The 57,671-nt window shown below is 55.3% G+C and carries 52 protein-coding genes (1 of these 52 running past the window's edge); 45 read left to right on the forward strand and 7 right to left on the reverse strand.

The genetic code is table 11. From position 1 onward, the window contains the following. The first annotated feature begins 125 nt into the window (after positions 1 to 125). From PKO02S_RS14120 to PKO02S_RS14250, 28 genes are all read left to right on the forward strand, one after another. Complete coding sequence (locus tag PKO02S_RS14120) at positions 126 to 2,711, forward strand: FtsK/SpoIIIE family DNA translocase (RefSeq protein WP_127583836.1); 2,586 nt, start codon at positions 126 to 128, stop codon at positions 2,709 to 2,711. A gap of 324 nt (positions 2,712 to 3,035) precedes the next feature. Next, the gene (gene sleB / locus PKO02S_RS14125) at positions 3,036 to 3,824 is read left to right on the forward strand and encodes a spore cortex-lytic enzyme (RefSeq protein WP_127583838.1); all 789 of its coding nucleotides are present in this window, start codon (positions 3,036 to 3,038) and stop codon (positions 3,822 to 3,824) included. A gap of 128 nt (positions 3,825 to 3,952) precedes the next feature. Further along, positions 3,953 to 5,239: an EF-P 5-aminopentanol modification-associated protein YfmF gene (yfmF, locus tag PKO02S_RS14130; protein ID WP_246067015.1), complete on the forward strand. Its 1,287-nt coding sequence runs from the start codon at positions 3,953 to 3,955 to the stop codon at positions 5,237 to 5,239. A 1-nt stretch (position 5,240) separates the two neighbouring features. Then, the gene (yfmH, locus tag PKO02S_RS14135) at positions 5,241 to 6,542 is read left to right on the forward strand and encodes an EF-P 5-aminopentanol modification-associated protein YfmH (RefSeq protein WP_127583842.1); all 1,302 of its coding nucleotides are present in this window, start codon (positions 5,241 to 5,243) and stop codon (positions 6,540 to 6,542) included. Then, positions 6,539 to 7,288 (forward strand): elongation factor P 5-aminopentanone reductase, encoded by a 750-nt coding sequence (gene ymfI / locus PKO02S_RS14140; RefSeq protein WP_127583844.1) that lies wholly within the window; start codon positions 6,539 to 6,541, stop codon positions 7,286 to 7,288. Before yfmH ends, ymfI begins: the two co-directional genes overlap by 4 nt. 106 nt (positions 7,289 to 7,394) lie before the next feature. Further along, positions 7,395 to 7,640: a DUF3243 domain-containing protein gene (locus PKO02S_RS14145; RefSeq protein WP_127583846.1), complete on the forward strand. Its 246-nt coding sequence runs from the start codon at positions 7,395 to 7,397 to the stop codon at positions 7,638 to 7,640. Between the two features lie 143 nt (positions 7,641 to 7,783). After that, the gene (locus PKO02S_RS14150; protein WP_127583848.1) at positions 7,784 to 8,554 is read left to right on the forward strand and encodes a DUF3388 domain-containing protein; all 771 of its coding nucleotides are present in this window, start codon (positions 7,784 to 7,786) and stop codon (positions 8,552 to 8,554) included. A gap of 66 nt (positions 8,555 to 8,620) precedes the next feature. After that, entirely contained in the window at positions 8,621 to 9,511 is an 891-nt protein-coding gene (locus PKO02S_RS14155) for a helix-turn-helix domain-containing protein (RefSeq protein WP_127583850.1), read from the forward strand. A 75-nt stretch (positions 9,512 to 9,586) separates the two neighbouring features. Continuing rightward, on the forward strand, positions 9,587 to 9,748 hold the full coding sequence (locus PKO02S_RS32390) for a hypothetical protein (protein WP_164821457.1): 162 nt from the start codon (positions 9,587 to 9,589) through the stop codon (positions 9,746 to 9,748). Positions 9,749 to 9,920: 172 nt separating this feature from the next. Continuing rightward, the gene (gene rimO, locus PKO02S_RS14160; RefSeq protein ID WP_127583852.1) at positions 9,921 to 11,249 is read left to right on the forward strand and encodes a 30S ribosomal protein S12 methylthiotransferase RimO; all 1,329 of its coding nucleotides are present in this window, start codon (positions 9,921 to 9,923) and stop codon (positions 11,247 to 11,249) included. Then, positions 11,246 to 11,824 carry a CDP-diacylglycerol--glycerol-3-phosphate 3-phosphatidyltransferase gene (gene pgsA / locus PKO02S_RS14165; RefSeq protein WP_127583854.1) on the forward strand — a complete coding sequence of 193 codons (579 nt, stop codon included), beginning with the start codon at positions 11,246 to 11,248 and terminating at the stop codon, positions 11,822 to 11,824. Before rimO ends, pgsA begins: the two co-directional genes overlap by 4 nt. Before the next feature lie 90 nt (positions 11,825 to 11,914). Further along, positions 11,915 to 13,162 (forward strand): competence/damage-inducible protein A, encoded by a 1,248-nt coding sequence (locus PKO02S_RS14170; RefSeq protein WP_127583856.1) that lies wholly within the window; start codon positions 11,915 to 11,917, stop codon positions 13,160 to 13,162. Between the two features lie 218 nt (positions 13,163 to 13,380). Beyond that, complete coding sequence (recA, locus tag PKO02S_RS14175; RefSeq protein ID WP_127583858.1) at positions 13,381 to 14,430, forward strand: recombinase RecA; 1,050 nt, start codon at positions 13,381 to 13,383, stop codon at positions 14,428 to 14,430. 150 nt (positions 14,431 to 14,580) lie between these two features. Then, on the forward strand, positions 14,581 to 15,423 hold the full coding sequence (locus PKO02S_RS14180; protein ID WP_127583860.1) for a regulatory protein RecX: 843 nt from the start codon (positions 14,581 to 14,583) through the stop codon (positions 15,421 to 15,423). 328 nt (positions 15,424 to 15,751) lie between these two features. Then, on the forward strand, positions 15,752 to 16,384 hold the full coding sequence (locus tag PKO02S_RS14185; protein ID WP_164821458.1) for a chromate transporter: 633 nt from the start codon (positions 15,752 to 15,754) through the stop codon (positions 16,382 to 16,384). Continuing rightward, entirely contained in the window at positions 16,381 to 16,932 is a 552-nt protein-coding gene (locus PKO02S_RS14190; RefSeq protein WP_246067020.1) for a chromate transporter, read from the forward strand. The genes PKO02S_RS14185 and PKO02S_RS14190 overlap by 4 nt, the downstream gene beginning before the upstream one ends. A 22-nt stretch (positions 16,933 to 16,954) precedes the next feature. Continuing rightward, the gene (locus tag PKO02S_RS14195) at positions 16,955 to 18,160 is read left to right on the forward strand and encodes an ROK family protein (protein ID WP_127583864.1); all 1,206 of its coding nucleotides are present in this window, start codon (positions 16,955 to 16,957) and stop codon (positions 18,158 to 18,160) included. A 216-nt stretch (positions 18,161 to 18,376) separates the two neighbouring features. Further along, positions 18,377 to 19,918, forward strand: a complete 1,542-nt coding sequence (gene rny / locus PKO02S_RS14200) for a ribonuclease Y (protein WP_127583866.1) — start codon at positions 18,377 to 18,379, stop codon at positions 19,916 to 19,918. A gap of 80 nt (positions 19,919 to 19,998) precedes the next feature. Continuing rightward, the gene (locus tag PKO02S_RS14205; RefSeq protein ID WP_281280430.1) at positions 19,999 to 20,805 is read left to right on the forward strand and encodes a TIGR00282 family metallophosphoesterase; all 807 of its coding nucleotides are present in this window, start codon (positions 19,999 to 20,001) and stop codon (positions 20,803 to 20,805) included. 159 nt (positions 20,806 to 20,964) lie between these two features. Then, the gene (locus PKO02S_RS14210) at positions 20,965 to 21,225 is read left to right on the forward strand and encodes a stage V sporulation protein S (RefSeq protein WP_006036664.1); all 261 of its coding nucleotides are present in this window, start codon (positions 20,965 to 20,967) and stop codon (positions 21,223 to 21,225) included. Between the two features lie 164 nt (positions 21,226 to 21,389). Further along, positions 21,390 to 22,340, forward strand: a complete 951-nt coding sequence (locus PKO02S_RS14215; protein WP_127583868.1) for a dipeptidase — start codon at positions 21,390 to 21,392, stop codon at positions 22,338 to 22,340. Between the two features lie 205 nt (positions 22,341 to 22,545). Next, positions 22,546 to 24,285: a 2-oxoacid:acceptor oxidoreductase subunit alpha gene (locus tag PKO02S_RS14220; protein WP_127583870.1), complete on the forward strand. Its 1,740-nt coding sequence runs from the start codon at positions 22,546 to 22,548 to the stop codon at positions 24,283 to 24,285. Between the two features lie 2 nt (positions 24,286 to 24,287). Continuing rightward, positions 24,288 to 25,157, forward strand: a complete 870-nt coding sequence (locus PKO02S_RS14225) for a 2-oxoacid:ferredoxin oxidoreductase subunit beta (RefSeq protein WP_127583872.1) — start codon at positions 24,288 to 24,290, stop codon at positions 25,155 to 25,157. Between the two features lie 127 nt (positions 25,158 to 25,284). After that, the gene (gene pduL, locus PKO02S_RS14230) at positions 25,285 to 25,878 is read left to right on the forward strand and encodes a phosphate propanoyltransferase (protein ID WP_127583874.1); all 594 of its coding nucleotides are present in this window, start codon (positions 25,285 to 25,287) and stop codon (positions 25,876 to 25,878) included. 121 nt (positions 25,879 to 25,999) lie between these two features. Further along, complete coding sequence (gene miaB / locus PKO02S_RS14235; RefSeq protein ID WP_127583876.1) at positions 26,000 to 27,568, forward strand: tRNA (N6-isopentenyl adenosine(37)-C2)-methylthiotransferase MiaB; 1,569 nt, start codon at positions 26,000 to 26,002, stop codon at positions 27,566 to 27,568. Positions 27,569 to 27,598: 30 nt separating this feature from the next. Further along, positions 27,599 to 28,105, forward strand: a complete 507-nt coding sequence (locus PKO02S_RS14240; protein WP_127583878.1) for a YlbF/YmcA family competence regulator — start codon at positions 27,599 to 27,601, stop codon at positions 28,103 to 28,105. A gap of 93 nt (positions 28,106 to 28,198) precedes the next feature. After that, a complete protein-coding gene (locus PKO02S_RS14245) occupies positions 28,199 to 29,086 on the forward strand; it encodes a diacylglycerol/lipid kinase family protein (RefSeq protein ID WP_164821459.1) in 888 nt (295 codons plus the stop codon). Between the two features lie 20 nt (positions 29,087 to 29,106). Continuing rightward, a complete protein-coding gene (locus tag PKO02S_RS14250; protein ID WP_127583882.1) occupies positions 29,107 to 29,586 on the forward strand; it encodes a low molecular weight protein-tyrosine-phosphatase in 480 nt (159 codons plus the stop codon). Between the two features lie 59 nt (positions 29,587 to 29,645). On the opposite strand, the gene PKO02S_RS14255 is transcribed toward PKO02S_RS14250, so the two are convergent. Beyond that, positions 29,646 to 31,058 carry a hypothetical protein gene (locus PKO02S_RS14255; RefSeq protein WP_127583884.1) on the reverse strand — a complete coding sequence of 471 codons (1,413 nt, stop codon included), beginning with the start codon at positions 31,056 to 31,058 and terminating at the stop codon, positions 29,646 to 29,648. Between the two features lie 119 nt (positions 31,059 to 31,177). Here PKO02S_RS14255 and PKO02S_RS14260 point away from each other — a divergent pair, with 119 nt between their 5' ends. After that, positions 31,178 to 31,684: a mismatch-specific DNA-glycosylase gene (locus tag PKO02S_RS14260; protein ID WP_127583886.1), complete on the forward strand. Its 507-nt coding sequence runs from the start codon at positions 31,178 to 31,180 to the stop codon at positions 31,682 to 31,684. Here PKO02S_RS14260 and PKO02S_RS14265 read toward each other — a convergent pair. Together PKO02S_RS14265 and PKO02S_RS14270 are read right to left on the reverse strand one after the other, a co-directional pair. Then, the gene (locus tag PKO02S_RS14265; RefSeq protein WP_164821460.1) at positions 31,669 to 32,400 is read right to left on the reverse strand and encodes a sulfite exporter TauE/SafE family protein; all 732 of its coding nucleotides are present in this window, start codon (positions 32,398 to 32,400) and stop codon (positions 31,669 to 31,671) included. The two genes, PKO02S_RS14260 and PKO02S_RS14265, sit on opposite strands and share 16 nt — an antisense overlap. Positions 32,401 to 32,538: 138 nt before the next feature. Next, complete coding sequence (locus PKO02S_RS14270) at positions 32,539 to 34,584, reverse strand: hypothetical protein (protein ID WP_127583890.1); 2,046 nt, start codon at positions 34,582 to 34,584, stop codon at positions 32,539 to 32,541. Positions 34,585 to 34,771: 187 nt separating this feature from the next. On the opposite strand from PKO02S_RS14270, the gene PKO02S_RS14275 reads away from it, so the two are divergent. The 13 genes from PKO02S_RS14275 (at position 34,772) to PKO02S_RS14335 (ending at position 49,109) form a co-directional block, all read left to right on the forward strand. Further along, on the forward strand, positions 34,772 to 35,581 hold the full coding sequence (locus PKO02S_RS14275) for a helix-turn-helix domain-containing protein (RefSeq protein WP_164821461.1): 810 nt from the start codon (positions 34,772 to 34,774) through the stop codon (positions 35,579 to 35,581). Positions 35,582 to 35,730: 149 nt separating this feature from the next. After that, entirely contained in the window at positions 35,731 to 36,615 is an 885-nt protein-coding gene (locus PKO02S_RS14280; protein WP_127583894.1) for a phytanoyl-CoA dioxygenase family protein, read from the forward strand. 18 nt (positions 36,616 to 36,633) lie between these two features. Beyond that, positions 36,634 to 37,482, forward strand: a complete 849-nt coding sequence (locus PKO02S_RS14285; protein ID WP_127583896.1) for a sugar phosphate isomerase/epimerase family protein — start codon at positions 36,634 to 36,636, stop codon at positions 37,480 to 37,482. Positions 37,483 to 37,497: 15 nt separating this feature from the next. After that, positions 37,498 to 39,681, forward strand: a complete 2,184-nt coding sequence (locus PKO02S_RS14290; RefSeq protein ID WP_127583898.1) for an alpha-galactosidase — start codon at positions 37,498 to 37,500, stop codon at positions 39,679 to 39,681. Between the two features lie 8 nt (positions 39,682 to 39,689). Further along, on the forward strand, positions 39,690 to 41,420 hold the full coding sequence (locus tag PKO02S_RS14295) for a polysaccharide deacetylase family protein (protein ID WP_127583900.1): 1,731 nt from the start codon (positions 39,690 to 39,692) through the stop codon (positions 41,418 to 41,420). A gap of 97 nt (positions 41,421 to 41,517) precedes the next feature. After that, on the forward strand, positions 41,518 to 41,997 hold the full coding sequence (locus tag PKO02S_RS14300) for a GNAT family N-acetyltransferase (RefSeq protein ID WP_127583901.1): 480 nt from the start codon (positions 41,518 to 41,520) through the stop codon (positions 41,995 to 41,997). A 65-nt stretch (positions 41,998 to 42,062) separates the two neighbouring features. Further along, positions 42,063 to 42,818, forward strand: coding sequence for a phosphoribosylformimino-5-aminoimidazole carboxamide ribotide isomerase (gene hisA / locus PKO02S_RS14305; protein WP_127583903.1), 756 nt, complete (start codon positions 42,063 to 42,065; stop codon positions 42,816 to 42,818). A gap of 36 nt (positions 42,819 to 42,854) precedes the next feature. After that, the gene (locus PKO02S_RS14310; protein ID WP_127583905.1) at positions 42,855 to 43,670 is read left to right on the forward strand and encodes a protein phosphatase 2C domain-containing protein; all 816 of its coding nucleotides are present in this window, start codon (positions 42,855 to 42,857) and stop codon (positions 43,668 to 43,670) included. 9 nt (positions 43,671 to 43,679) lie between these two features. Further along, positions 43,680 to 44,099, forward strand: coding sequence for a hypothetical protein (locus tag PKO02S_RS14315; protein ID WP_127583907.1), 420 nt, complete (start codon positions 43,680 to 43,682; stop codon positions 44,097 to 44,099). A 95-nt stretch (positions 44,100 to 44,194) separates the two neighbouring features. Beyond that, the gene (locus PKO02S_RS14320) at positions 44,195 to 45,505 is read left to right on the forward strand and encodes an MFS transporter (protein WP_127583909.1); all 1,311 of its coding nucleotides are present in this window, start codon (positions 44,195 to 44,197) and stop codon (positions 45,503 to 45,505) included. Positions 45,506 to 45,568: 63 nt separating this feature from the next. Further along, the gene (locus tag PKO02S_RS14325) at positions 45,569 to 45,754 is read left to right on the forward strand and encodes a hypothetical protein (RefSeq protein ID WP_127583911.1); all 186 of its coding nucleotides are present in this window, start codon (positions 45,569 to 45,571) and stop codon (positions 45,752 to 45,754) included. A gap of 91 nt (positions 45,755 to 45,845) precedes the next feature. Beyond that, the gene (locus PKO02S_RS14330; RefSeq protein WP_127583913.1) at positions 45,846 to 48,017 is read left to right on the forward strand and encodes a DNA topoisomerase III; all 2,172 of its coding nucleotides are present in this window, start codon (positions 45,846 to 45,848) and stop codon (positions 48,015 to 48,017) included. 24 nt (positions 48,018 to 48,041) lie between these two features. Further along, on the forward strand, positions 48,042 to 49,109 hold the full coding sequence (locus PKO02S_RS14335; RefSeq protein WP_127583915.1) for a metallophosphoesterase family protein: 1,068 nt from the start codon (positions 48,042 to 48,044) through the stop codon (positions 49,107 to 49,109). 369 nt (positions 49,110 to 49,478) lie between these two features. On the opposite strand, the gene PKO02S_RS14340 is transcribed toward PKO02S_RS14335, so the two are convergent. The 4 genes from PKO02S_RS14340 to PKO02S_RS14355 all read right to left on the reverse strand — a co-directional run bounded on the left by PKO02S_RS14340 (position 49,479) and on the right by PKO02S_RS14355 (position 52,991). After that, a complete protein-coding gene (locus tag PKO02S_RS14340; protein WP_127583917.1) occupies positions 49,479 to 50,456 on the reverse strand; it encodes an Rpn family recombination-promoting nuclease/putative transposase in 978 nt (325 codons plus the stop codon). Between the two features lie 100 nt (positions 50,457 to 50,556). Then, complete coding sequence (locus PKO02S_RS14345; RefSeq protein WP_127583919.1) at positions 50,557 to 51,573, reverse strand: YeiH family protein; 1,017 nt, start codon at positions 51,571 to 51,573, stop codon at positions 50,557 to 50,559. 172 nt (positions 51,574 to 51,745) lie between these two features. After that, positions 51,746 to 52,015: a hypothetical protein gene (locus tag PKO02S_RS14350; RefSeq protein WP_127583921.1), complete on the reverse strand. Its 270-nt coding sequence runs from the start codon at positions 52,013 to 52,015 to the stop codon at positions 51,746 to 51,748. 220 nt (positions 52,016 to 52,235) lie between these two features. Further along, entirely contained in the window at positions 52,236 to 52,991 is a 756-nt protein-coding gene (locus PKO02S_RS14355) for a GntR family transcriptional regulator (protein ID WP_127583923.1), read from the reverse strand. A 170-nt stretch (positions 52,992 to 53,161) separates the two neighbouring features. On the opposite strand from PKO02S_RS14355, the gene PKO02S_RS14360 reads away from it, so the two are divergent. The 3 genes from PKO02S_RS14360 to PKO02S_RS14370 form a co-directional block, all read left to right on the forward strand. Beyond that, positions 53,162 to 54,238, forward strand: a complete 1,077-nt coding sequence (locus PKO02S_RS14360; protein WP_127583925.1) for an LLM class flavin-dependent oxidoreductase — start codon at positions 53,162 to 53,164, stop codon at positions 54,236 to 54,238. 19 nt (positions 54,239 to 54,257) lie between these two features. Further along, complete coding sequence (locus PKO02S_RS14365) at positions 54,258 to 55,718, forward strand: CoA-acylating methylmalonate-semialdehyde dehydrogenase (RefSeq protein ID WP_246067022.1); 1,461 nt, start codon at positions 54,258 to 54,260, stop codon at positions 55,716 to 55,718. A 227-nt stretch (positions 55,719 to 55,945) separates the two neighbouring features. Beyond that, a protein-coding gene (locus PKO02S_RS14370) for a stalk domain-containing protein (RefSeq protein WP_127583927.1) crosses the window boundary here: on the forward strand, positions 55,946 to 57,671 show its 5' portion. The gene runs 209 nt beyond the window's last position; the window shows 1,726 of its 1,935 coding nt (coding positions 1-1,726); its start codon is at positions 55,946 to 55,948; its stop codon lies off the right edge, out of view.

The raw sequence follows: 57,671 nt of genomic DNA on the forward strand, positions 1-57,671 counted from the left end.
GATCTTCCCTGATGGTTTTTCTTAAGACTGAGAATGATGCGTTTCGTGTCGGTTAATAGGGGAATTTCGTTGCAGGAAAAGGGCGCAGAGGTATGGTATAATATAGCACTGGAGGTGAAAAAGACTTGGCAAAGCGCAGAAAGAAAAACGGTTCCTTGTCCGTTCAATTGAAATATGAGCTGTACGGCATTCTGATTCTCATTTTTTCCATCATCGCCCTCTCCAAGCAAGGATCGGTGGCCAGGTCGCTTACATATTTGTTCCGATTTTTCATCGGGGTGTTCGATTGGGTGATCCCGGTTATATTCATTTATATCGGCTTGTACGCCATGATCCGCAGAGGCTGGCCGCAGCGCTGGTCGGCGCGGAAAACCGGAATTGTCCTGGTGTTGTGCGGTTTTCTGATCATGAACCACATTACGATGTTCCAGCAGCTAGACCCCTATGAACAATTTCTCTCTACAAAATGGATCTTGAGTCAAACCTGGACAAGCCTGATTGACGGATTAAACCCGACAGCGCAAGGGGCGGAAATATTGTCCACCCAAGTAGGCGGAGGCATGATTGGAGCCATTCTGTACGCAATTCTATATATGCTCTTCGATAATACAGGTGCCAAGCTGATCGAGTACACCATGTTCGCTATCGGCTTCGTACTGATCACCGGCTTCTCCTATGTCGATATGGGCGGCAAGCTGAGCACGCTGTTCCGGGGGACAGGCCTCCATGTTCGCGAGCAGCTTAAGGACCTGGTTCTTCTCTTGCGAGGCAGACCTAAGCCGAAGATAAAAGTGAAACAGACTAAAGCAGTACCGATATACGTGCCGCTTCATGACGACGACCTGGACGATGAGGAGGAGCTGCCGGTCATTACGCGGGAGAAGAAGAAACCGATCTTTTTCCAAATGTTTGGCGGTAAACGGGCCGGCTCCGGTACGGCGGCAACCGCCAACCGTCCCTCGACCGTTCCGGGTGATGGGGAAGACGAGGATGATTTTGGCGGCGAAGTGGTGGTAGGGCTCGGCACTGTCGTAAGGCCCGTAGTGCAGGAGCATGAGCCCGATCAGCCAGAAATGCCGGTCATCCGGAACTTCCAAGAGCAGGTGGAGCCGGCGGCGGACGGACCGATCCACGCCTCCTGGGTGACGCCGCCCAAAAAGCAGGAGCCCGCTGCTGCAGCGGCTAAGAGCCGTGCAAAGACGAAGGAGGAGCCGCCGGACGAGTCCGAGATGGCGTTCCAGGGGGAAGGCGATGAGGGCGGGGGAACGGCCTCGGCTCCGGCAACGCCTTACGAGCTGCCTTCGCTACATTTGTTATCCCGGCCGGCTGGCGCTGGTAAAGGCAGTGAACAAACCGACTACATGGTGGTCGCGAAAAAGCTGGAGTCGACCTTGGAAAGCTTCGGCGTACGTACGAAAGTGCTTGAGGTCGTTCGCGGGCCTGCCGTTACTCGATATGAAATTCAGCCGGATGTCGGAGTGAAGGTCAGCCGGATCGTCAGCTTGACCGATGATATCGCACTGGCACTCGCGGCGAAGGACATTCGGATGGAAGCGCCAATCCCGGGCAAATCGGCCATCGGCATCGAGGTGCCGAATACGGAAGTGTCGGTCGTGACGATGAGGGAAGTAATGGAGAGCTTGGTGTTCCGGGATTCCAGCTCCAAGCTCAGCATCGCGTTTGGCCGCGATATCGCCGGGCAGGCCATCGTAGGCAACTTGGCCCGCATGCCGCACTTGCTCGTTGCCGGCGCTACCGGCTCCGGTAAATCGGTCTGTATTAACGGGATCATCACCAGCATTCTGTACAAAGCGAAGCCGGATGAAGTCAAGTTCCTGATGATCGACCCGAAAATGGTCGAGCTGAACGTCTACAACGGCATCCCGCATTTGCTCGCACCGGTCGTGACCGATCCGCGTCGGGCATCGCTCGCACTGAAGAAAGTCGTCGTCGAGATGGAGAAACGGTATGAGCTGTTCTCCAAGAGCGGCACCCGGAACATCGAAGGCTACAATGCGATGTTGATCGAGAAGAAGGAAGGCGCTCCGCTTCCCTATATCGTCGTCATCGTCGATGAGCTCGCCGACTTGATGATGGTCGCGGCCGGCGACGTAGAAGATGCGATTTGCCGCCTGGCCCAGATGGCGCGTGCCGCCGGCATCCACTTGATCATCGCGACGCAGCGCCCTTCGGTCGACGTTATCACCGGCGTGATCAAGGCGAATATCCCTTCGCGGATCGCGTTCGGCGTCTCGTCCCAGGTGGATTCGCGGACGATTCTGGATATGGTCGGCGCGGAGAAGCTGCTTGGCCGAGGCGATATGCTTTTCTTACCGATGGGCGCTTCCAAGCCGATCCGGGTGCAAGGCGCCTTCCTCTCCGATGCCGAGGTGGAGTCGGTCGTCTCGTACGTCAGCCACCAGGAGCAAGCTCGTTACCAGGAAGAGCTCGTGCCGGAAATCGATGATTCCGCCGACGCGGCGGATGAGTACGAGGACGAGCTGTTCGACCAAGCGGTGCAAATCGTGCTTGAGGCGAAACAAGCGTCCGTCTCTTTGCTGCAGCGCCGCATGCGCATCGGCTACACCCGAGCCGCCCGCCTCATCGACGCGATGGAGGCCAAGGGCGTCGTCGGTCCCTACGAGGGCAGCAAACCACGAGAAGTGCTTGTGTCCATGGAGCAGTACTTCCACAACCGCGTACCTTCGTAAGTAACTGAGTATTATGGTTTTTGCTTTGCACTTTGCTTTTCCTATCCACCCCCACTGCGCATGCAGAGGGGGTTTCGTTTTGTCCGGCCCTTCGCGGAGAATGTGGCTAGGAGTGGAGAAACGAAGTGTCCGCCTTTGAAATCATATCGCAACCCAAACTATATCCATTCTAATCAAGCGATATGATTTCAACAGCGGTCGTAGCCCTAGCCATATTCGTAGCTGTTTTTGTATCGGACTTAGAAACACCTGCTGCATAATCGCATCACCCCCTCCTAATACTATCCTTAAAGACATCCAGATAAGGAAGGTTGAGCGAGACGAATGAACAAGCGCATACTGATCATCACATTGAGCATCTTGCTGGTGCTGTTCATCTCCATGGAGGTCAAGTCGGCGCTGCGAACCGAGCAGACGTTCAGCAACGCCATCTTGAAATACGGCGCCAAGGGAGAAGACATTTTCGAATTGCAGGGCCGGTTGAAATACTTAGGGTTCTACTTCGGCAAAATCGACGGGCAATTCGGATCCAAAACTCAGCAATCGGTGAAAAACTTCCAATACAAGTTCGGCATGAAAGTCGACGGGGTCGCCGGCTCCAAGACGAAGCTGAAGCTCTGGGAAGCGACGAAAGCATGGACACCGGACAAGACGCCTCGCGAAGGAGCCCAAGCAGGGACAGGCGGCGCCGGAGGGGGAGCGGCCCCAGCGCCGGCGACCGGCGGCTCCAGTATGCCGGCCTCGAACCATCTCGGCTTGTCCGAGCAAGACTTGAACCTGATGGCGAATGCCGTGTACGGGGAATCCCGAGGCGAGCCTTACATCGGGCAAGTGGCGGTAGCGGGCGTTATCTTGAATCGGCTCAAATCGGCCAGCTTCCCGAATACGATATCCGGCGTTATTTTCCAACCGGGAGCGTTCACGGCGGTGGCGGACGGCCAAATCTGGCTGACGCCGAACGAAACGGCGAAGAAAGCGGTCCAGGACGCGATCAACGGAGTCGACCCGTCCGGGGGATGTCTGTACTATTTCAACCCGGAAACGGCGACCTCGAAATGGATCTGGACACGCGTGCAAGTGAAGAAGATCGGCAAACACATTTTCTGCAACTAAGCGAGATCGGTGAAGTAACCTCCCCAGGTTGCTTCTTCTGTTTCTGGAAGAATATAATGGTACTAAGTCCGATACATTGGTAGAAGATGCCAACCAAATCGGCTTTGTGGCGAAGGGAGAGCAACCTTTTGACAAACGCAAGCTTATTCGAACGTGACGAAGTGAACCGGATCCGGCTCCATGTGAAGCCGACCAAGCAGTTCAAGACGTTTGCCATCTCGGTCTATATCGGACAACCGCTGTCGGAACAGACGGTAACCTCTACCGCGCTCATACCGTTCGTCATGCGCAGAGGAACGTCCGCCTTGCCCGAGACGAAGCAGTTCCGCGAGAAGCTCGACGACTTATACGGAGCCGGCTTCGGCTTTGACGTGTACAAGCGAGGCGATTATCAGATCGTACAGTTCCGTATGGACGTCATCCACGACCAGTTCGTGGCCGGTGCGGAAGGGTTGCTCCGACAGGGCTTCGAGTTCGTAGGCTCTACGATTGCGGACCCGCTGGTGGAGAACGGCGCTTTCCGTGAGAAATACGTAACTTCGGAGAAAGACACGCTCAAGAAAAAGCTCGAATCGATCATTAACGATAAAATTCGGTATGCCGCCGAACGCTGTACGGAGGAAATGTGCAGCGGGGAGCCGTACCGGTTGTATCCGCTGGGCCGATTGGAAGATTTGCCGAGCATCGATCCGGCTTCCCTATACAGCTCCTACAATAATTGGCTGGCCGAAGCGCCGATCGATATTTATGTAGTAGGCGATACGACAATGGATGAAGTGAAAAGGCTGGTAACCGCCGCTTTCAAAATCGACCGCCAAGGCGCTGCCCGCTACGACAAGAAAGTGGTGCATCCTCAGGCAAGAGCAACCAAAGAAATTGTAGAACGGCTGGACGTAAGCCAAGGAAAGCTGAATATGGGGCTGCGCCTCCCAATTACATACGTGGATGAGCAATACCCGGCAGCACTTGTGTACAACGGAATTTTGGGCGGTTACCCGCATTCCAAGCTGTTTATCAACGTGCGTGAAAAAGCTAGCCTGGCCTATTACGCTTCCTCGCGCCTCGACGGACATAAAGGCATATTGACGCTGCAGTCGGGGATCGAGATCGCCAATTTCGAGAAAGCGAAGGACATCATGCAGCAGCAGCTGGAGGCGATGGTCCAGGGCGACATCAGCGATCTCGAGCTTTCCCAGACGAAGGCGATGATCGCGAATCAGCTGAGGGAGAGCAAAGATTCCGCTTTTGAGACGATCGGGCTCGATTTCAACGCGCAGCTATCCGGCAGAGATCGCTCCGTAGAGCAGCTGATTGCGGCTACGGAAGCAGTGGATGTAGCAGCGATCAAGCAAGTAGCGGAGCAGGTTCGACTGGATACGATTTATTTCTTGCGCGACCGGAAGGGAGGACAATAAGATGAAGGCCATCTCATTCGATCAGTTGCAGGAGACGGTTTACCACGAAAAGCTGCCGAACGGCTTGAACGTATATTTGCTGCCGAAGCCGGGCTTTCAGAAGACGTACGCCACCTTCTCCACGCATTATGGATCGATCGACAATCATTTCCAAGTGGAAGGGCAGAATGCGGCGCAAGTACCGGACGGCATCGCCCATTTTCTGGAGCACAAAATGTTCGAGGAGCCGGAAGGCGACATTTTCGCCAAATTCGCCTCTCTCGGCGCATCCGCCAATGCGTTCACGAGCTTCGACCGTACCGTTTATTTGTTCTCCGCCACCAATCAAATCGAGCAAAGCTTGACGACCTTGATCGACTTCGTGCAAAATCCTTATTTCACCGATCAAAACGTGGAAAAGGAAAAAGGGATCATCGGCCAGGAAATCAACATGTACGGCGACAATCCCGACTGGCGTGTCTATTTCGGCCTGATTGAAGCGCTCTATGCCAAACACCCGGTTCGAATCGATATCGCCGGAACGGTCGCCTCGATTTCAGAGATTACAAAGGAAACGCTCTATTTGTGCTATCACGCATTTTACCATCCGACGAACATGAGCTTGTTTATTGTCGGCGGTTTCGAGCCGGAGCTGATTATGGAGCTCGTTCGCGCGAACCAAGCGGCCAAGACGTTCCCGCCTCAAGGGGAGATCCAGCGGTTCTTCGAGGAGGAGCCTCAGCCGGTCAAACAAAAGGAAAAACGAATCGAGCTGCCGGTTTCTTTGCCTAAGTGTTTGTTCGGGTTTAAGGACCTTGTCGGACAGGAGAGCGGCGAGCAACTGCTGCGCAAGGAGCTGACGACCAAGCTCGCGCTGGATGCGCTGTTAAGCGGAAGCTCAAATCTGTATCAGTCGATGTACGACGATGGGATTATTTCGGATTCGTTCGGCCATGAGTTCAACTGTGGAGTGAACTATTCGTTCTCGATCATCGGCGGCGACACGAAGGACCCGGAAGCGCTCATGGCGAGGGTGTCGGAGGAGCTGAAGCGGGCGACCGAGCACGGCATCGACGCTGCGGCGTTTGAACGCAGCAAGCGCAAGAAGATCGGCGCCTTTCTGCGCATGATGAATTCACCGGAATCACTGGCTCATGAATTCACGAAATATGAGTTTAAGGGAACGCATCTATTCGATGTTCTCCAAGTATACGAGTCGATCACCCACGAAGAAGCCAATCGGCGGATCGCGGAGCATGTCGATTTCGACCGGATGGCGGTCTGCATCGTACATAGCCCGGAGGGAGAGCCGGCCGCACTATGAACAAACCGCTTTCCGAGACGACCGTCCTGATCACGGGAGCGAGCCGGGGCATCGGCGCGGCGGTGGCGGAGCGTTTCGCCTCCGTCGGGATGCGGGTCGTCATCCATTACTTGAATGCGCATGAGGCGGCGAACGAGGTAGCACGAGCTTGTATGGCGCACGGGGGCCAAGTGCTGACTGTCACAGCCGACTTGAGGTCCAGGGAACAGCTGCAACGCATGCACGAGAAGATGCAGCAGCATGGCATGATGCCGGATATTCTCGTGAACAATGCCGGCGTGTCCCATTTCGGCTTGCTGTCGGACATCACCGAAGAAGATTGGGATCGTGTGATGGACATCAACCTGAAGGGAATGTTCCTCTGCACCCAGCTATTCATGCCCCATATGATCCGTCAGAAATACGGCCGCATCATCAACGTTTCGTCCGTATGGGGCATCTCCGGCGCTTCCTGCGAGGTGGTGTATTCGACCGCCAAGGGAGGGGTGAACGCCTTCACGAAGTCGCTCGCCAAGGAGCTGGCTCCTTCCGGCGTGACGGTCAATGCGGTCGCACCCGGCGTCGTGGAGACGACGATGAACGATCGGCTGGACGCGGACGAGCAGCAGGCGCTGAAGAGCGAGATTCCGCTCGGGCGGTTCGCGCAGCCGGATGAGATCGCCTCGCTCGTTTACTTTATCGCGTTGCCCGAGTCCGGATACATCACCGGCCAGATCATCAGCCCGAACGGCGGCTGGCTTACTTAACCTTCTTCCTGTTATTGGCGGTGCGTCGGAGCATAAGGGACGGTCATTTTGCCCATGCTACAATTGCAACGGCTGCATCACAACTATCCCGAAGGAGTGTGTCATCATGTCGACGGTACTGAAAAGCTTTGAACGGTGGAAATCGTTCCTGGGCGAGCGGATGGATCAAGCTCAACATGCCGGAATGAGCGATGAAACGATTGCGAAGCTCGCCGTGCAGATCGGGGAATTTCTCTCCGACAAGATTGATCCGGAGAATCACGAAGAGCGCGTGCTCAAGGATCTCTGGGACGTCGCGGATCATGAGGAGAAGATTACGCTCGCCAAGCTGATGATGAAGCTGGTAAAATAGGGAGCCCTCTGCAAAGCCTCCTCAAGCAGGGGGCTTTGCCCTTTCGCGTCGAAAAACTTATGCAGGTTAGAAGGAAAGCCGCGAAAATTGTAGAATACTATGTAGAATGGACTTCATTTCGTTTTCGCTTGAGAGGGGTACGCATGGAAATCAAACAATGGTACATGGAATATAAAATTCATAAGAACCGTCCGGGTTTGCTGGGCGATATCGCTTCTTTGATGGGGATGCTGGAAATCAACATTTTGACGATCAACGGGGTGGAAGACAAAACCCGGGGTATGCTCCTGCAGACAAATGACGACGAAAAAATCGAGCTTATGGGTAAGATGTTAAAAAAAGTGGATAATATAACCGTAACGGCATTACGCGCCCCGAAACTTGTCGATATATTGGCGGTACGCCACGGCCGCTATATCGAGAGAGACTCGGACGACCGCAAGACATTTCGTTTTACACGGGATGAGCTCGGTCTGCTGGTTGATTTTCTTGGCGAGATTTGCAAGCGGGAAGGCAATCAAGTGATCGGCTTGCGCGGAATGCCGCGGGTAGGCAAGACGGAGTCGATCATCGCGGGCAGCGTATGCGCCAAGAAGCGGTGGACATTCGTTTCTTCAACTTTGCTGCGTCAGACCGTGAGAAGCCAGTTGTCGGAGGATGAGATGAGCCCGAGCAACGTCTTCATTATCGACGGCATTGTATCCACTATGCGATCTAATGAAAAGCACCACACTCTTTTGCGCGAAATTATGAAAATGTCTTCCACCAAAGTCATCGAACACCCGGACATCTTTATCCGCGAATCGGAGTATACATACGATAACTTTAATTACATCATCGAGCTGCGGAACAATCCGGAGGAAGAAATTTCATACGAAAGCTTCATTAATATCGACCAAGATACGGGCTTTTGACGTTTTTGACACGTTTGCAGGCATCCCAATGATTGGACAGCCTTACTATCAGGAGGTGAACACCCCGTGTCGGAATTGGGCCAGCTGCTGAAGAAAGCAAGACTGGAGAACGGACTTTCCCTGGATCAATTGGAAGAGATGACGAAGATCCGGAAACGGTATCTGGAAGCCATTGAGACAGGCGAATACAAAATATTGCCGGGAAGCTTCTATGTGCGCGCCTTCATCAAGAGCTATGCCGAATCCGTCGGTCTCGATCCAACCGAGGTGCTCGCCTTGTACCGGAACGTCATTCCGACCCCGACTCCGGAGACAATAGTCGAACCGATTCGGAGGAAGAAGACGCATACCCGCAATACGGACAAAATAAGCAAATGGGCTTCGACCATCCTTATGATCGCATTTGTCATGCTGATCCTAGGGGTCATTTATTATTTTATCGATCAAAGCTATGACGGCTCTCGGCAGCAAGTAGACGAGAACGAGAAGATTACGGACAAGAGCTCGCCTGAATCGAAGTCGCAATCCGGTGACGGCGGTTCGCTGGCGTCCGGCAACGGCTCGGTCATCAAAACATCCACGGCTACTCCGACGCCCACCCCTACACCAACACCTGCGGCTGTTTTGACCAAGCTGCGAAGTGAAGGCAGTACGGATTATTATTCGCTCGAAATTGCGGACAAGATGAACGTAAAATTGAACGTGATCGGCGAAGAATGCTGGTTGCGTATCGACAAAATGGTGTTGAACGGCGAAGGCCGCACGGAACGGCAAGTGCTGGAGCAGAAGCTGTACAAAAAAGGCGATTTGCGCGAGTGGATTTCCGACGTAAATGTATATATGACGGTTGGGTTGCCGGCTGCCGCGGAAATTACGGTGAACGGTACCCCGCTATTATTCGGCGATTTGAAAAATGCGCGCAACGTGCAGATCGAGCTGAAAAAGCCTGCCCACTAGCGCATATGGCGGCGTCCAGTTGGTTACCTTACTAGCAAGAGGTTCATTTTGCGGTACAAAGCGAGGTAATTCGACATGGCAACTAGCTGGGTAGTCGTCATCCTGGGCATCATCGTCAGCCTGCTGGGCTGGTATTTGACGCCGAACGCCTGGGGCTACGGAATATTGGGCTTCGGTCTGGCCCACATCGTTCTTGGGATTCTGAATATGTTCCGAGCGCCGCTCCGCAGTCGATAACGGCTGAGGTCGAGGGCAGCTTGCAGGGAGAAGAGAGCATCCTAGCGACAGGGTGCTTTTTTTGTGCGTCTGATATGTGATTTTGACACCCTATGGACGTTATATTATACTTGATAGGATAGAAATCGTTCAGGAACCGTTCAGGAACAGGCAAAACGTTGGGGGATTTGAAATGTCGGAAAAAATTAAAGTGGTTACGCTTGGTTGCGAGAAAAACCTGGTGGACTCGGAAATCATGTCGGGGCTTGTGCATCAGCGCGGGTACACGCTTGTAGAGGATCAAGAGGAAGCGACCGTAATTATCGTCAATACATGCGGTTTTATCGATGCGGCGAAGGAAGAGTCCGTCAACACGATTCTTGACATGGCGGAGCTGAAGCAGACGGCGAATTTGAAAGCGCTAATCGTATCCGGCTGCTTGACGCAGCGATACAAGGAACAGCTGATGGATGAGATGCCGGAGATCGACGGAATCGTAGGCACCGGTGATTTTCATAAAATCAACGAGATTATCGACGAGGCGCTTGAAGGCGCCAAGCCGATTCGGGTCGGTAACCCGGTCTTCAACTATGAAGCCGCGCTGCCTCGCAAAGTGACCACACCGCGCTACACCGCGTATGTCAAAATTGCCGAAGGCTGCGACAACGCTTGCACATTCTGCAGCATTCCGATCATGCGCGGGAAATTCCGCAGCCGGAGCATGGAATCGATCCTGGCGGAGGTAGAGCAGCTCGCCTCTCAAGGCGTCCGCGAGATCAGCTTGATTGCGCAGGATTCTACCAACTATGGGACCGATCTCTATGAAGGGTTCATGTTGCCTACCCTGCTGAACAAAGTCAGCGATGTGCCTGGCATTCTCTGGGTGCGTCTCCATTACGCGTATCCGGGCTTCTTCAGCGATGAGCTGATCGCTGTGATGGCGGCGAATCCGAAGATTTGCAAATATATCGATATGCCGCTTCAACACAGCGAGGATCGGATCCTGAAGCGGATGCGTCGTCCAGGCCGGCAGCGCGATACGAGGGAGCTCGTAGCGAAAATTCGCGATCAAATTCCCGGCGTAGCGCTTCGCACCTCTTTGATTGTCGGATTCCCCGGCGAGACGGAGGAAGACTTCGAGAATTTGTGCGAGTTCGTCCGCGACATGAAGTTCGACCGGTTGGGCGTCTTCTCCTATTCGCAGGAAGAGGACACGCCGGCTTCCCGTCTGCCGGATCAAGTGCCGGACGAGGTGAAGGAATGGCGCGCGAATACGCTGATGGAGATTCAGCGTCAAATCGCGAGCGAGCAGAACGGCAAGCGGATCGGCGAAGAGCTCGACGTGTTGATCGAGCGTTATGACGGACGCAACGATGTGTTCATCGGTCGCACGCAATACGACGCTCCCGATGTGGACGGCGAAGTGTTCGTGACCAAATGTTTGAGCAGTATCGGCGAGCTGCAGCGGGTGCGAATCACTCACTCTTTTGAGTACGATTTGTCCGGGGAGGGAATTGCATGAATTTAGCGAACCGTATTACGGTAGCTAGAATTTTCCTCGTGCCGGTCATTTTGTTTTTTTTGCTCGTGAACTTGAACTTGCCTCCGATTCGGATCGAATCGTTCAGCATTACCTATAACCAGATCATCGCCGTGCTTATTTTTATTGTAGCGGCCAGCACCGACAGCCTGGATGGCTATATCGCACGCAAGCGCAAGATGGTGACAAGCCTCGGCATGCTGCTTGATCCGCTAGCCGACAAGCTGCTCATCTCCGCCGTGCTGATCTCGCTCGTGGAGATGCAGAAGCTGGACGCCTGGATCGCCATCGTCATTATTAGCCGCGAGTTTGCCGTGACCGGCCTGCGGATGGTAGGGCTGCAACAGAACTATCCGATCATTTCGGCAAGCGCGTGGGGCAAATGGAAGACAGGCGTACAGATCACGGCAATTATCGCCCTGTTGATCAACAACTTCCCGTTTACATTCGTACATGTTCCGTTCGACCTGATTGCGAGCTGGGTGGCTGCGATTATCACCGTGTACTCGGGAATTGATTATTTCTTGAAAAACAAGACGTTGCTGGAACTGAAGTGACGGCGCGATAGAGACGGAACGCCGGTGGCGTTCCGTTTTGCCGTTAGGCTGCAGTGCCTTTGTTCGAGATTGGAGAAGGAGTGAGGAAGGTTGAAAGCGGAAATTATTGCGGTTGGGACGGAATTGCTGCTCGGCCAGATCGTGAACACGAACGCGCAATACATAGCGCAAGGTTGCGCCGACATGGGGATCAACGTGTTTTTTCAGACGGTTGTAGGCGACAATGCGCAGCGGATCAAAGATTCGTTCGATATCGCCCGGCAGCGGGCTGATTTGATTATTTGTACGGGAGGACTCGGACCGACGCAGGACGACTTGACCAAAGATGCGCTGGCCGATTATCTCGGGCGCTCTCTGTACCTGCACGAGCCTTCGATGGAGAAGATCGTGAAGATGTTCGAGTCGCGCGGCATCGAGATGGTGAAGAGCAACGAGCGGCAGGCGCTGCTCTTGGACGGCAGCGAGCCGCTCACGAACGATGCCGGGCTCGCCGTCGGCGCCGCCATTACCCAGGACGGCACGCATTATGTGCTGCTGCCCGGGCCGCCGAAGGAAATGAAGCCGATGTTCGACAACTACGTCAAAGCATGGCTGCGCACAATGATGGGCGATGTGCTGCCGCTGTTCTCGAAGACGTTGAAGTTCGCCGGCATCGGGGAGTCCACCTTGGAGCATCGATTGATTGATTTGATCGACGCGCAGCAGGACCCTTCCATCGCCCCTTACGCCAAGGAAGGCGAGGTCAGCATCCGGCTTACGACACGCGCCGCTTCGGCGGAGGAGGGAATGGCCAAAATCGCTGGCGTGGAGCAGCAGATCCGCAGCCGCGTCGGCGAGTACATCTTTGCCGCCGAGGACATCGGGCTTGAGGTCGCCCTTATTCGGCTGCTCAGCGAACGGGGGTTGACGCTCAGTGCGGCGGAGAGCTGCACAGGCGGTTTGCTGAGCGAGATGCTGACGGCCGTCCCCGGCAGCTCGAAGGCGTTTCATGGCGGCGTTGTGTGCTACAGCAACGCGCTCAAGCACGGGCTCCTCGGCATCCCGATGGAGCTGCTGGAAGGCGCCGGCGCGCCGGGCGCGATCAGCGCCGAGACGGCCGAGCGGCTTGCCGAAGGCGCCCGCGAGCGGGCCGACGCCGACTTCGCGCTCGCGATCACCGGCGTCGCCGGGCCGGATCCGAGCGAGGGCAAGCCGGTCGGGCTCGTCTTCGTCGGCGTCGCGGAGCGCGGCAAGGCGCCGGAGGTGCATCGGCTGCAGCTGTCCGGCAGCCGCGAGATGATCCGGCTGCGAGCGGCCAAGGCCGCTCTGCACCGGCTTTGGTTACGTCTAGGGCGATGAAACTATTGCCAAACCGGGCTAGATATGGATATAATAGAGGCAGTTGACGGAAGAACCGCGACGAAGTACTTGTTACTTTGTTGCGGTTCTTCGCGTTCGTCGACGCCCGAATTGATGCTGTTCGAAAAAATACGAATGTATGTTCGAAAAAACACTTGGCAACGGTTCGGAAAACAGGTATCATAGGCATATAGAAACTTTAGAAGGAAGTGAGTCGGTTGTCAGATCGTCGTGCCGCATTAGAAAACGCTCTTCGCCAAATTGAGAAACAATTCGGCAAAGGCTCCATCATGAAATTGGGAGAATCCACTCATATGCAAGTCGAGACGATCCCGAGCGGATCGATCGCTCTCGACATCGCCCTCGGAATCGGCGGATTCCCGCGTGGCAGAATTATCGAAGTATACGGTCCGGAATCGTCCGGTAAGACGACGGTCGCCCTCCATGCGATCGCCGAGGTACAGCGTGTCGGCGGACAAGCCGCCTTCATCGATGCCGAGCATGCGCTCGATCCGCTCTATGCGAGCAAGCTCGGCATCAACATCGACGAGCTACTGCTGTCCCAGCCTGACACAGGCGAGCAGGCGCTCGAGATTGCGGAAGCGCTCGTGCGCAGCGGGGCTGTCGACATTGTCGTCATCGACTCCGTCGCCGCTCTCGTACCGAAGGCCGAGATCGAAGGGGACATGGGCGACTCCCATGTAGGCTTGCAGGCTCGCTTGATGTCGCAGGCGCTGCGCAAGCTCTCCGGCGCGATCAACAAGTCGAAGGTTATCGCCATCTTCATCAACCAGCTTCGCGAGAAAGTCGGCGTTATGTTCGGCAACCCCGAGACGACGCCAGGCGGCCGCGCACTGAAGTTCTACTCCTCCGTACGTCTGGACGTACGTCGTGTGGAGTCGATCAAACAAGGCAACGATATCGTAGGCAACCGGACGCGGATCAAGGTCGTGAAGAACAAGGTGGCCCCTCCGTTCAAACAAGCCGACGTCGATATCATGTACGGCGAAGGCATTTCCAGGGAAGGCAGTCTCGTCGATATCGGCACCGAGATGGACATCGTCCAGAAGAGCGGTGCGTGGTACTCTCTCGATGGCGAGCGTCTTGGTCAAGGCCGGGAGAATGCGAAGCAGTTCCTGAAGGAGAATTCCCAAATCGCCGACCAGATCGAGAAGAAGATCCGTTCGATGAGCAATTTGACCGCTATGATCTCGACATCCGACACGGATGAAGAAGAGGACGAGGGAGATTTGGCTGCATTCGAATAAGATGCAACATCAACCGAGCGCACCTGCTGCTGACCCTCAGCGCGGGTGCGTTGTTGTTTTAGCTATTCTGGAAGCGGCAGGCTGCGGGTAGCGGGGCGAAAGCTGCACGGGGCTGGATGCGGCTGTAGCTGCTGGGAGGAGGAGACGGGAATGAGATCGAAGTCGGGCGGAGGCGGAGGCTACGGGAAAACGAGGAAACGCCGGACGAACGCGGGGATTGAGCAGGAACTGGTGCTGGAATTGGAACTGGAATTGGAGCAGGGGGACGAGGTTGCGGCAGAGAGGGAGCCGACGCCGGAAGAACGATTGACGGGCACGGTTACATCGGTGGAGCGCCATCCGCGCAGGGCCGGGCGATACAAGCTGCATGTGAACGATAAATGGGCGATCGACGTGCAGGAGGATGTTCTACTCAAGCACGGGCTGTGGAAAGGGCTCGAGATCGATGCGACAACGGCGGCCGTTGTTGTCGAGGATGTGGGGCGGCATGCCGCTTGGTCGGATGCAGTTATTTATATTGGCCGCAAGCCCTGTGCGATTCGCGAGGTGAAGCTTTATTTGAAGCGGAAGGGCTACGAACAGCCGCTTATCCAGTATGCCGTCGATCGGCTGATTGAGAGCGGCTACGCGGATGATGCAGCGTTCGCTTCCCAGTTCGCCGAGCACCGCATCCGTTCGGATCGCAAGGGACGACGTTGGGTGCAGCAGGAGCTGCAGCAGAAAGGTGTGAAGCGAGAGACGGTGCAGGAGGCGCTGGCCGGCATTGACCCGGAGGAGGAGCTGAACGCCGCACGGGAACTGGCGGCGAAGCGCTGGGTATTGATGAAGGGGGCAACATTGGACAAACGGCGCAAGCTGATGGCGTTCCTACTCCGGCGCGGCTATCCGGGTGGAATGGTGAACGGTATCGTGCGCGAGCTCGCGGCAAGCGATCAGCAGCCGGACGATTTTGATGAGGAGGTCTGGGTGGAGGAAGGGGATCTGGATCATTGATTTCGAGACAGCATACAAGGTGTTGGTTGTATAGTCAGTAAGCGGGCCCAACCCCTATTTCCATTCCATCAAGGACCCATGATTGCAACAGCGGCTGGAACCCCTCTGCCTGCCCTCCCGCGCGCTGAAAACTATTCGCCAGAGGACCATCAGGTGATCATTCCTGCTTCTTTTTGTTATTTCGGCAGTATCATCATCGGAATGATGGTTAATAATTAATTCAATTACACGAAATTTCATTTATGAGCCTCGAATCCGCTAATCTTTATACCGAAATGAATTAAAGTGAGGTATAATGGAGTTGGAAGTGGAGAGAGGGTGGAGTGAAATGTACGGCCTACGGTTGCAATGGCGCGAGTTGGTTAGCTTGTTCTGGGCGTTTCTTCGCATCGGGCCGCTTTCGTTCGGCGGCGGATTTGCGATGCTGCCGGTCATGGAGCGGGAGATCGTCCAGAAGCGGAGCTGGATCAGCCAAGAGGAGCTGGGAGACATCATGGCGGCATCGCAAACGATTCCAGGGGCGATAGCTGTCAACGCATCGGCGATGATCGGCTACAGGCGGCAAGGCACGGCAGGTGCGATCGCAGCGGCAGCGGGGATGATGCTGCCGCCGTTCCTGCTGGTGCTCGGCATTGGCGTCGGCTTCGCGGCGATTCGCTCGGATGCGAAGATCCAGGCCGCCTTGGAAGGCATACGGCCTGCTGTAGTCGCGTTGATCGCCTACGCAGGGTATCGTATGAGAAAAGCGGCGCGACTCGATTGGGCCTCGTTTTTCCTGATGCTAGCCACGGGAGTCGTGCTGCTCATGCAGTGGCTCTCGCCTGCATTAGTCATTTTGCTGGGAGCGGCAGTCGGAACGGGTGTCGTAGCCGTACGGATGAAGCTAGGGTACACGACGATGCCGCTCCCTTCGACAGGAAGGAATGGACAAGACGATACCTTCTTCGGTGACGGTATATGATGGACTTCGGCTTGCTGCTGCAATTATTTTTCCTCTTTATTAAAATAGGATTCCTTTCGTTCGGCGGCGGCTATTCCATGATGCCGGTTATCGAGCACGAGGTGCTCGCCAGAAACTGGATGAACCCGCAATCGTTTTCTGATATGATTGCCCTATCGGGCATGTCGCCCGGACCGATCGCAGCCAATACGGCGGTAATGGTCGGATATCAAGTTGCAGGCCTCCCAGGCGCTATCATATCAGTGTTGGGCATCGTGCTGCCATCGCTGCTGCTCGTTGTGCTCGTGGGCATGCTGCTGACGAAATACCGGCATCACCCTTGGCTGGAAGCGGCGTTTACGGGATTGCGTCCGGTTGTGATCGCCTTCGTCTTTTATGCCGCGTATCGGTTTGCACAATCGAGCCATGTGTTTCAGGCGGCTCCGTTTCATCTTGTCAGTTTTATCGCGATCTTCTTAGGCGCCTTCATCGCGCTTCGCAAATTCAAGACACATCCTTTACTGATCATCATTTTCTCGGGACTGGTCGGGGTGGCGCTTTACACGTAACGTTCGGGAAAGGGGCGCAGCCGTGCGCAAAATCGGAGAACGGATCACGAACAAAAAAGCGAAAGAGCTGTTTGCCGCCATACGCAAAAAGGGGATCGTCTCCAAGATCGATCTGTTGGAGCAGAGCGACTTGACCTCCAGCACGCTGACGCGGATGCTCGACGATCTGTGCGCAAACGGCTGGATTGAGGAGTGCGGACACGGCGAATCGTCCGGGGGCAGGCGACCGGTGCTCTACCGTGTTCGGCGGAATGCCGCGTATGCGTTCGGCTTGGATATTTCCCGCGCGTCCAGCCGTCTGATTGTTTGCGACATGCAGCTGGACAAGCTCGACTCCATCTACTGGGATATGACCGCTTCGATGACGCCGACGGCCTTCGTCGGCCAAGTCGTCCAGGCGGTGGAAAGCTTATGCAGGAAACACGGCATCGCCAAATCGGATGTGCTCGGATTAGGCATCGGCGCCGTCGGACCGCTGGACCGGAACCGGGGGCTGATCCTGAATCCGCTGCATTTCCCGGCGCCGGGCTGGAACCAGGTGCCGATTGTAGCGATGCTGGAGCAAGCGCTCTCCGTCCAGGTGACGCTCGACAACGGCGCGAATACGGCGCTTTTGGCCGAGTACTGGGCCGGCGCCCCCAACGAATACCGCCATCTACTATATGTCCGCGCAGGGGTCGGCCTTCGGTCGGCGATGATTTCCGACGGCAATCTTGTCTACGGAGCGGTGGACATGGAAGGTTCGATCGGGCATATGATCATCCAGACCGACGGCCGCCCGCATCCGGAGCGCTCTCACGTGTATGGATGCCTGGAGTCGTATGTGTCGATCCCGGTGCTTGAGGAGGAAGCTCGCGCCAAGCTGAAGCAAGGCCGTCGGAGCCTTCTGGCGGACCTCGCAGACGAACCGGATCAAGTGGATTTCAACACGATGCTGCAGGCGCTGCGGAAGGATGACCCGATGGTCACCGAGCTGTTCTTGCAGGCGGCGACATACTTTGGAATCGGGTTATCCAATTTGCTGAATACGCTTCATCCGGAGCGGGTCATTCTCGGAGGACCGCTTATTACGAGCACCGAGCTGTTTTACCAAACCTGCACGCAGGTGGCCTTGAAGAATACGCTGTACTATCCGGCTTATCCCGTCTCGTTCAGCCGCGGCCGTCTGTCCGATGAAGCGCTTGCACTTGGAGCCGCGGCCATGATCGTTAGCCTAATGTCGGAATAGCGCGCCTTGCGCGGCTCCGCTGTCGACAGCCAATTGTATGAACTTGACAATGTTCTTTAGCAGAAGCTAAAATAGGCATGAGCATCATCTAGCTATCCCTGCTTTTTTTAAATGATTCACAAATGTTTCACAAAACGATTGCCACGTAATAACAACGGATTAAAAACCGAATATCCCAAGCTAACCCTTGGAGGACCAACGAGGGAGGTGAATGAGTTGGATGCAATCTACTGGATCATCATCGTTCTCGTTGTTGGTGTACTAGGCTACTTCATTGGGTATTTTATCCGTAAATCCTTTGCTGAGGCGAAAATTTCCAGTGCGGAGCAGGCTGCCCTGCAAATTGTCGAGGCGGCCAAGAAAGACGCAGACGCACTGAAGAAAGAATCGGTGCTCGAAGCAAAAGACGAAATCCACAAGCTTCGCGCCGAAGCTGAAAAAGACATTCGTGAGCGTCGGAATGAAACCCAACGTCAAGAAAGACGACTGTTGCAAAAAGAGGAAACACTGGATAAAAAGTTAGAGCAACTGGAGCGCAAAGAAGATCAAGTAGCCAACAAAGAGAAACGAATCGAAGAGACGCAAGCTCAGATTGACCAGCTGTACCGCAGCCAGGTAACCGAGCTGGAGCGCATATCCGGACTTACGATGGATGAAGCGAAAAACATCATTCTGTCCAACGTGGAGCAGGAAGTGCGTCATGAAACGGCCCAGCTGATCAAGGAAATCGAGACGCAGGCGAAGGAAGAAGCGGACAAGCGTGCTCGCGAAGTGATTACGCTTGCGATACAGCGTTGTGCGGCCGACCATGTCGCCGAGACGACGGTTTCTGTAGTAACCCTTCCGAACGAAGAGATGAAGGGCCGCATCATCGGCCGCGAAGGACGGAATATTCGCGCGCTCGAGACGCTGACCGGCATCGATCTCATCATCGACGATACGCCGGAAGCGGTCATTCTGTCGGGCTTCGACCCGATCCGCAGAGAGATCGCCCGCACCTCGCTCGAGAAGCTCGTCGCGGACGGCCGGATTCACCCGGCTCGCATCGAGGAGATGGTAGAGAAGTCGCGCAAGGAAGTGGACGAGCGTATCCGCGAATACGGCGAGCAGGCGACGTTCGAGACGGGAGTGCACGGGTTGCACCCGGACTTGATCAAGATTCTCGGCCGACTCAAATTCCGGACAAGCTATGGTCAGAACGTGCTCAAGCACTCCATGGAAGTCGCATACCTCACCGGCTTGATGGCCGGCGAGCTCGGAGAAGACGTCACGCTGGCGAAGCGGGCCGGCTTGCTTCACGACATCGGGAAGGCGCTTGATCATGAGGTCGAAGGCTCACATGTCGAGATCGGCGTCGAGATCGGCCGCAAATACAAGGAGCATCCGGTGGTCATCAACAGCATTGCTTCCCACCACGGCGATACTGAAGCGACTTCGGTCATCGCGATGCTGGTCGGCGCGGCGGACGCTTTGTCTGCAGCCAGACCGGGCGCCCGACGGGAGACGCTCGAGACGTACATCAAGCGCCTCGAGAAGCTGGAAGAGATTACCGAATCGTTCGACGGCGTCGAGAAGTCGTATGCGATCCAGGCTGGGCGCGAAGTTCGCGTCATGGTGCAGCCGGAGAAGATCGACGATACCGAGGCGTTCCGACTCGCCCGCGACATTACGAAGAAGATCGAGAGCGAGTTGGATTATCCGGGACACATCAAGGTTACCGTCATCCGGGAAACCCGCGCGGTGGAATACGCGAAATAATCGATCGACCGATAGTCAAATGCAGGAGAGAAGTGGCGCACAGCCACTTCTCGTTTTGCTTTTGGACCACATTGAAGGAGATGGACAAGATTCGAGTTTTATTCGTAGGAGACATCGTCGGAGCGGCGGGACGCAAGGCGTTGAAAGAAATGCTGCCGATCCTGAAACGCACCAAAAATCCGGAACTGATCATCGTGAACGGGGAGAACGCCGCCGGTGGGCGAGGCATTACAGCCGCAATAGCCAAAGAATTTTACGATCAAGGCGTCCACGGCATCACGTTGGGCAATCATACATGGGACAACAAGGATATCTTCGACTTTATCGATAAGGAAGACCGCCTCATCCGGCCGGCAAATTATCCTCCGGGTACACCGGGACGCGGCTTCACGACGGTGAAGGGGGCAAACGGCAAGGAACTGACGATCGTCAACATCCAGGGCCGCACCTACTTGCCGCCGCTCGACTGCCCGTTTCAAACGATTGACGCCATTCTAGAGAAGCAGAAGAAGAAGTCCAAATGCATCCTCGTGGATTTCCACGCCGAAGTGACCTCGGAGAAAATCGCCATGGGCTGGCACTTGGACGGGAAAGTATCGGCCGTGCTCGGGACGCACACGCATGTGCAGACGCGTGATGAGCGCATTCTCCCTCAAGGGACGGCGTATGTCACCGATGTCGGCATGGTTGGCGCAAGGGACGGCGTGCTCGGGATGGAGCGCCAGGCGGTGCTGCAGAAGTTCAAGACCGGACTCCCGGTTCGCTTCACAGCCGACGAAGGCAAGTGGCAATTCCATGCCGCCTACATGGAGCTGGACGAAAATACGGGTCTGGCGACAAAGGTAGAGCTGATCCGCCAGTTCGAGACCGAGATGGTTTGGGCATAGCGAAAACGTAGTTAGTAGCTCGGGTCAACGTGATCGGAGTTCCAAGCCGTCTTCATCGCTTGCCTGACCGCTCCTTGGGACAAAAGGAATGAATTCCACCTGATGCGAATACAGTTAGTAGTGGAATCAATCCGACAATCCCGAGGAGGTACTTTATTCATGGATGTATTAAAAGTTTCAGCAAAGTCGAATCCCAACTCCGTCGCCGGGGCGCTAGCGGGCGTGCTTCGCGAGCGTGGCGGGGCCGAGCTGCAGGCGATCGGTGCCGGAGCCCTCAATCAAGCGATCAAAGCCGTTGCTATCGCACGAGGCTTCGTAGCTCCCAGCGGGGTGGACTTGATTTGCATCCCCGCCTTTACCGATATTGTCATCGACGGAGAAGACCGCACCGCGATCAAGCTGATCGTAGAGCCGCGATAATCGTTACTTACGGGCGAATATATACATAACCGGGGACGGAAGATTGATTTCCACACTGCTTTTTGGCATGTTTTTCTCATACAAGCAATCCGGGAAACGTCGCGAAGGCGTTTTTCTTTTGGCCAAAAACCGTTCTGCCATTCGAGCCAACGGAGGTTGAGAAAATGTACGTAATCGATGCGCATTGCGATGTTTTGAGCAAAATGCTGCTGAATCCGAAGCTGGATTTTACCCAACCGCAACCATCAAACGAGCTGGAAGTCACGCTGCCGAATATTCGCAGGTCCAACATGCTGATGCAGTGGTTCGCCCTATGGCTGCCACCGAAGCTCGAACAGGCGGACATCCGCCATGTGCTGCAAGCCGTTGATATGTTCCATACTAAAATAGCCGAACATCCGGATATGCAGCTGGTGCAGAAGCGACATGACTTGGCGGAACTGCAAGGATCGGGAAAAATCGGAGCGTTGCTCAGTCTCGAAGGGGCGGATGCGCTGGCCGGCAACCTGGGTTACTTGCGGCTATTGTACAAGCTCGGCTTGCGAGCCCTTGGTCTGACATGGAATTACGCGAATTGGGCGGCAGACGGGGTCCTGGAGCCTCGACAAGGAGGATTTACAAGAAAAGGCCGGGAGCTTGTTAAAGAATGCGATAGGCTGGGTATACTGATAGATGTTTCCCATTTGACCGAAAAAGGGTTTTGGGAGCTGGCAGAGATGACCGAAAGCGCTTTTCTGGCTTCCCACTCGAATGCTTATGCCGTATGTGGCGATCCGAGGAACTTGAAGGACGAGCAGATCGAGGAGATCGTTCGCCGGAAAGGCATGATCGGACTCAATTTTTATCCTCCGTTCATAGCGCAAGATTCGAATCCGGCTACGATGGACGACCTGTTACGGCATGTTGAGCGAATACTCGAGTTAGGCGGCGCGGACTGTCTAGGATTAGGCTCCGATTTCGACGGAATCGACTTGAAAGTGCCGGGGCTGGAGGATGCAAGCTGCTTCGGGAATTGGGAAGAGCAGCTGCTTAAGCGCTATAGCCAAGCCCAAACGGAGAAGATCATGTTCCGAAATTGGCTGTCATACCTGGAAAGAGTGCTGCCTACATCCTAAACTAGTTTCTGTAGCAGTTTGAGAATACTATAAAAAGAATCAATCTCATTTTGAGAACGATTCAATCGAAAAAAGCTATGTTTCCAACGGTCCATAGAGCCTTGCTTTTTACCGGTAGAGGGCATAAAATTTGTTTGATGAATTGTTAATTTTTTGTGACACCCCTGCATAGGCGCTTAGGACTCAGTTCAAAGGAGTGGAAGTTGTGATTAGTCAATTGTCATGGAAGATCGGCGGACAACAAGGGGAAGGTGTAGAAAGTACGGATCGGATTTTCTCGACCGCCTTGAACCGACTCGGGTATTATTTGTACGGGTACCGTCATTTCTCCTCCCGGATTAAGGGCGGCCACACGAACAATAAGATCCGGATTTCGACGTCTCCGATGCGCGCGATTTCCGACGACTTGGACATCCTGGTCGCATTCGACCAAGAGACCATTGATTTGAACGTACACGAGCTTCGTCCCGGCGGCGTAGTCGTAGCGGACGCGAAGTTCAACCCGACATTGCCGGAAGGCGTCAACGCTCGTCTGTTCCCGGTGCCGATTACGGCGATCGCGGAAGAGCTGGGTACTTCCCTGATGAAGAACATGGTTGCTTCCGGTGCTTCCTGGGCTTTGCTCGGTTTGCCGATGGAAGTTTTCAATAAAGCAGTAGAAGAAGAATTCGGACGTAAAGGCCCTGCGGTCGTGGAGAAAAATATCGACGCCGTTGCTAGAGGCGCCAACTTCGTATTGGAGCTGGCCGGCGGTCCGTTGAAAGAATTCCAATTGGCACCTGCAGACGGCAAGCAAAAGCTGTTCATGATCGGCAACGATGCGATCGGTCTCGGCGCGTTGGCGGCGGGCTGCCGTTTCATGCCTGCTTACCCGATTACGCCGGCATCCGAGATTATGGAATACTTGATCAAGCGCCTGCCTAAGTTCGGCGGTACGGTTATCCAGACAGAGGACGAGATCGCAGCGGTCACGATGGCGATCGGCGCCAACTACGGCGGCGTTCGCTCCTTGACGGCATCCGCCGGTCCGGGTCTTTCCCTGATGATGGAAGCGATCGGCCTTGCGGGCATGACCGAAACTCCGGTCGTGATCGTCGATACACAGCGCGGCGGCCCTAGTACCGGGTTGCCGACCAAGCAAGAGCAGTCCGACTTGAACGCAATGGTATACGGCACGCATGGCGAGATTCCGAAGGTGGTCATCGCGCCTAGCACGATCGAAGAATGCTTCTATGATATGATCGAAGCTTTCAATATCGCCGACCAATACCAAGTGCCGGTTATCGTCATGACCGACTTGCAGCTGTCGCTAGGCAAACAATCGTCCGAGACACTGGATTACAACAAAATCGTCATCGATCGCGGCAACATCGCCACCGATTTGCCGGCACTCGAAGACGGCAAGCTGTTCAAGCGCTACGAGCTCACGGAGAACGGCATATCCCCTCGCGTCATCCCTGGCGAGAAGGGCGGCCTGCATCACGTAACGGGCGTAGAGCATGATGAGACCGGTCGTCCGTCCGAGAGCCCGATCAACCGCAAGAATATGATGGATAAACGACTGAACAAGTTGAACGACGTTCACACGAAGCTGACGAACGCAGTCAAGGTGGATGCTCCTCATTCCGAACCGGATCTGCTCATCATCGGCATGGGTTCGACCGGAGGTACGATCGACGAAGCCCGCCTGCGCCTCTCGCAAGACGGCATCACGACGAACCATGCGACCGTTCGTTTGATCCATCCGTTCCCGGCGAATCTGCTCGCCCCTTATGTGGAGAAGGCGAAGAAAGTGATCGTAATCGAGAACAACGCAACCGGCCAGCTTACCGATCAGATCAAGCTCCATGTCGGCCACGCCGCGAAGATCAGCAGCATGCTGAAGTACGACGGTACGCCGTTCTTGCCTTCTGAAGTCCACAATCAGTGTAAGGAGCTGAAATAGAGATGGCTACATTAAAAGATTTCAGAAATAATGTGAAACCGAACTGGTGTCCGGGCTGCGGCGACTTCGCCGTACAAGCGGCTATCCAGAGAGCGGCAGCCAACATCGGCCTGGAGCCTGAGACGCTAGCCGTCGTCTCCGGGATCGGCTGCTCCGGCCGGATCTCCGGCTACATCAATTGCTACGGCTTCCACGGCATTCACGGCCGTTCCCTTCCGATCGCCCAGGGCGTGAAGATGGCGAACCGCGAGCTGACCGTTATCGCTTCCGGCGGCGACGGTGATGGCTTCGCGATCGGCATGGGCCACACGGTGCATGCGATCCGCCGCAACATCGACATGACTTACATCGTCATGGACAATCAAATTTACGGATTGACGAAGGGCCAGAACTCGCCGCGCAGCGCGAAGGGCTTCATCAACTCCAAATATACGCCGCAAGGCTCGATCGAGACCGAATTGGCTCCGCTGGAGATGGCGCTTGCCGCCGGCGCGACCTTCGTCGCTCAGTCGTTCTCGAGCAACCTGAAGCAAATGACCGCGATCTTCGAAGCAGGCATGAAGCACAAAGGCTTCTCGATGATCAACATCTTCAGCCCGTGCGTGACCTTCAACAAGTTCAACACGTACGAGTGGTTCAAGGAGAACATCGTCGATCTGGACGAAATCGAGGGGTACGACCCATCGAACCGCATCCAGGCGATGACGAAGCTGATGGAGACGAACGGTATGCTGACCGGGATCATCTATCAGAACAAAGAAAAGCAAAGCTACGAAGAGCAAGTCGTCGGCTTCAGGCCGGAGTCGCTCTCCAAGCAAAACCTGCAGCTTAGCGAAGCGGACTTCAGCAAGCTGGTAGCGGAATTCAAGTAATCGCATTACAATGAAGGCATGTGAGCCCGACTCGCATGCCTTTTTCTCGCGGACAGAGCGTTTCCGCCGGAACGATGCGGGCATACTGGTAACAGAATGGATGTAGAAAGAAAAGAGGCGGAAACCAATGAGCGATTCGAAACAGCTTACTCAGGAGCGTTGGATCCCCGTAGGAGTATCGGGGCGTCATCTCCACCTGAATGCAGCGGACTTGGCAGCCTTGTTCGGAGAAGGCTATGAGCTTAAGCCGCTCAAGCCGCTGTCGCAGCCCGGGCAATACGCCGCGGAGGAAACGGTATCGATCCAAGGTCCGAAAGGCCGGATCGACCATGTCAGGGTGCTGGGACCGGTGCGTAAGGCGTCGCAGATCGAAGTCTCGCGAACGGATACATATACGTTGGGGGTCCAGCCGCCTGTTCGAGAATCCGGGAGCATCGAAGGCACACCGGGTATGACGGTGATCGGCCCGCGAGGCAAAGTCGAGCTGAAGCAAGGCGTGATCGTGGCGGCGCGACATATTCATTTTCATACGAAGGAAGCGGAGGCTTGGGGCATTCAGGATAAAGCGCGGCTGAGAGTTCGGCTGAACGGCGAGCGGCCGCTCGTGTTCGAGGACGTGATCGCCCGGGTCTCCGATCAGTTCGCCCTGGACCTGCATATCGATACCGATGAGGCGAATGCGGCTGGAGTCCGAACCGGGGACCGCGCCGAGCTGCTGTAAAAAGAAGGCTAAGTTGTGAATTCGAACGAACTGGGATGGCTTTGGAGCAAGCAGCATCGCTCGAGGCCGTTTAATTTTCTATCGAAAAATGATATACTTTCGCTAGAAAGCGGGTGTAACTATGTCTAAATCTACGCCGGGGAACAAAGACTACTCCAAGTACTTTGATTTCTCGAATGCGAAAGTGTTGCATGAAGACGAGCACGGCAAGCATATTCGGGTTAACGGCCGAGAAATTCATATCGTTTCCCAGCCTTCCTATAGAGAAGAGAAACGCAGAGGCAAGGAAGACGTACAGGTCCTCTACGATAACGGCATCCCGGAAGAGATGAAGCATCTGGGGCAAGGCAAGCACTATCATATCACCACGTACGGCTGCCAGATGAACGAGCACGATACCGAAGTGATGCGCGGCATGTTCGAAGCGATGGGCTACACCTCCACCGAGGATCGCGACGAGGCGGACGTCATCCTGCTCAACACTTGCGCGATCCGGGAAAACGCGGAGGACAAAGTGTTCGGCGAGCTCGGCCACCTGAAGCATCTGAAGCTGGAGAAGCCGTCGCTTATTCTTGGCGTCTGCGGCTGCATGTCGCAGGAAGAGTCCGTTGTGAGCCGAATCATGCAGAAGCATTCGTTTGTCGACTTGATCTTCGGCACGCACAACATTCACCGTCTTCCTCAGTTATTAAAGGATGCCTACTTCGGCAAAGAGATGGTCGTCGAGGTGTGGTCCAAGGAAGGCGACATTATCGAGAATTTGCCTAAGAAACGCGAAGGCTTGCGCGCCTGGGTCAACATTATGTACGGCTGCGACAAGTTTTGCACATACTGCATCGTTCCTTACACGCGGGGCAAGGAGCGAAGCCGCCGTCCGCAGGACGTGCTGGCCGAGATTCGCGATTTGGCGCGCCAAGGGTTCAAGGAGATTACGCTGCTCGGGCAAAATGTGAATGCGTACGGCAAGGATTTCACCGACTTGACCTACTCGTTCGGCGATTTAATGGACGATATTCGCAAAATCGATGTGCCTCGGATCCGATTTACGACTTCCCACCCTAGAGATTTTGACGATCAACTCGTTGAAGTGCTGGCGAAGCGCGGCAATTTGGTCGAGCATATTCACTTGCCGGTTCAATCGGGCAGCAGCGAAGTGCTGAAGAAGATGAGCCGCAAGTATTCGCGGGAGCATTACCTGGAGCTTGTCGGCAAAATCAAGCAGGCGATTCCTGATGTCGTATTGACCAGCGATATAATCGTTGGGTTCCCGGGTGAGACGGACGAGCAGTTCGAGGACACGCTGTCTCTTGTGAGAGAAGTTCGCTACGATTCGGCTTATACGTTCATTTACTCTCCGCGCGCGGGTACGCCTGCCGCCGAGATGGAGGACAATGTGTCGATGGAAGTGAAGAAGGTCCGATTGGCGCGGCTGAACGAGCTGCTGAATGAAATCGGGCGGGAGCGCAACGAGGAGCTTCGCGGGCAGGTCGTCGAGGTGCTCGTGGAGGGCGTCAGCAAGAACAACGCGGAAATGCTGTCTGGCCGTACCCGGACCAACAAGCTGATTCATTTCAAAGGGCATGCTTCCCTGAGCGGCGATTTCGTACACGTACGCGTGACGGAGCCGCAAACATGGGTGTTGAAGGGCGAGCTCGTCCAAGAGCCGGAGCGGGCGAATCCCGCCGTATAATGCAACGATAAACTTGAAGGAGTGACATATATGTCAGCACAGGAAGCGCACGACCATACGCACAATCACGATCATGGCCACCACGGTCACGCACATGATGAGGACGGTCATTGCACAATCGAGAAGTTCAACGTCCGCGACCTGATCGTCCGCGAGGATATTATGGATCGGACCAAACAACTGGCAAACCTGATCTCCACATCCGAAGAAGTCATTTTCTACCGCAAGGCCGAGCAGATGATCAAGGACAATAAGGAAGTACAGGATCTGATCAAGCTGATCAAGAAACGTCAGAAGGAAGCGGTCGCCTTCGAATCGTTCCAAAATCAGAAGATGGTCGACAAGATCAACGGCGAAATCGAAGCCCTCCAGGATCAATTGGATGGTTTCCCGGTTGTAGAGCAGTTCAAACAAGCGCAAGAAGACATCAATTATTTACTGCAAATGGTCGTTTCGGTCGTTCGCGATACGGTGTCCGACAACATCAAGCTGGACGAAGAATCGGTAGCGTCCTCGCTCAAAACTTGCAGCGACTGATTCCTGCTTGAAACCTGCGATGGTTCTGTTATGCTGAGAAGCATAGACGGAAGCATCGTATTTTTTTGGGGCAAGCGGGGGGCTATTCGAGAGATGATAGGGTTTGTGGTAAACCGGACATCGGGAAACGGAAAAGGTGCGGTGAAATGGCGTGAGCTGGAGAAGCTGCTGCAGGCGAGAGAGGTTGCCTATGAGGTGCGTTTCACTATGCATGGCGGCCACGCAAAGCAGCTTGCCGAGGAGCTGGCTGCCCAGCCTGGGATGGAGGCGGTTGTAGCGCTAGGCGGCGACGGCACGCTCAACGAGGTCGCCAGCGGGCTTATAGGCGGCTCGGTGCCGCTCGGATGCGTGCCTTCCGGCTCGGGCAACGATTTCGCGCGCAGCGTCGGCATTCCGGCGGATGCAGCTGGGGCTTTGAGCCGCATCTTGGAACATCGCATCCAGCGAATCGACGCCGGGTTCGTGAACGGCAAATGCTTCGTCATCTCTGCAGGCGTCGGCTTCGACGGGGAAGTGGCCCGCATGACCAACGCTGCCGCGTACAAGCGCTGGCTGAATAAGATAAAGCTAGGCAGCTTGTCCTATGTGATCTCCGTCCTCCGCCTGCTCACAAGCTACAAGCCGGGGCCGGTGACGCTGGAGCTCGACGGCGAGCCGCATCAGCTGCAAGGCGCATGGCTGATCGCTATTGCGAATATGCCCTACTATGGGGGCGGCATGAAAATATGCCCGGATGCCAGGTTTGACGACGGCCAATTTCAATTATGCGTCGTGGACGGGATATCCCGACTGGAGTTTCTGAAGTTTTTCCCGCAAGTGTTCGCGGGTACGCATACACGCCATCCGGCGATCCGGATCTGGAACGCTTCCCATGTCCGCATCCGTTCGGAGCGGCCGCTTGCCATTCACGGCGATGGCGAATGGGCGGGCACGACGCCGGCGGACATCGAGCTGCAGGCGGGCAGCTTGCTGATTTTGTAAGCGCAAGGGAGGATTCACTTATGATTCGAGTGTTATTCGTCTGTCTGGGCAACATCTGCCGCTCGCCTATGGCGGAAGCCGTCTTCCGGCGGATGGTGCAGGAAGCCGGGCATATCGATCGGATCGAGGTCGATTCGGCCGGCACCGGCGATTGGCATGTCGGGGAGCCGCCGCATCGAGGCACGCGCGAGCTGCTGCGCAAGCGGGGCATCGACCACGAGGGAATGCTGGCGCGGCAAGTGAAACGCAGCGATTTCGCGGACTTTCATTATATAGTCGCGATGGATTCGACGAATCGGGACGATCTTCAGAAGCTGGCGCGTGAAAACGAAGCGGAGAAAGAGAAAGTCGTGCTTATACTGGACTTCCTCCCTAATGAGAAGCGGAAGGATGTGCCGGATCCGTACTTCACCGGCAACTTCGAGGAAGTATACCGGCTGCTGGACGGCAGCTGCAGACGGTTGCTTGAGCACATCATAGAGCGCCACGAACGGCTATAAGAAGAGGACCCCGACCGGCCGTCGAGCCGATGGGGGTCCCTTTGCATTCACATCCGCGATCAGATCAAGAACATCGCGACGATCGTCGTTACTACAAGGCCGATGACGACCGGCTTCAAGTTGCGGCGGGCGAGCTCGAACGGATCGACGCCGCAGATGGCGGCCGCCGGGATGAGCGCCCATGGGATGAGCGTCCCGCCGCCGACCCAGATCGCTGCGATCTGGCCGAGGGCGGTCAGCGTGGCGATGCCGGAGCCGATGGCGGAAGCGAACAAATTCGCGATCGAGCCGGCGAGCGAGATGCCCGAGAAGCCCGAGCCGTCGAGTCCGGTGATGGCGCCGACGGTCGTGAGCGTAACGGCGCTGACCGATTGGTTGACCGGCACGTTGTTCGCAAGCGCCAGGCCGAGATCGTTCACGATGCCGTGCGAGCCTTCCGGCAGCAGCTTGCCGAAGATGTCGAGGAAGGCGGAGTCCCCCAAGTAAAAAAAAGCGGCGATCGGGATGACCGGCCCGAAGACGCGAAAGCCGAATTGGAACCCTTCGATGAGGTACGTCGTCGTGCGTTCCAGTCCGGCTCCCTTATGCGTCAGTATCGAGAGCAGCAGCATGATGAATAGCGCAGTGCCGCCGATCAGCGCGGTTGCGTCGCCGCCGGTCAAGTCCAGCCGGAACATCGCGACGATGTCGGCGGCGAATAGCAGCGGGATGACGACGGCCATCAGCGTCTTCATCCCGGCGGACAAGGCGTTGCGCTCCGCTTCGCTGCCGGCGCTGTCCTCAAGCCCGGAAGCTACCGTCGTACGGCCGGTGTGCGGGGTCAGCTTGCCGAGCCGAATGTCGCGGCGCATGATCCAGAAGGCGACAACGGTTGTAACCAACCCCATCACGATGACAAGCGGGATGCTTGCCGTCAACACGTCGTCGACCGGGATGCCTGCGGCATCCGCAGTCAGCTTCGGCGCGCCTTGGATGACGAAGTCGCCGGAGAGCGCGATGCCGTGGCCGAACAAGTTCATCGCCATCGCGACGGCCAGCTCAGGAAGTCCTACCCTCACCGCGACGGGAAGCAGCACGGCTCCAATCAGGGCGACGGCCGGCGACGGCCAGAAAAACCACGAAATGACCATCATGACGAGGCCGATAATCCAGAATGCCATATTCGGCGTCCGAATGAGGCGGGTGACGGGGGAAATCATAACTTCATTAATGCCGGTCCGAATCATCACTTTGCTCAGCGATACGATGATCGAGATGACGAGAATCGTCCCGATCAACTCCTTGATCGCGTAGATGAAGCTCGAGAACACGCCGCTGATCGATGCGCTGAGCGAGTGGGTGGCGACGAGCCCCAGCAGCAATATGCCGGCGACGCATACGAGCGTCGTGTCCCTGCGGCGTACCATAAAGCCGATAATAAGGACGACGAACGCCAAGTAAATCCAATGCAGCGAAACCAATGTGGTTTCCATAACCGTCTCATCTCCCGGAAAGGGTTTACATAAGGTACGATATCCTATGCGGGAGCCCAAAGAGAGGTGAATGGACCAAGCGTTTGCACTTGTGGAAATGAACAAGAGGAGGACGAACGATGGACGCGATACCGGATCATCTGGAGAAAGGATTGAACATCTTATTCATCGGCTATAATCCGAGCATCCGCTCGGGGGAGACGGGCCATCATTATGCGAACCCGACGAATCGATTCTGGCGGGTGCTGCAGCTCTCGGGATTGACGCCGAGGTTGTACAAGCCGACGGAGGACGGCGAGCTGTTGAAGCTCGGTTACGGGTTCACGAACATCGTCTCGCGACCGACGAGAACGGCGGCGGAGATTACGGCTGAAGAGTATGCGCAAGGGAGAATAGAGCTGAGAAGCAAGCTGGAGCGGATCCGGCCGCTTGCAGCGTGTTATGTGGGGAAGGGCGTATATGAGCAGTTCGGAGGGGATCGATCTGCCGGTTGGGGTCTCCAGCCGGCATCGGTCGTTCCCGGAGTCGAGGATTTCGTGACCCCTTCCACGAGCGGGCTTGTCCGCATGTCGCTGGAGGAGTTGGCCGCTATTTTCCGACAGCTCCACGATCATCTCGCCAATTGATAGAGCGTCACCAAGCTTGGAATGAGCGCATTCACTCCCGTTACCAGGAGTAGCAGAAGGGTAACGCCGCGGAACAAGACCGGAGTAATTTGCTTTTGAATGGCCGATCCGATCCATTGCCCCAGCAGAATAGCCGGGATATACCAGTAGAAATGAGCCAGGCTGTGGATGATGACCCGGTCGGACATCCATTGGAGCAGAAGACTGATCGGGTACAGCATCGCATTGTAGAGAACGGAAGTGCCGCGGAACGTATCTTTATTCACCCCCTTCGAGGTCAATAACATCACGAGCGGAGGGCCGGGCATGCCGACTGAGGTGGACAACGTGCCGGAGATCACTCCGACTCTGCGCCCTTCGCCCAGCCGGAACACCGTCTTGCGAGCCAGCAGCGCCGTAGCGACAAGAATGCTGATGCTGACGAGCAGCTTCAACCAGAGGACAGGGATCGCGAAGTACAGCAGCGCTCCAAGCGGCAAGCCGATCAGGCTGCCTCCGAACACCCGCAGCATCAGGCGGCGCTCTGCATGCCGCCAGACGGAAGGCAAAGCAATCAAGCAAGAAGCCAGCGACAGGGCGCCTGACAAGAAGATGGCGGTATGCGCATCGAAAGTAAGCATGAGCAGGGGAATGGCGATAATGCCGAAGCCGAAGCCGGTACAAGCTTGGATGAGCACCGAGCCGAAGACGATGAGAAGCGGGAACAGCATTTCCATGGGGGACGATCTCCTATTCACAGCAAACGAATCAATCTTTAAACTTATATGAAACATTATAATACAATATAATACAACAAGGCAATCCCTAAATGTTGCGAGGTGATTGCCTTGTTTGGTTATATCCTTATTCCTGCACTAGAAGCTGTCGCCGGTCCGTTTGATGACGATATCGTCGACATGCGCTTTGCCGTTCGTAAACGTATAGTCGTTATTGCCGATGTAGATGCGGATTTCGTTTGTCCCGGTCGCCGGTGTCGTAAACGTGAAGCTGTAGGGCTGCCATGTTGAATTTGTGAAGGTAAGCCCCTGGATCGATGCGCCGGTTGTCTGGTTGTAAACCGCTACGCGACCGTTGGCGCCGGAACCGTCGGTTTTGCCCATAAACGAAATGGTGTAAGAGGTGGACGGCTGCCATTCTTCCCACACTTGGTACAGCTTCGTCCATGTGGAACCGTCCGCTTTGATCGTAATCGCGTTGTCGCCCGAGTATTTATTCGTGCTGTCCAGGTAGACGTTCGCGGAAGTCGCCTGGAAACGCGTCCAGCGTGCCGGCAGCGTCGCATCGCTCACATTTTTGAACTCCATTCCCTGATTGACAATTTTCTCGGGATCCCAGGCAATGATCTGCGACAGCGTCAGCAGTCGGGCGGCTATGTCCGGCGTCCAGCTGCGGTATTGCTCGGCGGCGATTTTCCATACGGTGGAGTTGAACTGCGACAGCTCCACCCAGTTGCTTAGCGATCTGGATGAGTTTGTGTTGCCGGTGCCGTTCACGTAATACGTGACCGTCGGTGTCGCTAGCGAGCCGTTCCACATTTTGTTCACGAGGGTGGACGTAAAACGATTCATATCGGTGCCATTGTAGATTTGCCCGTTGCGGTACATATTGATGACGGCGCCTAGATCGACCAGGGCATGGCTGATATCTTCCCGTGCGGTGTAGAACTCTCCGTAGGTCCAATCGTAGGCCGTTCCGCTGACGCTCAAGTCATACTTGAAATATTGGTTGATCTTCTTGGCTTTGTCGAGATAGGTGGAATTGCCGTTCACGGTATACATCGTATAGAGCATATCGGCGAAGCCGAGGGACATGTTGTAGGCCAAATTGCGGCCAGGAAAGTTGTTGTCCAGCGTAGCCTTGTTCGGGGGCTGCGTGTACGAGCCTTCCGTCGCCGAGATATTGTTCCAGCTGTTGCCGAGGAAGGCGCTGTTGGTCCATTTTGGCACCATTTCGTTCTCGATGAACGACTGATAAGTATTGGATTTGGTTAAGTAGGCGGTCTGCAAGGAAGGCGTCTGATTAATAAGCTGGATAAAATCGGCCATCGCCACGCCGACCATGGCGTCCTGGATAATATAAGGATATCGCCCGCTGACCTTCACATCATCAAAGTAGGCGATGCCTCCGGATACGGCGTAATCCTGATGGGCCAGCCAGACGCGAATATCGTGATTGCTTGCGGACGGCATCATGAAGTTGACTTCGTAGTATTGAAATGTAGTATTGTTGAAGGTCACATCGGCCAGATTGACCCCTGCTGTCTCGTCGCGCACATAGACTCGTCCGACGACGGCCGAGGCGTTGATTCGTCCTTGGAACCGAAGCGTGTACCTGGCGCTTGTCTCATAGTTAGTCAGCTTCTGATACATTTTTTGCCACGTGGTGCCGTTTGTCTTCAGCATTAACCCCCAGTTACCCGTTACTTTGCTATTCGTGCCGTTGTCTCGGTAGGCGGTGCTGCTGTTGGACTGCCAACGCACCCATTTGTTAGGAAGCGTGCTGTCCGAAGCGTTCGGCGTCTCGAAGCTTTCGTTCTCGACATCGATGGGGGAGTAGCCTGGGGAATCCCACGTGTCGTAACCGTCTCCGTCATCGTCGTTTACGTGAGTGAGCATAGTGTCCATGTGCGTCGTGAATTTATCCAACCAGCCCGTGTCTTTCGTAGTTTTGTACATGTTGACGTAGCTTTGAAGTATATAGCTCTCTCCCCAGCCGAGCACGCCGGAATCGTAACTGTTGTACAAGTTGTTGCCAATGGTGCTTTCGAGCGCGACATACTTGTCGTACCAGATGTTGCCGGATGCGGAAGCCGTGCCTGCGAGCAGCGAGCCGCTCAATACACCGATGCCGAGTGCGATACTAAGCACCTTCTTGGAAAAACGACCGAAGCTTGAACTCATGAACGCATCACTCCTATTCAGTTGTCAGGCGCCTGCACCTGCAATGTATCACCGCTATGAGAACGCTGTCAAAGGGGAAAAAGCGATTGTGAGCGTTTTGAGCAAAACATTGCGCGGTTCAAGTGGAAATGATGTATGATAATAGGATAGTCAGTCAACATGTATGTTCCGGGGGGACTTTAGCGTCATGTGGAAATACATCGATCATGTCCAAGTGAGCACCGCCATTCGGGGCCATCAAGGTCAATGGGACATGCCGTATCACTCGCACGTGAGCATCGAAATTTCCACCGTCCTGGACGGTGGGGGCGGGTTTGCCTGGGGGGCGGACGAAGAGGCGCATGTGCTTGAACCAGGGGACGTCGTGTTGATTCCATCGAGCATCCTGCATCGGTTTTGGACAAAAGGGGCGATTCGTTTCGCCGTGCTGCACGCGGGCCATTTCAACAAAGAGATGACCGAGCTGTTCCATACGATAGTACCGGAAGACAAACCCCGCATCTTGCATCTGTCGGCGATGGATCTGGATATGTACGAATCGATGTTCCGCAACTGGCTTCGGGCGGTTTCTCAGCCGCTGCGCGAACGGGAGAAAGTCGTGAACACGTGGATCCGCTTGTTCCTGCTCACGCTGCTGCAGCAATCCGACGCAAAGACGAAGCCGCTCTCCGTCATGAATGCCGCCGAATACATCCGCACGAATATGAAGCAAGCATTGCCTATTCAGGAGCTTGCCCGGTTGTCCGGGCTCTCGGAATCTTCGTTCCGCCGTTTGTTTCACGAAACCTACGGGGTGTCGCCGAAACAATATTTGCAGCAAGCCCGCCTCACCGAAGCCAAGTTTCTGTTGCGCTCCTCGACCAAGTCGATCCAGTTGATTTCCGAGCAAATCGGCTTTCTCAGCATCCATGCCTTCAGCTCTTGGTTTCAGAAAATGGAGGGCACGTCGCCGAACGAATGGAGAAAACAGCAGCAAGGCGATCAACTGCCGCTCTGACCGCGAGGTCAGGGCTTATTTTTTTCTTCGAAAGTCGATGACGTTTTCATTAAATGTTTCGGCGCTTAGGATAAATACAAGACTCGATGCGGTGTTTATAATGGGGAACATTACCGGAACATCATAGGTAGAAGGATGGGGTGGAACGAATGAACGTCAAAATTTGCGATGTGGAATTCGAAATGGGAGGCCCGTATTTGACAGAGCTGCGCGACTCGGGCGACATTCGACACGATATGGACGCGCTTAGAGCCCGGATGCAAGAAGACGGCTACGTTCTCATTCGAGGCTTTCACGATCGAGACAAGGTGCTGAAGGCGAGAGAGCAAATTCTCCAGAAGCTGGAGCGCATGGGAAAATTGCAGCCGAACACGGATTTGACAGAAGCGCTCATTGGCGAAGGACAGCGAGGCGTCATGTTCGGAGGGACGAACACCGATTTGCCGGCTTATCTCGATGTCGTCAATTCGCCGGACGTGATGAAGTTTTTCGAGCAATTCCTGGACGGCGAGCCGCGGACGCTTGATTATAAATGGCTGAGAGCGGTTTCGACCGGCGGGTTTACCGGAGCTCATTACGACATCGTTTATATGGGTCGCGGGACGCCAAACTTGTACACCTTATGGACACCATTCGGCGATACCCCGATCGAGATGGGAACGCTTGCGATTTTACTTGGTTCCCAGCATTTTGAGAAAATCCGCCAGACGTACGGCCAAATGGATGTGGATCGCGATTCCATCGAAGGCTGGTTTTCGAGAGATCCGCTCGAGCTGGTGCAAAAGTTCGGCGGTAAATGGGCGACCACCCATTTCGAGGCGGGAGACGCGATATTTTTCGGGATGTTCCTGATGCACTCCTCCACCGAAAATACGACGAACCGGTTCCGCATTAGCTGCGACACCCGGTATCAGCTCGATTCCGAGCCGGTAGACGATCGCTGGATCGGCGACAAGCCGAAGGGGCATACGGCGAAAGCCGATCATCAACGCATCAATATGGAAGACGCTCGCAAAAAATGGGGACTTGCCTAGAGGGGAACGAAACAAGAGATGATCCGATTGACATGTATGACCCTTCCTTACTTGAAAATGCCGTTCGAACGGGCGCTTGCGGGTATTGCCGATGCCGGATACCGCTACGTCTCCTTCGGCTTGCCGCATGACGGTAAGGATGTACCGGAAGAGCAAAACGCTCGTGCGGCCGATGAGATTGGGGCGCTGCTGGCCCGCTACCGGCTCGAGCCGGTCATGCTCGTCAGCACGAACCAGATCGGCCCGGGGCAGCCGATCGAACGAGCGCGGCAGCGGTTCGAATTCGCCAAGACGCTCGGCATCACCGAGCTGCTGTCGCTCGGGACGCTCAGCTACCGCAACTTCCCGCACGATCCGCTGCCCGAGGACGAGCTCAAGCGCAAAAACGACGCATTCGTCGGCAAGTTCCGCGAGCTGGCAGGTTTGGCGGAGGAATTCGGCATTTATGTGACGATTAAGCCGCATACGGGCAACACGGCAACGGCGAAGGAGCTGCTGGAAACGCTGGGAGAGATCGGATCGTCATATGTGCGGGCCAGCTATGATCCCGGCAACGTCCATTTCTATGAAGGGATTGATCCGGCGGCGGACTTCCCGCTCATTGTCCGGCACACGCACTCGCTCGTAGCCAAAGATCATCGAGGGGCTCGTGCGGAGCGCGACTTCCCGATTCCGGGCGAAGGGGACGTCGATTTCGGTTCGATCTTCCGCACGTTGAAGGCGGAGTCGTTCGACGGCTCGGTAGTGGTGGAGCGGATCGACGGAACGGATGTTACGATATCGCCGGAAGAGACGGACCGACGGATTGCGCAAGCGCGGAACAACATGGTCCGGCTGCTGGAGCAGGCCGGCTGCAACTACGAATAGAGAGTGGAGTGTCTCATGCAACCTTCGGAATTTGAATTTGGCGGCTGTTATGCCCGTTTCGAACGGCTGCAGCTCGTGATCGGCAACACCCGCATCGAGCGCGGCTGGGACTTGTCCTACGGCGTCCCTATCACCCTCTCGCTTCTGAACAAGACGGACGGAACCGAATGGATAGACGCCGATCCTGGGCGGCGGGCTCGCGCTTGCGGCTTGCCGTTGTGGAACTCCCTGGAGGAGGTCGACTCCATCCGCGTCTCGTTCGATACGGACGACGATTTGGGCATCGGCGCTGAACATTTGCGTACGACCGTCTTGCTTAATTGGGGCGACCGCGAGATGAAGCTGGAGTTTGCTGTGTACCCGGACAAACCGTGGATTCGTCAGCGGATCTGGGTGCGGGAAGCGACTGGAGATGGGGATTTTTCCTCTTCCCTCGAGGCGTCCGGAGAGATTGCGATCGTGAACGCCGTGCCGCTGACGGCAACGTCGGCCGTAGTTGGGCCGGGCATGCAGCTGGACGACAATGCGAAAACGGCAGTCGGCGCGGCGGCTGCCGGAGACGCCGACAATTGCCTCGATGCGCTGCCGATCGGCGAGCTTCACGCGCGTTGGGAGGCGGTCGAGCTTCGCGACGTGACCGATACGAACAACAACCTGGTCAGCTTCGAGCAGGGGATGCTGTACACGAACGAGAAGCGTAAAATCCGCGGCAATCTCATGAAGCTGGAGCGGACGCTCGAGCGGACGGGACTGTGGGTCGTGAAGGAAGGGCCGACGCCGTACGGCCACTTGCATTATCCGGGAGGCGACTTCGAGTTCACCGGCCGGGTGCTGAGGGTGATCGGCTGCGGCATCGCGGCGAGCGATCTGCGGAACGGCGAGTGGATCCCGGCCTACGGCTCTTCTGTCGGTGTCTGGACTGGCGGCGAGCTGGAGAGCTGGCTGGCGCTTGACGATCTGCACCGGGCGATCCGGTGCTTTCAGCCGGCGCGGGATTATTTCCTCATGTGCAACAACTGGGGCGACAGGTCCAAGGACGGGCGAGTGAGCGAGAAGTTCATTCAGACCGAGCTTGAGCGGGCGGCTGAGCTAGGCATTACCAATTATCAGATCGATGACGGCTGGCAGCATGGCAATACGACGAATTCGGTCAACCCGGCCGGCGGGCGATGGAGCGATTATTATGCCGATGGGGACGGCTTCTGGAACGTCCATCCCGAACGGTTTCCTAACGGCTTTGAGCCTCTGAAGCATACGGTGGAGCGAAACGGACTGCGGCTGGCGCTCTGGTTCTCTCCGGATTCGGCTAACGATTTCGCCAATTGGGACAAGGATGTGGAGAGGCTGCTGGAGCTGCATCGGGACTACGGCGTTTGCTATTTCAAGCTGGACGGCATTAAGATTAAGTCCAAATACGGCGAGACGAATCTAGTGCGTATGATGCAGCGGGTTGTTCGTGAGTCCGGCGGCCGTGTTTATTTTAACGTCGATGCGACCAACCAAGTGAGGCTTGGCTATTACGGACGCAACCAATACGGAGGGCTGTTCGTCGAAAACCGCTATACGGATTTCCGAAGTTATTACCCGCATTGGACATTAAGGAATTTATGGTTGTTATCCAAATATGTGCCGGCTCAGAAGCTGCAGATGGAGTTTCTGAACGTAGACCGCAACCGGCATGTATATGGTGAAAATGATCCGTTGTCTCCCTATAAGAGCGGAATCGCCTATGCGTTCGCGGTCACGATGTTCACGAATCCGCTTGTCTGGATGGAGCTGACCGGGCTTAGCGCCGACAATCGCGTGATCTTGAAGCGGATGCTGGATGTGTACAACCTGCACCTGGCTTCCGTACTGGACGGAAGGGTGCTGCCGATCGGGGATACGCCGGACGGAGCGCAATGGACCGGCTTGCAATCGGTGAAGCGAGGCGGGGAAGGATATTTGCTCGTCATTCGCGAGCGACATTCGTTGCCTTCGAAGCGGATGCCGATATGGGGACTGGAGGCGGACGGCTCGGTAGGAGAACGCTCCATTCAACTGACGCCATTGCTGACTATGGAGAGCAGGAATGAAGTAATCGCGAACGGCGGAGGGTTTGAGCTTGCTATAGATGAGGATGGACGGGTTCGGTTTGAACTGGCCGCTCCTTTCTCCTTCGGGTTTTATCACTATCGGGTTCGATCGTCGAAAGGATGAAGACTAACATGAGTGCGAGCAGAATGGCGGAAGTAGCAGTATTACTGGACCGGGAGGCGGCTATAGCGCGTTGGGCCCGTGGCGAGAACGTATTTGAACGTTTCGTCGTAGAAGTGCTGGAGCATGCCGGCATTCCGTTCCGTGTCGTAGAATGTATGCAGCAGCTGATCGGCTTGGATGATAATGCTGTGAGGCCGGACGTCTTGATTGCGGCGCTGGAGCCTGAGGCAGGCAGCGAAAATCACGAAGCGATGTGGAAGTTCGCGGAAGAAGGCGGGATGCTGATTTCATTCGCCGGATTGGACGCCTTCGCTCCAAGGCTCGGCTGTGTGGTAGCCGGCGGATTCGGACCGGGGTATGCACGGTTAACGGAGTCGCTTGGCGATCCGCGTCCGTTACGCTTCCTGCTCGCCGATGTTTGGCGTGCTAGCGGTACGGTGCCGGTCGAAGAGCAGGGGGCGCTGCTGGCAGGCTCTCCGAACGGCGAGCCGATCGGAGCGGCGCTGCAACGCTTCGCCGTCGGGCGTGGCTCGATTCATCGCTGGGCGGTGGATCTCCCCGGCACATGGGTTGGCCTGCAGCAAGGCACGCAGCCGGTTACCAAGGATGGCGTTCCGGCACCGGACGGCACGGCGGCGATCGACGACAAGATGCTGAAGGCGGATGACGGCTTTGAGCTCGATTGGGTGCACGACCGTGTGCAGACCGACACTGGGTTCAACTATTTCCCGCATCCGTATTCCGATCTATGGAAGGAAGCGTTTATCGGGCAATTGCTGTCCGTTACGCTCGAAGCGGGAGTGCCGTTGCCGTTCGTCGGGTATTGGCCTGATGGGGTCGAGCAGGTGGCGCTCATCTCCCACGACAGCGACCGCAATGAAGACGAGACGGCGATTACGACTCTTCGGGTGCTGAAGGAATGTGATATCCGCAGTACATGGTGCATGCTCGAGCCGGGTTTCCACCCGTCTATCTATGAGCAAGTCGTGGCAGACGGCCATGAGCTGGCTTTCCATTATAACGGGATGGCCGAGCAGAAGGGCGGCTGGAGCGAAGCCGAGTTCGACCGCCAATTCGCCTGGCTGCAAGAAGCGACAGGCATTCGGAAATTCGCCTCCAACAAAAACCATTACACCCGAGTGGAGGGCTGGGGCGAATATTTCCGCTGGTGCGAGAAACACGGCATCGAGACGGATCAGACCCGTGGCGCCAGCAAACGCGGCAACATCGGGTATTTGTTCGGCACCTGCCATCCTTATTTCCCGATCGCTTGGGCGGATGAGCAGAACCGCTCCTACGACGTGCTGGAGAACGGGTTTCTGACGCAAGACCTGGATCACGAGCGGCTGGCGGACAGCAGCGTGCTGATGCCCTTCCTCGAACATGCAAAGCGGGTGCAAGGCGTCGCTCACTTCCTGTTCCATCAGTTCCATATCCACAATCAGCCTCGAGTGACGGATGCACTGCGCAAAGTCGTTCGGGTGGCGCATGAGGAAGGCTTCACGTTCATGACGGGTCAGGAAATCAATGATTGGGAGCGGGCTCGCAGGCATCTTCGGGTTGAGCGGCTTGATGAACAGGGTGGGGCAATCGTGTCATCGTCGCTGGCGGATGCTGCTTCACGGGCCGGTCAAGCGGTCGTATGGATCCCGCGAACACTGGGTGGAGAAGCGGGTGTCGATGAAGGGGTCGCGATGAAGTTCGGGGTCCGTTGCGTAAAGCAAGTGGCGGCGTTTTAGTTTGATTCGGCAGGTTACATGAGAAGTCAGGCGCGATGCATTTCGCGCTTGGCTTTTTTTAAGTTTGGGGTATGATGGAAGGGGAGTTGATGGTACTATGGATAGACGGATTTCTGTAGTGATTAAGCGCATTCTGCCTGTAGATCGACCGGACTGGAGCCGACTTGTGGAGGAGAGTTTGCATGAGCATTACCGTCATATCGAGCGGATGGCTGAGGAGTTTACGACCGGCGCCAATCGGTTCGATCGGTTGGGAGAAGCTTTGTTCGGTGCCTATCGGGATGGGCAACTTGTCGGGATCGGCGGCTTGAACCGCGATCCCTATGGGGAAGCGCAAAATTCCGTCGGCCGGGTGCGTCGAGTGTATGTTTCGCCTAGCTGTCGGGGGACGGGCATCGCGCTGTTGCTGATGGAGACTATCATCCGTGAGGCGCGGCTGCATTTTCAGGTACTGACTTTGCGGACGGACAATCCGATCGCCGAGCGGCTTTACCGGAAGCTAGGGTTTGTGGTGACGGATGCATATCTATCGTCGACGCATGTTTTGACGTTGGACGACGTTGCGGTCGAAGAATAGCGATATGGCATCAACTTAGTTGGCGAATAGTGGTCATTTCACATAGAGAGAGGACGAAACAGGCTATGAAATTCAGACCTTGCATCGACTTGCATCAGGGCAAAGTGAAACAGATTGTCGGCGAGACGCTGCAAGCGGATCCTCGTGCGGTTGTGGAGAACTTCGTCTCCGAGTATGACTCCGCGTATTATGCGGGTTTGTTCCGCGAAGACAAGCTGACCGGCGGGCATGTGATCATGCTGGGCGGCGGCAATGAGGAAGCGGCGGTGCGCGCGCTCCAGGCCTATAGGAGCGGCTTGCAGATCGGCGGCGGCATAACGGCGGATAATGCGGCGTATTACTTGGAGCAAGGCGCGTCGCATGTAATCGTGACCTCATACATTTTCCGTGACGGACGATTGGACTGGGAACGGCTGGAGTCTGTGGCAGGCGTCACGGGCAAGGACAAGCTCGTCATCGACCTAAGCTGTAAAATGAAGGACGGTCGCTGGTACGTCGTCACGAACCAATGGACCCAGTTCAGCGACTTCGAGCTGACGCCGGCCAATCTGCGTGAGCTGGAAGGCTACTGCGACGAATACCTCATCCACGCGGTCGACGTCGAAGGCAAACGAACCGGAATCCTCGAGCCGCTCGTCGAGCTGCTGGCGGAGAGCGTGACGATCCCAACGACTTACGCAGGCGGTGCCCGCTCGCTCGAGGATCTCGACCGCTTCGAGGCGCTCTGCGGCGGGAAGCTGGACATTACGATCGGCAGCGCGCTCGACATCTTCGGCGGCAAGCTGCCTTACAAGCATGTGGTGGAGCGCTGCGGACAATGAGCGGCAACTCTGGCGCAGGACAAGGAGAAGCCGATCATGCGCTATACTCATTTTCATCTTAAAAGCCCGCTGAAGGCGGAAACCGAGGATGCCTTCGCCATCCAACCCGCCACAGGAATATACGCCGTGTTGGACGGCGTCACTCCGCTGCATGACTATCGTGATGCTGAGGGGCATAACGGGGCTCATATAGCGGCACAATTGTTCAAAAGCAAACTTGAACGGCCGGATGTCGACCCCGCAATGCCGCTGACCGATCTAGTGAACGCAGCCAATCGCGACTTGCGGCAGCTTATGCTGAAAGCGGGTGTCGATCTAACGGTTTTGCACGAGCTTTGGTCGACTTGCGTGGCGGCCGTTCGCGTCCGGGAAACGGAGGCGATGGTAGATTTTGCGCAATTGGGTGATTCTATGATCGTGGCCGTATACCGGGATGGCACCTTCAAGTCGCTCACCGAGAATCGGGTGCAAGGCGTCACTTCTCGATCGGCTGCTTACAGAGAAGCGGCGAGACGCGATGGAGCCGACTTGCCGGATGAAGCTTATTTCGACATCCCGAAGCATCGGTATGCCTACAACCGGACATTGGCGAACCGGCCGGAAGGCTACGGCGTCGCCAACGGCATGCCGGACATCGGTGTTCATCTGCAACACGGCACGATTCCGTTGGATGGACTATCCAGCCTCCTCCTGTTCACCGACGGTTTTTTCCATCCGGATTATGAGCTTGAGAAGGCTGCGCCTCGTATGATCGAGCTTGGTTTCGAAGCTTACGTGGATGAAGTGGTAGCGGCGGAGAAAAGCAAACAAGCGCAGCCGGACGATCGGACGGCGATACGACTTACGTTTTGAGGAGCCCTTATGAAGCATTCTTCGGATTTTATCCGGATCCATTCCTTAGCAGGCGTGCTCATGATGTACCACAAGAAGCAGGATCTCGGCCTGACAATTTCTACTGAGGAGCTTGTCATCCAGCGCCCGCATTTGAATTACTATATCAAGCTGAAGGATATTGTCAGCATTGCCCCCTACAAGCCTCATCAAGGGAAGTCCGTTCGAATGGTGAGCAACGACGACGCTTCCCGCGAGATCGCAAGACTGAGCAGTGACTCCGGCTCGTACCGGTTTTACGTCATCCAGGCGATCATGCATAATCGGAGCGGGTTGACGGAAGTGGGTAAAATGGAGTTCGTGCTGCCTGTAGCGAAAGAAATGCTTGAAAAAATCGGTCAATTCGGCGCCTTCTGGCCGGTCGACCGACCACCGGGTCTGAGCGATTGAAGAACGGAGTGAACGATCCATTGGAAGTAGCTCTTGATAAGAAAATAGAGGAACCACATTCGCCCGAACCCCGCGTAAAGGGTAAATGGCCGGTTATGATAAGCATCGTGATCGCGATGCTCGTCGCCTCGCTCGATTCAACGATAACGAATACGACGATCCCCCATATCGTCAGCGATTTGGGAGGATTTTCATTATACGCCTGGAGCTTCGTCTCCTATATGATCGCTTCAACGGTTATGACGCCGATCGCCGGGAGATTGTCCGATATATTCGGCCGCAAGCGCGTGTTTGCTACCGGCATTCTCGTTTTTATGCTCGGCTCGCTGTTATGCGGCACTTCGCAAACGATGCTGCAGCTAGTGCTTTATCGCGGCGTGCAAGGCATCGGGGCGGGCATTCTCATTCCCTTTCCGGTCATTATCGCAGGCGATCTGTTCTCCGTAGCCAAACGAGCGGTCATCCAAGCGTTTTTCTCCGGCATGTGGGGATTATCGGCCGTTCTGGCACCTCTGTTGGGATCGTTTTTCGTGGAAGTCGCGAGCTGGAGATGGATTTTTTACATCAACATTCCGCTTTGCATTCTGTCGATTTTATTGCTGCTGCCGTATAGGGAAGTGTATGTGCCTAGGAAAGGGCCGATTGATTACGGCGGAGGCGCGCTTTTCGCAGGCGGCGTCATCTCGTTGCTTCTACTTACTGTTGTTGAAGGCAATTATTTCATCTATGCTCTTTTCAGTGCCTTATTTTTCGCAGCTTTTTACCTGGTTGAACGGAGCCACAAATCGCCTTTGATTCCCTTTTCCATTTTCCGCAACAGCCGGCTTAGCTGGATGATCGTCAACTCCTTTCTGGCGACGGCTGCATTGTTCGGTTCCGCCAACTACATCCCCTTTTTCTTGCAGGAGCAAGGGTATTCGATCTTCGTGAGCGGGCTGGCGCTGCTCGGTGAAGCGATCGGGTGGCTGCTTGTGGCGGTGCCGGCCGGTCGTTGGGTGCTGCGGTTCGGGTATCGGCCTCTGATCATTGCGGGCAATAGTCTGCTCGTTCTGTTCGGACTGCTGTGTTTGACGTTGTCGGAAAAGAGCGGTTTCTGGGACGTGTTCGGCATTATGTTTCTGGAAGGCATGGCGTTCGGCTTGATCGTGACGGTCACTACGATTGCCGCCCAGCAATTGGTGGATGCGCAATCCAAGGGCATTTCGACTTCGCTGCAATTTTTTGCACGGAATATCGGCACGGCGGTTGGGACTACGATTATGGGTGCTTTCCTGACCAAGGCGACCGTCTTCATGGAAGGCATCCATCAGCTGTTCCTCTATGGGTTCGTCGTATCTATTCTCGCATGGGGCTCCTCGCTGCTCATTCGTTCCTCTCGGAAGGAATCTATTGATGTAGAGGGTTGAATCGGGTATGATGATGGTAATATATAGGCTAATGGCGGACTAAGTGGACAGGAGGCAGTATAGATGAGCTTCAATATCGCAGGAACCCAGGTGCCGGGGTGTGTCGTGAAAGCGATCGAGACGGGCAAGAGCAAAGCACAGGAAGTTGTGCAGGGCATGATCAACGAAGCGATCAACGATCCGACCAAAAATCTCAAACAAATGCAGCAACCTTCCGGTTTGTCGTCCTTTATCGATATAAAGATTTAATTCCCATAGGACTCAAGTGTTGAAACCATGGAGGCCGGTTCCGGTTCCGTGGTTTATTTCTTTCATGTGATAAAAAGGAGTGTTGTCCCGAATGAAATCGATCGTATTGGCGGAAAAGCCAAGCGTTGCGAAAGAGCTGGCACGTGTGCTGGGCTGTACGGAACGCCATAAATCGCATTTTGAAGGATCGCGTTATGTAGTTACATGGGCGCTTGGGCATTTAGTGACCTTAGCGGAGCCGGAAGATTACGATACGAAATATAAAACTTGGAATTTGGAAGATTTGCCGATGCTGCCGCAGACGATGCGGCTCAAAGTGATGCGCGAGACGTCGCAGCAGTACCGAGCGATCGAACAGCTGTGCAAACGCGGCGATCTGAGCGAGCTGATCATCGCCACGGATGCGGGGCGCGAAGGCGAGCTGGTCGCTCGCTGGATTATGGAGCTAGTGCGCTGGCGCAAGCCGTTCAAGCGGCTTTGGATCTCTTCGCAGACGGATCAGGCGATCCGCGAAGGGTTCTCGCGCTTGAAGCCGGGCGCCGATTACAACGGCTTGTACGCCTCGGCAGTATGCCGGGCTGAAGCCGATTGGCTGATCGGCCTCAATGTGACGCGCGCGCTCACGAGCAAGTACAACGCGCAGCTGGCGGCGGGACGCGTCCAGACGCCGACGCTCGCCATGATGATGGAGCGGGAGCGGGAAATCGCCGATTTCCGCTCTGTGCCGTATTGGACCGTAACGGCGGACTTCGGCACGCTGAAGGCCAAATGGCGTCGCGGCGAGCAGCACGACGGACGGCTCTACGACGAGGCGGAGGCGAAGGAGCTGGCGGCGAAGCTGAGCCGGGCGAAGGCGGCCGTCGAGACGGTGCGCATGATCGAGAAGCAGGAGCCGCAGCCGCTTGCCTATGACTTGACCGAGCTGCAGCGAGATGCGAACCGCAAGCTTGGCTTTTCGGCCAAGATGACTTCCACGGTGCTTCAGCGGCTCTATGAACAGCATAAGCTGGTGACGTACCCGCGAACGGATTCGCGGTATTTGTCAGCGGATATCGTGCCGACGTTCAAAAACCGGCTCCATACGATCGCTGTCGGACCTTACGCACCTTTGGTCGCACCTCTTACGCGGAAGCCTCTGCAGGTGACCAAGCGGTTTGTCGACGACAGCAAAGTAACTGACCACCACGCTATTATTCCGACTGAACAAGTAGTGATCTTGAATGCATTAAGCGTTGAGGAGCGTAAGCTGTACGATTTGATCGTGCGCCGATTCACCTCGCTTTTTTACCCGGCGTACCGGTATGCGGAGACTAGCGTAGTGATCAATGCGGGTGGAGAGAAGCTGTTTGCAAAGGGAGTAGTGCCTAAAGAGAATGGCTGGCGGGACGTATATGGGACCGGCGGAGTAGTCGATGCTGGAGAGGAAGACGAAGAAGCTGGAGGGACGGCCACGGATTCGGCTGAAGATCGGGCCGCTTCGAGCCAGAAGCTTCCCGAGCTGTCGAAAGGTCAGTCGCTGCAAGTACGTTCCGCGGTGCCGACTAGCCAGCGCACGCTTCCGCCGGGCCGTTATACTGAGGCGGGACTGCTCAGCCGGATGGAGAAGCATCACCTGGGCACCCCGGCGACACGTGCGGATATTATCGAGAAACTGCTGCAGACCGAGACGGTGGAGCGGAAGATGAACCGCATAGTCCCTACGGCGAAAGGCAAGCAGCTGATCGAGCTCGTCTCGAACGAGCTGCGATCGCCGGACCTGACCGCCAAGTGGGAGCAGGAGCTGGAGCGGATTGCGCGTGGTCAAGGCAATGCCGCGGCGTTTATGGACGACATCCGCCGACAGACGACACGGCTCGTGCAGCAAGTGAAAATGAGCAGTCAAGAGTACAAGCCTCATAACTTGACGAGCTCCAAATGCCCGGAGTGCGGAGCGAACCTGTTGGAGCGCAAAGGCAAACGAGGCAAATCGCTAGTCTGCTCGAACCGCGAATGCGAGTACCACCGGATGGCGGAACCGGCGTTGACATTCAAGCGATGCCCGCAATGCCACAAGCGGATGGAGTTGCATGAAGGAAAAGCGGGTAAATATGTTCAGTGCAAATCGTGCAATGTAATAGAAAAGCTGGATGAGTCGAGTCCTGGAGGACGCGTAGGCCGCAAGCAGCAAGAGAAGCTGATTGAGTCCTACAGCGACAACGAATCGTTATCGTCCGGGTTAGGCGATGCATTGCGCGCTGCTTTGGAGAAGCGGAATCAGGATTAGAGTAGTGGAGAGGGGGGATGACGAATGGACAGACGCACGTTTTTACGCCGATCGGCCGTACTGCTCTTGCTGGGCGGTGCCGCCGCATTCGGCTGGAGAACCGGCAAGCTGCCCTTCGGAATCTCGGATCGCGAGGAGGACAGGGTGTTAGACCGTCCGCTGCAAGCTGAGCTAGCACAAGTGCGCCCGGTTGCCGGCCGTCGGGACGATGGCGCGCTCCTCTCTTTCTTTATTCTAAGTGATTTGCATATCAGTCATGCTGTTGATTACCCTTCTGAGAAGCTGCAACGTGCCTTGCAAGACATCGTTGAATTTGAGACAAAGGTGGATGCGCTGATTTTGACCGGCGACCTAACCGAATCGGGCACGAACGACGACTATGCGGCTTTCCGGAATGTCATGAAGGCATATGCGTTGCCGCCGATCCACGCCAATATGGGCAATCACGAGTACTATGGCATTTGGATCGATTCGCATGGAAACTGGAACAAAGATGCCATGCCGAATGGCAAGACGGATGCGGAAGCGAGAGCTTCGTTCATGCGGACGTTTGGATTGGACAAACCTTATCATAGCGCTACCCTGAACGGATGTCTGTTTTTGTTTTTGTCACAGGAGACGTATGTGCAAGAAACACCGGACGTGTCGGAGGGAGCCTGGTATTCGGACGAGCAGCTAAGATGGTTCCAGCAATCGCTGCAGTCGAACAAGTCCATGAAGCCGGTGTTTGTCATGATTCATCAGCCGCTGCCACCAGCCGGGCAAGACGGAGGCGCTCACCAGCTCATGCGGGCGAAGCAATTCCGCGACATTTTGAAGCCTTATACGAATGTGTTCGTTTTTTACGGTCACAACCATCAAGATTTTCGCAATGGACGGGCACACTATTTCAAAGAGTCGTTCCATCTGTTCAACAATTCGTCGGTCGGCCGCGTCTTGAATCGGAACATGGAGTACAAGGATGAATCCGCTTCCCAGGGCTTATACGTACAAGTGTACCGATCAAAGGTTGTCGTGCGGGGCCGTGACTTTACGAACCGCGCTTGGCTCGAGGATGCGAACTGGTCGGTCCGGCTCACCACGACGCAGTAAAATAGAAAAACGCCGCCCGACTGCCACGCCTATCAGGGCGCCACGCAGTCAAGCCGCGTTTGATATTGTTGTTTTTGATCCCATTTGCACATGCACTAACACAACGGAAGCCCTACCTCTCATCCGTTCTTGCGGCTCCTAGGCCGCGCCAGTCTTGAATTAGTTGTTGTTTCTTAACGGTTCGAACTGTCTGCAGCTACAGGTTGGAACGATTGGCAATGGTAAAACGAATGGAATATTGGGTCTTCGGGGTCCAAATCTGGAGGAATCCTTGCTAAGAGGAATTGCGGAATTGGAACTTCATTCGTTTGTTTTCAAAAACTAACTATTAATTTTACAGGTAAAATTAATAAATGTCAAATGAGCTTATTATTCAGCTTGTTGTTTGAAGTAGTCGGCCAGCGCAATTGGCTCCAGCTTGGTCATTTCGGAGATCTCATCGATTGTAAATCCTTTCGAATGCAGAGTCGCCGCGATTTCCAACTTTTCTTGTTTTCTGCCTTGTTCAATTCCTTGCTCAATTCCTTCCTCCATTCCCTTCGCTACGCCTTCCTCAAAACCCCATCGCTTCCAGGCGGGCATCAGTTCCGAGAATTGTTCGGATTCGATTGGATATTCCTTGCGCAATTGATCCATGATCGACTTGTCCTCCTCTTCCACAGGCTCAAAATATAAATCGGCAAAAGACATGATCAGAGCTAGCCTCGCTTGATCTAACTTGGCGGTCAAACGAAGGATCATTCGTAAAAAAGAGGTTCGCACCTGACGTCTCTCAGATTTAGTATACCCCATTTTACTTAGCAGTGCAGCAGCGATTGGGTTTGAAGAGTCGATAAATTCTCTCCAATTGCATCGGAAGAGTTCAACATGAAAATAGTTGAAATGAACGATATTGTGCTCGGAAAAACGCATAGTGAACTCGGGTTTCACCGCCGATGAATCGCCATACGCAAAAAGAGCAATCGGAATAATAAGCCGATGGTCGTGACGATGCCGTTCGAACAACCGGCTGAAATAAATAAACATTCGTTCGGAAAAGAAGGGATCTTTATACGATTGCGTCTCCAGGTGGATTAGAATATAGGCATCGCTCTCAAGCAAGCGAGTCTGTACAAGCAGATCCAACTCGCGAGTTTGTTCACCAATGACATCGACTAGTAGCTCTTGCATCAGAAGCCTAGTTTGAGCGGGATCAATTTGACGATGCAGTTCGGGAAAAAACAGCTCCACAAATTCAAGAAAAAACGTCTGGAGCAGTTTCTTGAAAGCTTCATCATGCGGCTTGTTAGGCAGGCGACCTGCAACTTGATAGGAGGATGGAGGCTCGCAAATAATCACATTTGACATAGGTAATCCTCCTGACGGATAAGGGGAATGTTGAATATACCTATTATACAGAACATATGTTCTGAAATCAAGGAAAAAAAGAGAAGCGAAGCCGCTTCTCTTACGTATTGCCCGTAGCCAATTGGATCAGCAAGCTGACCGAGGCGACCGTGAACCAGACGATGAGCCCTAGCAGGATCGGGCGGAAGCCGGTCTTCACCATCGAGCGGAAGTCCGCATTCATCCCTATGGCGGTGAGCGCCATGATGATCATGAACTTGCCCAGCTTCGCGATAGAAGGGAGGCTCTCCGGAGGGATGACGCCTGTCGTGTTCAACAGCGCCGCAACAAGGAACCAAACGATGAACCAAGGAAAAATTTTGCTGAACGAAAAGTTGACGGCCGATGGATCGTCTGCATTCGCAGCGGAGCGCTTCTTCTGGTACGCCAAGATTCCGGCGAAGATCAAGGAGATCGGAATGATCATCGTCGTCCGCGCCAGCTTCACGATCGTGCCGTAAGCGCCGGCTTCATCACCGTAGCTATAGGCGGCCGCCACGACGGAGGATGTGTCGTTGATCGCCGTGCCGGCCCACAAGCCGAAGCCGGTCTGCGTCATGTCGAACAGATGGCCGAGCGCCGGGAAGAGCAGAACAGCCACGATGTTAAACAGAAAGATTGTTGAAATCGAGTACGCGATCTCCCGTTCCTTGGCCTCGATGATTGGTGAGACGGCCGCGATCGCCGAGCCGCCGCATATAGCGGTGCCGACACCGATCAAGGTCTGCAAATTGAACGGGACACGCATGAGCCTACCGAAGCCGTAGGCGGCGAGGAAGGCGGCAGCCAGCGAAATGAGCATAACCGACAACGATTCCAATCCGGTTTTCCACACCTGCGACAAGCTAAGTCCGGCGCCGAGTACGATGATAGCCCACTGCAGCACTTTTTTCGAGGAGAAGAGGATGCCTTTCAGTGCGGAAGCCGGTTTGCCATACGTATGGTTGATGATCATACCGAGGACGATGCCGAAAATCGGACCGCCGATGATCGGCAGCAGCGAGCCAAGCCAAGCCGCCACCGCCGAGGGGACAAGAACGAAAAGTAGACCAGGGCCGAACGTACGAAACCAATTCATAACGCGTGTCCCCTTACATGGATGATGGGTATGGAGGCAACTTGCATGGCTCCATCATAATAGGGGGGATTTCATTAAGTCAAATTAGAATAACTTATAACAAGTATAATAATTCAGTATGCGCCAAAATCAAAAAACCGGGCATAAGCCCGGCACATTGAAACAACATTATTTATTCGACGGCTTTGTAATCCTTCAAGTACAGGAAAGCGGCGCCGATAAGTCCGGCTAGCAGCGGAGCGTAATGGCTGAATACAATAGAGAAGGTCACCCCGATCAAGATCGCCGCCGTATATTTCAGTTGAGGCCGTTTGTTTTCCCAATAAGTCAAAGCTTCCAGCTGAGTGCCGGCTTGCTGCAGCTCATGACCGCAACTGGCGCAGGTGAAACGCCCCGGAACCGTCTTCGTATCGCATTTAGGACAATGCTGCAACATGATCATCACCTGAACCTCTCATCATCCCGCTCACATTTTAATCATAGTAAACAGGTAGGATTTATTGATTTAATCTTAACCGAATGATTTCCATTTTACAAGTACCCAGCGACAAAAAAAATCACCGGCCTTGTACTCCCGTTGGCGGAAGTGACAGACTCGATGATTTTAGTGTATCCACCCGCATCGGAATGGTTACAGCTGATCGTAGCTGAACTTAAAAAAGTTAACCAGAAGTATTCCGAATGCCGTTCAACATGGAAACCCCGGTCGGAATGCTGATCGTGAACTCGCTAGTGTCGGAGCGTAAAAAGATCTTCGTATGCTCGACCGTGATGTTGCTAGACCCAAGCGAGGTTCGCGACAAACAAAGCAGCGGCTCGCCTTGCTCAATCTCCAGCGTCTCCGCTTGCTCGCGGTTGGCGGCGATCGCTCGAATGGCCAGTTGGGCCAGCTTGATCTCGAAGCCTCCCATTTGCGTCAGCATGGTGTAGCCGGAATTTTGCTCGGCAATCTCCCAAGTGATCGTCTTCGCCATCTCGATCGGCAAATATACATGGCTGTAAGCGTGAATGGCGTTCTGGCGAAGGTAGCTGCGCTTGAAGAACAACGCTCGTTTGAACGATTCGCCAAGCTTCTCGGCCAGCTCTTCCGGCGTATCCACAACCCGCATCTCGAGCAGCTTCGGTTCGAAGTCTTTGGCGATCATCGAATCATAGAACCCTTCGAGCGTTGCTAAATCTTGATTGACATAAGAGTGAGCGACGAACGTCCCTTTGCCTTGCTTACGAACGACTAAGCCTTTCTCATCCAGGGAGCTGATCGCTAGTCTGGCAGTCACCCGGCTTACTTGATACGTTTCCATAATTTCGGATTCGGTTGGAATTTTGTCATCCGGCTTCCATTCGCCCGACTTGATCTTCGCTTCCAACAGGTTGGCGATTTGGGTATACATGCTGATGTGGCTTTCCCGATCGATCATACCTTAAACGAGCACCCCCACAGGTCTTTCGGCGTTCTATACATTGATTATACTGGAAATGCGGATAAAAAAACAGGATTGACGTTTTTAGTTATATAACAATATAATACGTATTAAGAACTACAACTTGGCGATGCATCATCCCAATTCTTAATACTGGAGGAATTCCAATGAGCCGCATTCGTTTTTCCTGGTTTACCCCTACCAACGGTGACGGAGCGCATATCGGTCTGAAAAAGCCGGAGCGTGAGCCGAGCCTGGAGTACGTTGTCAAAGTAGCGCAAATGGTCGAGAAGTCCGGATTTGACGGTATTCTTGTGCCGGTGGGCACGCCATATTTCGATTCCTGGATGGTCGGTTCGGCAATCGTCCACAACACGAATACGCTGCGTCCGCTAATTGCGATTCGTCCCGGATTCATCACTCCTTCCTTGTCCGCCAAAATGGCATCTACACTGGACTTGTTCAGCGGCGGCCGTCTCGACATTAACATCGTGGCCGGCGGTTCGGCTCATGAGCTTGGGCAGGACGGCGACTTCGTCGATCACGACACTCGGTATACCCGGGCGAACGATTTTATGGAAGTGATGAACCGTCTGTGGGAAGAAGAGCATTTTGACCATGACGGTCCGCATTACCAAATCAAGGACGGCTTGCTCGTGCCGAAAAACATTCAGCGCCGCATTCCGGCTTTCTTCGGTGCTTCCTCAGATGCGGGGAAGGATGCGACGGCGCGTTACGGAGACGTTTACTTGCAATGGGGCGAGCCGGTGGAAGAAGTGCGTGCGCAAATCGAGGATGTCAACCGCCGTGCAGCAGCTTACGGCCGTACGATGGAGCACGGCATTCGGATTCACGTCATCGTACGCGAGACGGAGGAAGAAGCTTGGAAGGAAGCCGACCGTCTCGTGTCGATCGTCGATCCGGCCGTAGAAGCGCGGATGCGCGAGTACTACAAAGAGTCCGATTCCGTGGCGCAGAGCCGGATGAGCGTGCTGTTGAAAGGCGACTTCCGCTTCGGCAAGTTCAAGTGGGCGGGCATCGGCCGCGTGCGCAAAGGCGCCGGTACTGCTGTCGTTGGAACGCCTGAGCAAGTGCGTGAGGGTCTGCAGGAATATATCGATGCAGGCGTCACTCATTTCATTCTGTCGGGCTTCCCGCATTTGGAAGAAGCGGAGCGCGTAGGGAAGACCGTACTTCCTTTGTTCAATCAGAATCAGAAAGAGTCGTCGCTGCAAACCAATTAAACGAACGGAGGCACGCCCGGTGTCGCAAACGCAAACGTTACAACAACTGCAAAATTTCGTCGGGGGGCAATGGGTGTCTTCGACGGCCGAACGATACGAAATCGTCCCGAACCCGGCTACCGGCGAACCGATCGCCCAAGTGCCGCTATCCACGAAGGCGGATCTGGATCACGCGGTGAGCGTGGCCAAGGCGGCTTTCACGGAATGGAGCAAGGTGCCGGTGCCGAAACGGGCACGGATTTTATTCAAGTACCAGCAGCTTTTGGTCGAGCATTGGGATGAGTTGGCGAAGCTGATCACGATGGAGAACGGCAAGAGTTATGCGGAAGCATACGGCGAAGTTCAGCGCGGCATCGAGTGCGTCGAGTTCGCAGCCGGCGCCCCGACGCTGATGATGGGGTCGCAGCTTCCGGATATCGCAACCGGGCTGGAGTCGGGCATGTACCGATACCCGATCGGAGTGGTGGGCGGCATTACGCCGTTCAACTTCCCTACGATGGTGCCGTGCTGGATGTTCCCGCTTGCCATCGCCTGCGGCAATACGTTCGTGCTGAAGCCGTCCGAACGGACACCGCTGTCGGCCAACCGGCTAGCGGAGCTGTTCTCGGAAGCCGGGTTGCCGGACGGCGTGATGAACGTCGTGCATGGTGCGCACGATATCGTGAACGGCCTGCTCGAGCATAAGGATGTGCCGGCGATTTCATTCGTGGGCTCGCAGCCGGTGGCCGAGTACGTGTACCAGAAAGCGGCGGCACAAGGCAAACGCGTCCAGGCGCTGGGCGGCGCGAAGAACCATTCGATCGTTATGCCGGACGCCGACTTGAACCTCGCGGTGAAGGAAATCGTCAACGCGGCTTACGGCTCGGCCGGCGAGCGCTGCATGGCGGCCTCGGTCGTAGTTGCGGTCGGCGATATCGCCGATGAGCTCGTGTCGCGTCTGGCTAAGGCCGGCGACGACATTCGCATCGGCAACGGCGCCGAGCCGGACGTGTTCCTCGGCCCGGTCATCCGCGACTCGCACAAGCAACGCACGCTAGGCTACATAGCGAGCGGTGTGGAGGAAGGCGCGAAGCTAGTCCGCGACGGCCGCGAGGATGCGGCGGCGAAGGCGAGCGGCTATTTCGTCGGGCCGACGCTGTTCGACAACGCGAAGCCGGGTATGAAAATTTGGACGGACGAAATTTTCGCTCCCGTGCTACAGGTTGTCCGCGTAGAGTCGTTAGAGGAAGCGATCGCCATCGCGAACGAATCCGACTTCGCCAACGGCGGCTGTATTTATACGGACAGCGCCAAGGCGATCCGCCAATTCCGCGACACGATGGATGCGGGCATGCTCGGTGTCAATGTAGGCGTTCCGGCGCCAATGGCGTTTTTCCCTTTCTCTGGCTACAAGAAATCATTCTACGGCGACTTGCATGCCAACGGTCGCGACGGCGTAGAGTTCTATACACGCAAGAAGATGGTAGTGGCACGGTACTAGAGTCAGTTTTAATGAAGGAAGTCCTTTCCGATGTCTCTATCGGAGGGGCTTTTATTTATTGAATGGTAAACAATTATTTGCCGGAGCCAGGACAGTTTTATTAGGCCGTGGGCCAAAAGTCGCCATTTTACGACACAAAAGGGTTGTCGCTTACGTATAGCTATGAGGGACAGGCTGGAGTATACTGGGGATACATTTTTCCTTATCAAGGAGCTGGAACTCATATTATGTCGAAGTTTCGAAAAAAAGCGATTCTCGCTTGCAGCGCGTTGCTGCTGGGAGCGGCACTAGTATTACCTCCGGGAAAACCGGCGCAGGCGGAGGACAGCTGGACTCTGCATCTTCGTGCGGAGCAGCACGTGAAGAGCGGTCGCACCGATCTGGCGGTCCCGATCTGGGACGGGCTCATGCGTTCGGCTGCGGCTAACAGCGATTGGCTGACGGCGGCGCTATATGCCGGGTATATAGACGAATATTATGATGCGGTACACGAGTACGAGAAAGCGGTTATCTATTACGAGCTGGAGAACGAGTATTGGCTGCGGGACGGCAAGGATTGGGGCGCGAACGACTTGCAGCGGGCTTATCAGCTGAGAACGACGATCGAAGCTTATGCTTCGACGGAGCAGACGGAGGAGCTGCAGCGGCCCTATTTGCCGGCATCAGGTCAGCTTGCGAAGTTCGAGCCGGCATACGGCGTCTATATAGGGATATATTCGGAGCTGGATCCGGCGATGGGCAACCATTTTGACCGCTCCAAGTCGATCTTCGGCAAAGACCACGCGATGTACTTGGCGTATGCTACATATGGCGAGGAGTTCCCGAAACGGTACGCGGACAATGCGAAAGCTGCGGGCAGCGCGCTCCAGATCGCTTGGCAGCCGCTGCAAGGGTTGCAGGCCGTGAAGGACGACGCGTATTTGCGGCAATGGGCGCTCGCTGCGAAGGAAGCGGGTATTCCGATATTTCTCCGATACGCTTGTGAGATGAACGGCGATTGGACCCCGTGGGTATCCGATACGCAAACCTATATCGAGAAGTTCCGCATTGTCGCGAACGTCATGCACGAGCTGGCGCCTAACGTGGCGGTGGTCTGGAGCCCGGGCGATGTCCCGAAATATACGATGGCGAACTACTATCCCGGCGACGCTTATGTCGATTGGGTTGGCGTAAGCTTGTACACGGAGCCTTATTCGCACGGCGATCCGAACGTCAGCATGCAGGCTTCGACGCCGATCGAGAAGCTGGACGAGCTTTATAAGCTGTACGCCGACCGCAAACCGATCATGCTGAGTGAAACGGCGGTTTCCAACCACACCAATGTGGACGGGAAGTCGCATACGGAATACGCTTTGCTCAATCTGGAGCGATTGTACAAGATAATGCCGCTCAAATACCCTCGACTTAAGGCTATCACCTACTTCAATGTGGACCTCCGGGGCCGCGAATCGCAGAACAGCTACAGCGTCAGCTCGAACGAACAGACGATGAAGCTGTACAAGGAGCTCATCCAGGATCCGTTTTTCTTGACACACGTACAGACCGGGGTTACGCCGAGCAACGGTATATTGTATCAAGACGTTTGGAAGCCGATCCGTCAGCAGACGACTTGGGTGCCCTTCGTGCGTATTCCGCAAGTATTTTTCGGTAAAGTGGAGTATGTGCTGAACGGCCGTGTAATGGAGACGAAGATGGCCCCCCCATATGAGCTCGATGTAATGGCGGGCGATGTACCGGGAGGGTCCAATTTGGAAATTCGCGTTTATGACAAAAAGGGGACTATGACAGCGAGCCGTACATTTCCGGTGACATCCCAAGTTTCCGTTACGATCGATCAAGCCGACCAAAGCTTCGAACAGCCGCCGGTCATCATAAACGAGAATACCCTAACACCGCTGCGGGCCATTTTTGAGAAAATGGGGGCGACGGTCAGCTGGAATCCGGACACTCGGA

Source organism: Paenibacillus koleovorans NBRC 103111 (genome assembly GCF_004000845.1).
Lineage (GTDB): Bacteria > Bacillota > Bacilli > Paenibacillales > NBRC-103111 > Paenibacillus_AA > Paenibacillus_AA koleovorans.

Excerpts from the sequence above, each read along its gene's own strand:
- PKO02S_RS14295 (WP_127583900.1), top strand. The coding sequence starts at position 39,690 with ATGAGTGCGAGCAGAATGGCGGAAGTAGCAGTATTACTGGACCGGGAG.
- PKO02S_RS14290 (WP_127583898.1), top strand. The coding sequence starts at position 37,498 with ATGCAACCTTCGGAATTTGAATTTGGCGGCTGTTATGCCCGTTTCGAA.
- PKO02S_RS14250 (WP_127583882.1), top strand. The coding sequence starts at position 29,107 with ATGATTCGAGTGTTATTCGTCTGTCTGGGCAACATCTGCCGCTCGCCT.
- rimO (WP_127583852.1), top strand. The coding sequence starts at position 9,921 with ATGTCGGAAAAAATTAAAGTGGTTACGCTTGGTTGCGAGAAAAACCTG.
- ymfI (WP_127583844.1), top strand. The coding sequence starts at position 6,539 with ATGAACAAACCGCTTTCCGAGACGACCGTCCTGATCACGGGAGCGAGC.
- PKO02S_RS14360 (WP_127583925.1), top strand. The coding sequence starts at position 53,162 with ATGAGCCGCATTCGTTTTTCCTGGTTTACCCCTACCAACGGTGACGGA.
- PKO02S_RS14320 (WP_127583909.1), top strand. The coding sequence starts at position 44,195 with ATGATAAGCATCGTGATCGCGATGCTCGTCGCCTCGCTCGATTCAACG.
- PKO02S_RS14265 (WP_164821460.1), bottom strand. The coding sequence starts at position 32,400 with ATGGAAATGCTGTTCCCGCTTCTCATCGTCTTCGGCTCGGTGCTCATC.
- PKO02S_RS14350 (WP_127583921.1), bottom strand. The coding sequence starts at position 52,015 with ATGATCATGTTGCAGCATTGTCCTAAATGCGATACGAAGACGGTTCCG.
- PKO02S_RS14275 (WP_164821461.1), top strand. The coding sequence starts at position 34,772 with ATGTGGAAATACATCGATCATGTCCAAGTGAGCACCGCCATTCGGGGC.
- PKO02S_RS14335 (WP_127583915.1), top strand. The coding sequence starts at position 48,042 with ATGGACAGACGCACGTTTTTACGCCGATCGGCCGTACTGCTCTTGCTG.
- PKO02S_RS14330 (WP_127583913.1), top strand. The coding sequence starts at position 45,846 with ATGAAATCGATCGTATTGGCGGAAAAGCCAAGCGTTGCGAAAGAGCTG.
- PKO02S_RS14345 (WP_127583919.1), bottom strand. The coding sequence starts at position 51,573 with ATGAATTGGTTTCGTACGTTCGGCCCTGGTCTACTTTTCGTTCTTGTC.
- PKO02S_RS14310 (WP_127583905.1), top strand. The coding sequence starts at position 42,855 with ATGCGCTATACTCATTTTCATCTTAAAAGCCCGCTGAAGGCGGAAACC.
- PKO02S_RS14225 (WP_127583872.1), top strand. The coding sequence starts at position 24,288 with ATGGCTACATTAAAAGATTTCAGAAATAATGTGAAACCGAACTGGTGT.
- PKO02S_RS14205 (WP_281280430.1), top strand. The coding sequence starts at position 19,999 with ATGGACAAGATTCGAGTTTTATTCGTAGGAGACATCGTCGGAGCGGCG.
- miaB (WP_127583876.1), top strand. The coding sequence starts at position 26,000 with ATGTCTAAATCTACGCCGGGGAACAAAGACTACTCCAAGTACTTTGAT.
- PKO02S_RS14270 (WP_127583890.1), bottom strand. The coding sequence starts at position 34,584 with ATGAGTTCAAGCTTCGGTCGTTTTTCCAAGAAGGTGCTTAGTATCGCA.
- PKO02S_RS14280 (WP_127583894.1), top strand. The coding sequence starts at position 35,731 with ATGAACGTCAAAATTTGCGATGTGGAATTCGAAATGGGAGGCCCGTAT.
- PKO02S_RS14150 (WP_127583848.1), top strand. The coding sequence starts at position 7,784 with ATGGAAATCAAACAATGGTACATGGAATATAAAATTCATAAGAACCGT.
- pgsA (WP_127583854.1), top strand. The coding sequence starts at position 11,246 with ATGAATTTAGCGAACCGTATTACGGTAGCTAGAATTTTCCTCGTGCCG.
- PKO02S_RS14210 (WP_006036664.1), top strand. The coding sequence starts at position 20,965 with ATGGATGTATTAAAAGTTTCAGCAAAGTCGAATCCCAACTCCGTCGCC.
- hisA (WP_127583903.1), top strand. The coding sequence starts at position 42,063 with ATGAAATTCAGACCTTGCATCGACTTGCATCAGGGCAAAGTGAAACAG.
- yfmH (WP_127583842.1), top strand. The coding sequence starts at position 5,241 with ATGAAGGCCATCTCATTCGATCAGTTGCAGGAGACGGTTTACCACGAA.
- PKO02S_RS14180 (WP_127583860.1), top strand. The coding sequence starts at position 14,581 with ATGAGATCGAAGTCGGGCGGAGGCGGAGGCTACGGGAAAACGAGGAAA.
- PKO02S_RS14340 (WP_127583917.1), bottom strand. The coding sequence starts at position 50,456 with ATGTCAAATGTGATTATTTGCGAGCCTCCATCCTCCTATCAAGTTGCA.
- PKO02S_RS14355 (WP_127583923.1), bottom strand. The coding sequence starts at position 52,991 with ATGATCGATCGGGAAAGCCACATCAGCATGTATACCCAAATCGCCAAC.
- PKO02S_RS14285 (WP_127583896.1), top strand. The coding sequence starts at position 36,634 with ATGATCCGATTGACATGTATGACCCTTCCTTACTTGAAAATGCCGTTC.
- PKO02S_RS32390 (WP_164821457.1), top strand. The coding sequence starts at position 9,587 with ATGGCAACTAGCTGGGTAGTCGTCATCCTGGGCATCATCGTCAGCCTG.
- sleB (WP_127583838.1), top strand. The coding sequence starts at position 3,036 with ATGAACAAGCGCATACTGATCATCACATTGAGCATCTTGCTGGTGCTG.
- pduL (WP_127583874.1), top strand. The coding sequence starts at position 25,285 with ATGAGCGATTCGAAACAGCTTACTCAGGAGCGTTGGATCCCCGTAGGA.
- PKO02S_RS14240 (WP_127583878.1), top strand. The coding sequence starts at position 27,599 with ATGTCAGCACAGGAAGCGCACGACCATACGCACAATCACGATCATGGC.
- PKO02S_RS14145 (WP_127583846.1), top strand. The coding sequence starts at position 7,395 with ATGTCGACGGTACTGAAAAGCTTTGAACGGTGGAAATCGTTCCTGGGC.
- PKO02S_RS14260 (WP_127583886.1), top strand. The coding sequence starts at position 31,178 with ATGGACGCGATACCGGATCATCTGGAGAAAGGATTGAACATCTTATTC.
- PKO02S_RS14185 (WP_164821458.1), top strand. The coding sequence starts at position 15,752 with ATGTACGGCCTACGGTTGCAATGGCGCGAGTTGGTTAGCTTGTTCTGG.
- PKO02S_RS14245 (WP_164821459.1), top strand. The coding sequence starts at position 28,199 with ATGATAGGGTTTGTGGTAAACCGGACATCGGGAAACGGAAAAGGTGCG.
- PKO02S_RS14215 (WP_127583868.1), top strand. The coding sequence starts at position 21,390 with ATGTACGTAATCGATGCGCATTGCGATGTTTTGAGCAAAATGCTGCTG.
- PKO02S_RS14190 (WP_246067020.1), top strand. The coding sequence starts at position 16,381 with ATGATGGACTTCGGCTTGCTGCTGCAATTATTTTTCCTCTTTATTAAA.
- PKO02S_RS14300 (WP_127583901.1), top strand. The coding sequence starts at position 41,518 with ATGGATAGACGGATTTCTGTAGTGATTAAGCGCATTCTGCCTGTAGAT.
- PKO02S_RS14325 (WP_127583911.1), top strand. The coding sequence starts at position 45,569 with ATGAGCTTCAATATCGCAGGAACCCAGGTGCCGGGGTGTGTCGTGAAA.
- PKO02S_RS14315 (WP_127583907.1), top strand. The coding sequence starts at position 43,680 with ATGAAGCATTCTTCGGATTTTATCCGGATCCATTCCTTAGCAGGCGTG.
- PKO02S_RS14255 (WP_127583884.1), bottom strand. The coding sequence starts at position 31,058 with ATGGAAACCACATTGGTTTCGCTGCATTGGATTTACTTGGCGTTCGTC.